Source organism: Paracoccaceae bacterium (genome assembly GCA_033344815.1).
Lineage (GTDB): Bacteria > Pseudomonadota > Alphaproteobacteria > Rhodobacterales > Rhodobacteraceae > Roseobacter.
Genome location: JAWPMR010000001.1, coordinates 4201097 through 4257599 on the forward strand (window position 1 = coordinate 4201097; position 56503 = coordinate 4257599).

The window sequence follows — 56503 nt, forward strand, 5'->3', positions numbered from 1 at the left end:
AAACGCGCAACCCTGTGATTTGCAGGGTTGCTTGCTGGGAACGGTACGCAATTAGCCGTATGAGGGGTCAGACCTTGAGGTTCGGAATGATCTGTTTCTTGCGGCTCATGATGCCCGGCAAGACCACGGTGTCGCCCTCAACAGATGCGTCAAAACTCTTTTCAGCAACTGATTTCACGAAATCATTTGGCACCAGAAGCGTGGCTTCTTCGCTCAGGATATCGACGACAAAAAGCAACACCTGATCGGCACCGTCCTCGGTGGCGACGCCCGGCATCGCAGCCATCAATGCGTCTTTGCGGTCAAGCACTTGCGCGGGTGACGTTGTTTCCAGCACGGACACGCGGAACTGTTTGCCATCAACCGCGTATTCCTTGCTGTCCATGCGCAGCAATTCAGCCTCAGAGAACGCCGAAACGTCTGATTTGGCGGCAAACATCTCAGCCGCATATTCGGAGATGTTGATGTCCAGCGCTTGTGCCAGATCCCATGCGATGGCCTTGTCTTCATTCGTCGTGGTCGGGCTGCGGAATTCCAGCGTGTCGCTGAGGATACAGGACAGCATCGCGCCCTGAATATTTTCCGGCATTTGCGCGATGTCCTTGCCGATCATCTTCCACATGATGGTCGCGGTGCAGGCGAGGGGTTCAATGCGGATGTCGATGGGACCTTTGGTTTCCAGACCACCGACCAGTTTGTGATGATCAATGATCCCCTGGATGTCAGCATCGTTGATATGGTCGGGCAATTCGGCAGGGTTGTTGGTATCCACGATCACAACGGGTGTGTCTGCTGCCACATCCGAGATGATCTCGGGCTTGTCCAGCGACCAGCGCTCCAGAACGAACAGGGCTTCTGTATTGGGTTCACCCAAAAGCACGGGTTTGGCGTCGACGCCTTTGATCTGGTTGAGGTACCATGACCAGATGATGGGCGAACCGGTGCTGTCGGTGTCGGGAGATTTGTGGCCAAAAACGAGCGTGGTCATACTGGGGAATCCTACAGATTGAATGTCAATTTTCGCGCCTTATAGCATGGTCGTTGATCTTGTCACCCCGCATATGCTGCATTGCAGCATTAGAGGTTAATTTCTGCGCGCTTCTTTTTGGTCAACCCGTTCAGAACCATGTCGTAGGATGCCTGGATGTGATTGCGCAGTTCTTCATCAGAAAGACCGGGGTCCTCAAAGTGCTGCAGCCATTTCAATCCGCGCGATGCGAGATAGGGCGCAGGCCTGATCCCCGGCACATCCTGCAGCACTTCAAACGCCAGTTCCGAGGCTTTGAACGTGAATGCATCCACGCCCTTGTTCCAGCCGCATAAGGCAAAGACTTTGCCGCCGATTTTCCAGACATCCGAGTTGCCCCATTGCACAACATGGGTCGTGGCAGGCAGGTTGGCGCAAAACGTATTGAAATCCTCGCGGGTCATTCAGTGATGCTAAGGCGTTGTGATTGTGATGTCATCCCGAACGATTGACTGGCATCGTTACAATCCCTGCTATAAAGAAAACCAACCTGATTTGAGTTTGTCCAATGCGCCACGCTGTGATGATGTAGGACGCATAGACCTGTGCACGGTGGACATTCGTAGAGCAATCAAAAGGGCGGTAAAATTCCAAAAGCCACCAAAACAACACTGCCACAGCCAAGAGAGATGGACCTCTATCCACCAGTCAAAAAGCTGTTGGAGGGTCAGGGCTACGAGGTCAAAGCGGAGGTTGGTGCCGCGGATGTTGTTGCCATCCGAGGTTCTGAAGACCCGGTTGTTATTGAGTTGAAGCTGTCCCCCTCGCTTGCAGTATTTCATCAATGTGTTGAGCGATTGGCCGTTACAGATGCTGTTTACATGGCGTTTGTTCATCAACCCGGCAAACGGGCGCAGAAATCGCGCAAGCAGGCGATTGCCATGGCGCGCAGGTTGGGGATCGGGGTCATGACCGTCCGCCTGAAGGATGGGCATGTTGAGGTGCATTGCGATCCGGGTCCTTACGCGCCGCGTAAATCGAACAGGCGCAAGGCAGCGATGATCCGCGAATTTGCACGGCGCACGGGAGATCCGAATGCCGGAGGGCAGACGCGTTTGGGTCTGGTGACCTCTTATCGGCAGGATGCGCTGAGATGCGCAGCACATCTGGCAGAACATGGTGCGAGTAAAGGAGCGACCGTCGCAAAAGCAGCGGGCGTTCCGACAGCGACGCGGCTGATGGCCGACAATCATTATGGCTGGTTCGTGCGGGCGTCCAAAGGTGTTTACACCCTGACTGATGCGGGGCGCGAGGGTCTGGTGCATTGGGCTTACAGTTGGGAAGAAGACCCCCTTTGATCGCACGGTCAGGGAGACTCAAAACTCTTGAAATTTTCGCAAATGGGGCTGTTGACACGGTCGCGGGTGATGCCTAATTAAACCTCGTTAGCACTCAGGTAGAGCGAGTGATAACGGTCCCGACGCGTAATTCTGCGTTTTGGATCAATTGGGAGAAACTTTGAGCCTTAAGGAGCTGCAAAGATGGCATTGAAACCGCTTCATGACCGCGTGCTGGTACGCCGCACGGAAAGCGAAGAAAAAACAGCTGGTGGATTGATCATCCCCGATAGCGCAAAAGAGAAACCTTCCGAAGGTGAAGTTGTTTCCTGTGGCGAAGGCGCACGCAAGGACAGCGGTGAGCTGATCGAAATGGCTGTAAAAGCCGGTGACAAGATCCTGTTCGGCAAATGGTCCGGTACAGAAGTTACGCTCGATGGCGAAGAACTGCTGATGATGAAGGAAAGCGACATCATGGGGATCATCGAGTAAGCCATCCGGCCGACTTGATGGTGGCCTGAAAGCCCACCCTACGACATATCGCTGAACTTAACTGATTATTCTCAAGAGGAGAAAACAACATGGCTGCTAAGGACGTCAAATTCGACACCGATGCCCGCAACCGTATGCTCAAGGGTGTAAACATCCTTGCCGACGCGGTTAAAGTCACACTAGGCCCAAAGGGTCGTAACGTGGTTCTGGACAAATCTTTCGGCGCACCGCGCATCACCAAGGATGGTGTATCTGTAGCGAAAGAGATCGAACTGGAAGACAAGTTCGAAAATATGGGCGCGCAGATGGTGAAGGAAGTTGCTTCCCGCACCAATGACGAAGCAGGCGACGGTACAACAACGGCGACTGTTCTGGCTCAGGCCATCGTCAAAGAAGGCATGAAATCGGTGGCCGCTGGCATGAACCCGATGGACCTGAAGCGCGGTATCGATCTGGCGACGACAAAAGTCGTTGAAGCGATCAAAGCAGCAGCACGTCCTGTTTCTGACAGCGATGAAGTTGCCCAGGTTGGCACGATTTCTGCAAACGGCGAATCCGAGATCGGTCAGCAAATCGCAGACGCGATGCAGAAAGTTGGCAACGAGGGTGTGATCACCGTCGAAGAAAACAAAGGTCTGGAAACAGAGACAGACGTTGTTGAAGGCATGCAGTTCGACCGCGGCTACCTGTCGCCATATTTTGTCACCAACGCTGACAAAATGACAACTGAACTGGAAGACTGCATCGTGCTGTTGCACGAGAAGAAATTGTCCTCCTTGCAGCCAATGGTTCCGCTGCTGGAGCAGGTCATCCAGTCGCAAAAGCCGCTTCTGATCGTTGCAGAAGATGTTGAAGGCGAAGCGCTGGCAACTCTGGTTGTGAACAAACTGCGCGGCGGTCTGAAAATCGCAGCGGTCAAAGCACCTGGTTTCGGCGATCGTCGTAAAGCGATGCTGCAAGACCTTGCGATCCTCACAGGCGGTCAGGTGATCTCCGAAGATCTGGGCATGAAGCTTGAGTCCGTGACAATGGACATGCTGGGCTCTGCCAAGAAAGTTCAGATCACCAAAGACGAAACAACTATCGTTGACGGTGCGGGCGAGAAAGCCGAGATCGAAGCACGTGTTGCTCAGATCCGCACGCAGATCGAAGAAACCACGTCTGACTATGACCGTGAAAAGCTGCAAGAGCGTGTTGCCAAACTGGCAGGCGGTGTTGCTGTGATCCGTGTCGGTGGCATGACCGAAGTCGAAGTGAAAGAGCGCAAGGATCGTGTAGACGATGCTCTGAACGCGACACGTGCTGCTGTTCAAGAAGGTATCGTAGTTGGTGGTGGCGTCGCTCTGGTCCAGGCCGGCAAGTCGTTGAACGACCTCAAAGGCGCAAACTCCGATCAGGACATCGGTATCACCATCGTGCGCAAAGCTCTGGAATCACCGCTGCGTCAGATCGCTGAGAACTCCGGCGTTGACGGGTCCGTGGTTGCCGGCAAGATCCGCGAAAGCGACGATGCCAAGTTTGGCTTCAATGCTCAGACCGAAGAATATGGTGACATGTTCGCATTTGGTGTGATTGATCCGGCCAAAGTTGTGCGTCACGCTCTGCAAGACGCGGCCTCCATTGCTGGTCTGTTGATCACGACAGAAGCAATGGTTGCGGACAAACCTTCCAAAGAGGGCGCGCCTGCAGGTGGCGGCATGCCCGACATGGGCGGCATGGGCGGCATGATGTAAATCACCACCATTGTTATGGATTGGGCTCGCCAAATGGCGGGCCCTTTTTCGTTAAAAGAGACGGTTTTGACAAAGCCGGGTCCCAGCGGTTTCTGAACGCCGGGGGGTGCGCCCGACTCCATCTCAGAATGCAGCGCATTAACTGTGTATTCAGTAGGCGGTGTTAGCGTGCTTTTATCGCTCATACCAAGGACTGCACGCCCATGAATCGCCCTGTTTCAATGCATGAAGCCGAAACACCTTTCTCCGCCAGTGACGTTTCCGCTGAATCTAATGAAATTGAGGATTTCATCTACTTGATCAGTCATGACGTACGAAATTCGGTGCGGGCCCTCATCGAATTGCCGCAATGGATTGCGGAAGATCTTGCTGAAGCTGGTGTGAAAGTCGAAGGCCGTGTCGCCGAAAACATAGCATTAATGAACAGACATACGGGGCGACTGGATCGTATGTTGGTGGATCTTCTGACCTTTTCGCGGGTCGGGCGCATGCAACCCGTCGAGCAAGTCGACCTGAACGCGGCGTTGGACGAAGTTCTGGAGGAGATGAGAATTCCAACGGGTTTCAAGATCCAGCGCGAATTTGATTGCGATGATGTCATCATGGGCGAACGAGATGTCCTCACTCTCTTCACAGCGTTGATTTCGAACTCGATCAAACATCATGACCGATCTGACGGTGAGATCAGTATATCCTGTAACCGCGATGGCAAATATCTCGTTGTTTCGGTGCGCGATAACGGACCGGGTATTGCTGCGGGATACCACAACCGAGTCTTCGGAGTCATGACAACGTTGAAACCTCGCGATGAAGTGGAGGGCAGCGGCATGGGCCTTGCGATCGCAAGAAAGATTGCAGAAACGTACAATGGCGACGCGAAAGTCATCGAGAATGAGGACGGTCGTGGCGTGACGCTGCAGGTGCGGTTGATCGCCTGACACGGGCGTATTTATTGGCGAGTTCTCGAACAGGTGACAAGTTAGCGCCAAAAAAGCTTTGAAAGGCTGAAACACTGGCTTGGCGCGTGTGGAAAGAACCGTTAAGGCCACCAAGTGCGCCTTTTTGTCTTGATATGTTTTACGATGACCGCTTTTGCTGCGAATTCTCTGCTGACCCGTTTCGCAGTTGAAAATGAATTTATTGACCCATCCAGTTTTGCATTGATACGGGTTCTATCAGGTGCGATCGTGCTGGGCGCAATTCTGACTGTCCGCGGTGGGCAATTGAAACTGCTTGATCGCGCTCGCGTTCTGGGCGCGTCCAGTCTGACCGCCTATATGGTGGGGTTTTCGCTGGCTTATGTGACTTTAGATGCCGGGCTTGGTGCTCTGATCCTGTTTGGTGTTGTGCAAATCTCTATGTTTGCACATGGGTCTTTGACGGGCGCGCGCCCTACGCCCCGCCAACTTATCGGCGCGACACTCGCTTTTACCGGGTTGATGTTCGCCCTTTGGCCCGGTGCTGGCGGAAGTTCTGACCCGATCGGAGCAAGCTTCATGGTCTTGGCGGGTCTTGGATGGGCGGCCTACACGATCTCCGGACGCGGGACGGGCGATCCTTTGGCGGCGACGACGGCGAACTTCATCCTGTGCATGCCGATCTTGACAGTCATTCTGGCCGGTTTTGCAACACATGCGTCCTTCTCTGGATGGGTTCTTGCAAGTGTTTGCGGTGGCATCACATCGGGGTTGGGGTATGCGCTGTGGTATCGTGTCCTGCCGCAGTTACAGGGCAATATTGCTGCAATTGTTCAACTGTGCGTCCCCATCATCGCCTTGCTCGGTGGCGCTGTTCTGCTTGGTGAAGCGCTCTCCCGAACGATCATATTTGCGACAGTTCTGGTCATCTCTGGTATCGCGATCGCAGTTACATCACAATCGTCTCAAGCAGATCGTAAGTAATCCCGCCACTGTCTGAAAAAGCAACCTTTGCCAAACTGCTGGGTTTGAAATTCAGTTTGGCTACTTCTTCTTCACTCGCCCAGATATGGCGGTTTACGATTTGTTCGGGATCTTGCCAATCATTTGGAATCCTGTGATCGCCAAGAATGTCACACCGAAAAAAGACCTCAACCTGATGAAACCCGGTGCGCGGATCGTGAAACTCATTTACCAGGCATGGTTGTCGCGCCTTCACGTGCAAACCGGTTTCTTCTTTTACTTCTCGTGCGAGGTTGTCGGGAAGCGATGCTCCGGGTTCAACGCCGCCTCCCGGAGCACACAAAAGAGTGCTGCGCGCTTTTGGCCAGGCATTGACAAGAAGCAGTTTCGACTCGTGTATGATCACCGCGCGAGCGGCCAGTCGGACGGGTTTTGGGCTCATAAAGACAGTTTCCGGTCAATGCACGTGACGTTGCACTTTCGCAATCAGTATAATGACACTATCTGATTTGGTATGACCAGCACTATGAGAACCCTTTTTGCAGCTTGTGCAATCGCTTTATGTGCGGCCTCGGCCCATGCGCGGTGCGTGGTATTGTTGCACGGACTGGCCCGGACGGAGTTTTCATTTGCTTTGATGGAGACCGCTCTTATTTCTGAGGGGTATGCTGTTGTACGCCCTGGATACCCGTCAACAACCGCGCCTGTAGCTGATTTGGTTGCACGTACACTGCCTGACGCCATGGCCAAATGCGGACCGCGCGGGCAAATCGACTTTGTGACCCATTCCATGGGAGGTATATTGTTGCGCCAATGGGTCGCAGACACAGATCCTGACAGATTGGGGCGCGTCGTGATGCTGGCCCCTCCCAACCAAGGCAGCGAAGTCGTTGATGCTTTCTCCGACATAGACGCGTTTGACTGGATCAATGGACCTGCTGGCGCGCAGCTGGGCACAAAACCCAGCGATCTGCCGCGCAGGTTGCCGCCAGCCACCTTTGATCTTGGTGTGATTGCTGGCGATCAGTCTCTAAATCCTTACTTTTCATCATTGCTCCCGGGGCAGGATGACGGCAAAGTTTCGGTCGCGTCGACCCGCGTTGCAGGAATGAATGACCATATAGTGCTGCCGGTCACCCATACCTTCATGATGAACAACCCGCGGGTCATTGCTCAAACCATCTCCTTCTTGAACACGGGTAAATTTGATCGGACCCTGACTTGGTTTGACGCAGTTCTTTCGCAACTTGGTTGCTCAAACGGAAATTGCGTGCCCAGCGTTGGAGACATGATTGGCCGACCTTAAGCTTCAGGGCGCGTGCGTTCTCGGCCGTGATGGGCTGGAAGGTGCGGACCTGTGCATATCCGGTAGATCCATTGTCAAAGACTGCGATGCCCGGCCTACCGACCTTTCCGGATTTTGGCTGCTTCCCGGCATTGTGGACCTGCATGGCGATGGGTTTGAACGGCATCTGGCGCCCAGGCGCGGTGCGATGAAGCAGTTGGGCGAAGGTCTTGTCGCCACCGAAGCCGAGTTGGCGGCAAACGGCATAACGACGGCAGTATTGGCGCAATTTGTGAGTTGGGAAGGCGGCTTGCGCGGGCTGGAATTTGCCGATCAGGTTTTTGCTGCCATTCGGGACACGGCACCTGAATTGGTGACCGATCTGTATGCTCAACTGCGGCTTGAAATTCATCTCATGGATTTATTCGAAATCCTGCCGGATCGTATGATTCAATGGGGCGTTGATTACGTCGTGTTCAATGATCATCTGCCCCATGAACGTCTGGCGCAGCGACGCAAGCCACCCAGAATGGTGGGACAGGCATTGAAGGCCGGGCGAAATCCGGATGCGCATTTCGAATTGATGCTGGCATTGCAGGCTCAGGCTGGCGAAGTCCCCGCAGCGTTGGACCGGCTTTGCGCGGCTTTGCAGGAGCGCGCAATACGTATGGGGAGCCACGATGACGCATCCAAGATAGGGCGTGACATCTGGCATCAGCGCGGCGCGTGTATTGCGGAATTTCCTGAAACGCTGGAGGCCGCCGAAGCTGCGCAGGATGCGGGCGATGCCGTCATTCTGGGCGCGCCGAATGTTGTGCGCGGGGGGTCGCACAAAGGCAATGTTTCGGCCGTTGAATTGATTTCAATGGGCCTGTGTAACGCCATCGCTTCAGATTACCACTATCCCAGCCCTCGGCGCGCGGCACTGATGTTGGCCAAAAGCGGCGTTATCGATCTGGCCGCGTCGTGGCGTCTGATTTCAGAGGGCCCGGCAAAAATACTCGGTTTTGAAGACCGTGGCACGCTTGGGGCAGGCAAACGGGCTGATATCGTCATACTTGACGCTGAAACTCAACGCGTTGCTGCGACACTGGTTGCAGGGCGGTTCAGCTACATGAGTGGAGAAATCGCAGAACGGTTTTTTAATCTACCGTAACTAGAATTATTCAATAATTCTATTGACATGGCCCATTTTGCGACCCGGTTTCGTATCGGATTTCCCATATAGATGCACGGCGCAATTGGCCTCTTGGACCAGCTTCGGAATCTTGTCGACGTCCTCACCAATCAGGTTTTCCATCGTGACATCGGCATATCGCGATCCGTTGCCCAACGACCATCCCGCAATAGCCCTGATGTGCTGTTCAAATTGATCCACTGCACAACCATTCTGGGTCCAGTGACCAGAGTTGTGCACGCGCGGCGCGATTTCATTCACGATCAAGCCATCGCGCGTGACAAACAATTCAACGCCAAGTACACCAACATAATCGAGCGCGTTCAATATGTTCGCGGCTATCAAAACAGCATCCGTGCGCATGGACGCATTCAGACGTGCGGGTACGGTCGTGGTGTGGAGGATGCCGTTGCGGTGAACATTTTCGCCCGGGTCATAACACGCGACATCGCCTTGCGCGCTGCGGGCTGCAATGACCGAAACCTCATGGGTGAACTCTACGAACCCTTCCAAGACCGCAGGTTGATCGGCGATGACGGCCCACGCCGAGGGTGTATCCGCTGAGGTTTTCAAGCGTGCTTGCCCTTTGCCGTCATACCCAAAGCGGCGGGTTTTCAGGATGGCAGGTGTGCCCACGATCTGAACCGCTTTTTCAAGCCCGTCGCGGTCCGTCACGTCAGCGAAGGGAGCGACTTTCAAGCCCAGATCCTGCAAGAATGTCTTTTCCGTCAAACGATCCTGACTGACCCGAAGTGCCTCTCGACCGGGGCGGATTGTGGCCGTTTTTTCTATGATATCCAATGCGGATGTAGGAATGTTCTCAAACTCATAAGTCACAAGGTCCACGTTTTGCGCGAATTCGGTAAGCGCTGCGGCGTCCTCATATGAGGCTGTTGTTGTGCGATCTGCCACCTGACCTGCAGGCGGTTCAGCCCCGGGCTCAAAAATATGTGTTTTAAAGCCAAGCCTTGACGCTGCAACTGACAACATACGCCCTAGTTGGCCGCCGCCCAGAATACCGATCGTTGCGCCGGGGAGTAGCGGTTCATTCATCGCGTGGTGCCTCGGGAATAGAGGCGGATAAATCCGCGCGCCAGGTATCCAGGCGGATCGCCAAAGCTTTATCCTTCAAAGCCAGAATACCAGCCGCCATAAGCCCGGCATTTACCGCCCCAGCCGCGCCAATGGCCATGGTAGCGACGGGATATCCACGCGGCATTTGCACAATGGAATAAAGCGAATCCACGCCTGAGAGTGCCTTGGTTTGCACAGGAACGCCCACGACTGGGATCCGCGTTTTGGAAGCCATCATGCCCGGCAGATGCGCGGCCCCCCCTGCGCCTGCTATGATGACCTGTAAGCCGCGGTCGGCCGCTTTTGAGCCATAGTCCCAAAGGCGATCTGGCGTGCGATGTGCGGACACAATCCGCGTTTCGTAGGAAACTTCTAAATCATCCAGCACACCTGCGGCTTCGCGCATCGTGGGCCAATCCGACTGGCTGCCCATGATTATTCCGACAACGGGTTCGGTCATGTCAAAGGCTCCCCTGGCCCACTTCTTCGAAGCGGCACTATAGCCAAACACGGAGCGTAGGCAATGTGCAGAAAAACACGAATGGAAAAGGGTTTAGGCTATGATGTCGGGTGTGAGGCGGTCTTCGATTTGGGCGATGACGTCCTTCAGGCGCAATTTGCGTTTTTTGAGGCGTTGCAAGGTCAGCTGGTCGCCCATGCCTTTTTCGCTCAAGGCTTGAATGGCTTCGTCCAGATCGCGGTGCTCTCGTCGAAACACGGCAAGCTCAACCCGCAGGACTTCCTCCGTTTTCATTGACAGATCGGTTGGGGCGTTCATGCAAGGTGATTCCGTTTGTACGTTCAACAACATCATAGGCATTCACCATCTCTGCGCATAGCCCTTGCGTCTGGCCTCAATGCTACCCATATTTACTTTAAGGATTGCCACAACGGGATCTGCAACTGACTGTCGCTTGACGAATAAGGACGTGTCGCATGACGAAAATGACCCTCGCCTCTTATCCTCATATGCTGGGGTTTGAGCAACTTGAACGCTTACTGGAACGTACCGCAAAATCCGGTAACGAAGGGTACCCTCCCTTCAATATCGAGCAGACATCGGATTTTTCATACCGGATTACGCTGGCTGTGGCCGGTTTCGGTGAAAATGACCTTTCGATCACTGTGGAAGACCGCCAGTTGGTGATCCGAGGGCGCCAAAACGATGATGACGAGGGGCGCGTGTATTTGCATCGCGGTATCGCCTCACGACAGTTTCAGCGCAGTTTTGTTTTAGCGGACGGCGTCGAAGTTGGTGAAGCGATTATCGAAAATGGCCTGCTTCATGTAGACCTCAGCCGCGCGAAACCACAGACCGTTGTTAAGACCATCAACATCAAGAAAGGGTAACAACATGCAAGAACCATATGAAACAGCGCCGACGGAAAACCGCATCGTCTATGTCAAAGCAGTTGATGTGACCGAGTTGCCCAGCGAAGTGCGTGATCAAGCCGGCGATCTGGACCATCTCTATGCAGTGCATGACAGCGACGGACAGCAATTGGCTCTTGTGGCAGACCGTAGCCTGGCATTTCGGTTGGCGCGGCAAAATGACTATGCGCCCGTTGCGGTGCACTAGCGATCAGTTGTCCGAAGGAAAATGATGTCAAGGCCGCAGACCGCTGCGGCCTTTTGTTGTTTAAGGAGATTTCATGAAATTTGATTTCGATTGGGTTGATGCATTTTCAGACGTGCCGTTTGGCGGCAACGGATGTTCTGTCGTCCATGGCGGCGCGGTTTTGCCCGACGAAACCTGCATGGCTTACGTGAAAGAAACCTCGCTGGTGGAATGCACATTCACGGGTCCATCCAAAGTTGCCGATGTAAGCGTGAGGTATTTTCTGGCAAGCCGGGAGATCCCTTTCGCAGGGCATCCGACTGTGGCGACGGTGATGGCTCTGCGCGCCCGGGGCTTGGTGGGCGATGGCGTTTTAACACTTGAAACACAGGCGGGTATCATCCCGGTCGAAGTCCATGGCAATCACGTCAAGATGACCCAGATCGCACCGGTATTTGGCACGACAGTTCCCGCCGACGTAGTGGCTGCTGTTGGTGGGTTGGAACCGGGTGATATCATCGGTGAGCCTCAAGTCGTGTCCACTGGGCTGCCGTTTTGCGTGACGGTCGTGAAAGACCGCACGGCGCTGGAGCGTCTTGTCCTGAACGTTGAAGCGTTGGCGGCTCTTGGTCGATACCTTAAGCAACCTGAAATCGACATGATGGAGCCTTTCTGGGTGACGCTGTCAGGCGCTACTCTTCAGGGGAACACGTTTAGCCGTTTGCTTCTTGCGCCTCCGAGTCCACCAGAGGATCCGTTCACGGGATCTGCGACAGGAGCCATGGCCGCGTATCTTTGGAAAAACGATATGATCACGAAACGGGATTTTGTTGCCGAGCAGGGGCATGGCATGGGGCGACCCGGGCAAGCAAATGTCTGCGTTTTGGGGGATCGGGACGCTATTTCCGGAGTAGAGGTTGCAGGGCAGGGGACGATTGTCATGTCAGGCACAGCTTTTTTACCGTCCTAGGAAAAACAGGAAAACCACTTATGAGATGGCTTTTGCGTGCTGTCGTTGACTAGTTGCGCGCTCCAGATGAGGTAAGTGCGAAAATAAGACTTGCTGTTGAAGTGGCTTTGGAAAGCCGCAACCCCGCACTAGAATAGCTGTTCAAAACGAGCGAAGCGTTTTCCTGACTTTTGACATTGCCGCACTGGTTCTCGAATATCAGGCATCGAGTGGTCTTCACGCCGCCTGCAGTGCTCCTACGCTCTGGTCAATATGACAGGTAGCCCGCCTTTTGGTTTCGGAATCGGCATGCGGTGCCAATCTGGAGGCGGACCCGCCAATTTGACGCGTCGTTCGCGCAAAAGTGTTCCCACAAAAAGTTTGATCTGCATGGTTGAGAAATGCATGCCAAGGCACTTGTGCGCACCGCCGCCAAACGGAGACCAGGCAAAACGGTGGCTCAGGTCCTCTGCGCGCTCTTTGGAAAATCGCTCGGGATCAAACTGGGTAGGATTGCTAAAATATTCTGGCGACAGCATCGTCACCCCCGGATTGAGCGACACGGATGTGCCCGCAGGAATAGTGAAGCCGTTCCATTCAAAGTCTTTGATGGCCCGCCGAGGGATAAAAGGTACCGGTGGGACCAAACGCAGTGCTTCTCGAAAAACCAGATTGGTCTGTTCCATCTTGCCCAAGGCCTCTTCGTCAAGCGGGCCATCGCCAAGCTCTGAAACCTCTTGGACCAGACGATCCTGCCAGTCAGTGTGTTCACTCAAAGCGGCAATCATAACGGACAGCGCGGTGGCTGTGGTGTCATGTGCCGCCATGATCAACAGGTTGAATTGCTCGAGGATTTGATCTTCGTTCCAACCTTGGCCGTTCTCATCCTTGGCAACACACATTTGGGAAAAGAAGTCATCACCTCCCTGCGCGCGGCGCTCCGGAATCAAGGTGCGAAACGTTTCGATCAAAAATCTGCGACCCCTGACGCCACGCCACATCGGCGTGAATGGGATAGGGCTGCGCACAGCCGTGACAGAGGCTTTGATTTCGTCTTCAATGGCGCGGTTTACCTTTTTGGCCAAGGTGCCGTCCAGCGGCAGTCCCATGAAAACAGCGCCGCCCAACTTGAGCGTCAAGGCTTTGACAGCCTTGTAAAAACAGAACGCTTCGCCGTCAGGCCATGCATCCAACAAAACCTTCATCGCATCTGCCATGCGCAAGCGGTAATCGCGGATCGCGGAGGCACGGAATGCGGCCTGCATGATCCTCCGATTGGCGCGGTGGTGGTCAAAATCCTGCAACAACAGACCCCCGGGATAGATGCGCTGCAGGGCGTCCCAGCCGCCTTGGGAGGAGAAATTGCGCTCCTTGTCCAAGAGCACCATTTGCATGGCATCAGCCCCGCACAGATTTACCCGCCAGACGCCCAGCATGTTGACTTTGTAGACTGAACCGAACTTTTTGATGTACTCCTGCTGCGTCCCATAAGCGTCGCGCACAATTTCAAGCGTGTGACCAATAAGGGGAGTTGCCGGAGGGCCGGGGATGTGCGCCAGAGCGGTTTTGGTGGGCATGAAGAGGACCTCGCCGAAAGGAGTATTCAGAACGCGCCACGGACGGCACGGTCTGGTTTATCCGATCAGGAAGTGTGAAGCGTGTTAACGGAGCGTACGCACGCAACACCGACAGCGCCCAAGATTACCAAAATCAAAAATATGGCGCGGCGTCGGACATCCTCGCAAGCGCGCGAGATTCTGATCAATCGGCAACGGCTATTCGGCCGCGCTTGTTGCAACTTGCACCACGGGTTCATGGGCAGACGACACCGCGCCGTCCTCGTTTTCGGCCAGAAAGCGCTCGGCTTCCAAAGCTGCCATGCATCCCATACCGGCAGAGGTGACAGCCTGCCGGTACTTGTGGTCTGTCAGGTCACCGGCCGCGAACACGCCGGGGATAGAAGTTTCGGTGCTATCTGGTTTCGTGACAACATAGCCGCCCATGTGGGTTTCCAGCACGTCCTTGACCAATTCATTTGAAGGGGCATGCCCGATGGCGACAAAGACCCCCTTGGCCGGGATTTCCGTGAGCGCGCCGGTTTGGGTGTGTTTGACGCGGATTGATTCGACGCCAAGGGGCGCATCCGTGCCGAGCACTTCGTCGAGTTCATGAAACCACAAGGGTTCGATTTTTGGATTTTTCATCAAACGGTCGATGAGGATTTTCTCGGCGCGCAGTTCGTCTCTACGGTGGACCAAGGTGACTTTTGAGGCGAAATTCGTCAAGAACAGGGCTTCTTCGACCGCAGTGTTACCACCCCCGATCACGACAATTTCCTGCCCTCTATAGAAAAATCCATCGCAGGTGGCACAGGCTGAAACTCCAAAGCCTTTGAATTTTTCCTCTGAGGGCAGGCCCAGCCATTTCGCACGGGCTCCTGTCGCCAGAATGACAGCATCCGCGATATATGTTGTGCCGCTGTCGCCTTTTGCCACAAACGGGCGCTGTTGAAGATTCAGATCGGTTATGATGTCGCCGATGATTTCAGTGCCCATGGCTTTGGCATGTTCCTGCATGCGTATCATCAGATCGGGACCCTGTACTTCGCTGTCGCCCGGCCAGTTTTCAACCTCGGTGGTGGTCGTCAACTGTCCACCTGGTTCGATCCCCTGAACGAGAATTGGGTTCAACATGGCACGGCTCGCATAGACGCCCGCCGTGTAGCCAGCCGGCCCTGATCCGATGATGAGGACGCGTGTTTGTCTAGTTTCGGCCATAGGGACCCCCAATAAAATGCACCGCAGCAGCGTTTGATATATAGCGGGGATGGGCAAGCTTAAACCCCCCTAGTATCGCCGAAGAACATCGGGTCATGCCACAAAACTGAACACTTGTGGAAAGAATCTTGCGCGAATGCGAAATATTATTGCGCGCGCTGTGGTCGCTGTTATAACAACCGAAAATCTTGGGGGCGAAATGGCTGGAACTCGACTGGACTCCATCGATCGAAAAATCCTTGCGGAACTTCAAGCCGACGGCCGCATGACCAATGTGGAATTGGCGAACCGTGTTGGCATATCTGCCCCGCCGTGTCTGCGCCGAGTGCGTTCATTGGAAGAAGCGGGATTTATCAAAGGCTACCACGCGGATGTTGATGCGCGCGAGCTTGGCTTTGAGGTGCAGGTTTTTGCGATGGTTGGTCTCGCCAGCCAGGCCGAATCGGATCTGACAGCATTTGAGGACCGGTGCAGAGCCTGGCCTTTGGTGCGCGAGTGTCACATGCTCAACGGCGAAGTGGATTTTGTTCTGAAATGCGCCGCGCCCGATTTGTCGACGTTTCAGAGATTTCTTACAAGTGATTTGCTGACAACGCCCAATGTGGAAAGCGTTAAGACTTCCCTTGTTATTCGGGGCGCCAAGGATGAACCCGGTGTGCCTTTCGAAATACTGGAAGAGCGGCTCAAAAACTCCGCCTGAAAAGGACCGAAGAACCTCATCGCACGTATTGGGAAAGATCAAGTAGCGCACAGTTGCTTTTCGAAATGACCATCCTTTGAACACGCTTCAGCGACCCGCTTTTTGAATTCCGTTCGAGATGAAAAGCGCCACTCGTTTTTTTGTTACGAGGTTCAAGGGAAAGGTGGAACCGCGAACGTCAAAGCCGCCTACAATTCCGCTTACTCTAACCGAAGTGAGCAATACCGAACTTCATTTTCTTAGATTGGCTAGGTTTTATGTTTCTGAAAGACGGTCTCTTGCGGCCTTAAAAACACATTAATCTTAGTGCAGGACATTCTGGCAGCTAACATATGGTTGCTGCCTTGTACGGGGACCGAATTGCCGCGATGTGCGCCTCCCTAAAGAGTGATGGCGGCAATCAACCGACCATAATCGGCTTCTTGCTCGTGGGTTGTGCGGCGATAAGAATAAAACCGCTCCGCATCTGCATAGGTACAATGACGTGTCCATTCTGCCGACCCAATTCCTGCCTCGCGCAGGCGGTGTAACCCGAAGCCGGGGAGATCAAAATGCAGACGATCTCCTTCACCATTTGCAAAGAAACGGGCGTAACCATCGTTTTCGGCAATAAAAATCTCAAAAAACTCAGGTCCTACTTCGTAAGCGCGTTGCGAGATGGTGGGGCCAATCACGGCCACGATCTTTTGGCGCGTCGCTCCTAAACCACACATCGCGTCAATCGTGGCTTCGAGGATACCTTCAAGTGCGCCACGCCAACCGGCATGCGCTGCGCCGATGACTTGATTTTCAACGTCTGCAAACAAAACGGGTTGGCAATCTGCCGTCAGAACAGACAACGCGAGGCCAGGCGTATCTGTTACCATTGCATCGGCTTTAGGCTTTTTGTCTGAGGCTCCGGCCACTGTGATCGCTTTGTTGGAGTGAACCTGATGAACACCCAGCAGCATGTGGGTCGGGACGTCCATTGCGTTGGCAACCCGCGCGCGATTGATTGCGACGATTTCGGATTGATCCGAACTCCCGAGGCCGCAGTTCAGACCTGCAAATACACCCGAAGATGCTCCGCCGCGACGCGTGAAGAAGCCGTGTTTCAAGGGTAAAAGATCTTCAGATGTCAGTATTTCTAATGTCATATTTCCAAACCCGGTGGTGGCGGACTGCCCTCGGGAAACAGACCCATCACTTTGAACAGATTTCCCATTTCATCTGGATGCGTCAAGCGTCGATGCGCTTTAATATGGCTGTCAAGCGCTGGTCCCTGCAGGTTTGCTGCCAAATTCTGTGCGCGTTGTGAAATGCCAATCCGTTCCAGAAAGACACCCTGAGGTGTCATGCGCGTGTGAGCACAGAGCGCTGCTTGTGCCAGAGCCTCGAAGTCAACGTGTGCAGTCAGATCGGCGCAGCCCGGATCGCTTAAAGGAGGCACGACTTGATGGTTTTGCACGGCTTGAAACGTATCTCCAAGGCTGCGCCAATCGCCGTAATCCAGGATTAATGCCGCGCCGCCATGATCGGCAATCGTTTGGCCTACGGATGCCATGATTGGTGCTGCGCCTGGTGAATACTCAATCACGTGCCCGGGTTTCGTTTCTGACAGCCTATCCGCCAGCGTCGGTTGCGGGAGTTCCGGACTCAACCCGAGTGCCAAGGCGCCGTCCTGCAAACCAATCTGCGTTTCGCGCCAATGAACTGACCCACGGGTGAATTGTCGAATGGGCAGCGCGTCAAAGAACTCGTTGGCGATCAGAAACAGCGGCGCTACCGGCAAGGCGTCGACGCGGGATAGATGTGTCACGGAAAACCCTGACAGAACATCGCGTTGCATGGCCGCTAATCTGGGTGATGCTTCGACTAAAACGATTTCGGCGGACGCGTGAAAACCGGGGATATTTCGCGTGGCACGCAGCGCATCGTTCATCAAAGTGCCGCGACCAGGACCCAGTTCCGCAAACACGAAATGTTCTGGGCGTCCTTGGTCGATCCACGTTTGAGCAAGCGTGAGGCCGACAAGTTCACCAAACATCTGACTGATTTCCGGTGCAGTGGTAAAATCGCCTGCGGCACCGATAGGTAACCGCGTCGTGTAGTACCCAAATTCCGGGTGCAGAAGGCACTCCACCATATAGTCAGCGAGAGAGATGGGACCGTTTTGGGCAATCCTGGCGCAAATGAGATCGTGCAGTTTCATGGTCTTCGACGCGCGCGGGTAACGAGCCATACACCTAGCAAGATCATCGGAATGGACAGGATTTGCCCCATTGTAAGCCCCCAGCCAGCGACGTGCCATGCAAGACCCAAGGGGTTCCTGTCTGAAATGAACTGCGCGTCGGGTTGCCTGACAAATTCGACGGTGAAACGTGCCAGACCGTATCCAGCAAAAAAGACGCCAGCGACCAAACCGGGTTTCTTCAATGCGCCTGATCGCCAGACAAGCCAGATCAGGACTGCCCCTACCAGGAGGCCCTCAAGAGCGGCTTCATAGAGTTGCGAGGGATGGCGCGCGCAGATCCCCGCAACATCGGGGCAAAACTGCGCGGCCTCTGTAGGAAACGCGACACCCCAAGGCAATGTGGTAGGCCGTCCCCAGAGTTCTGCGTTGATGAAATTCGCCAGTCGTCCGAGCAACAATCCGGGCGGCACTCCCAGCGCCATGATATCCGCCGCGCTGAGGCGGGGAATGTTATGACGCCACGTGTATATCCACCCAGCCAGAATCACGCCCAAAAGCCCTCCGTGAAAGGCCATGCCGCCTTGCCAGACGGCAAGGATTTCTCCCGGGTGGTTCAGAAAGTACTCTGGTTGATAAAAAGTGACGTAACCGATCCGCCCCCCAAGAATCACACCGATAATGACCCATGTCAGCAAATCCTCGATTTGAGGCGCACTCATCACTGGCGCATCGTTGCGCCACAGTTTTGGCGTTTTGACGGCGCGCACCACCAATTGCCAACCCAGGAGGATCCCAACGATGTAAGCCAAAGCATACCAGCGCAGCGCCAGTTCAAAACCAAAGATGGAAATCGAAAAGATTTCCGGCGAAATTTCGGGAAAGGGCAGAGTCGCACGCATGGCGCATCCTTTCCTTTTGTCTGGATCGCTTGTCAACCTTGCAGCGGGCGTGGTTTGGTCCCATATAACAATTGTGAACAGCCGGAGTGGATCAATGCAAACGCGCAACAAAATCTTTGACGACATATCGCAGTTGATGACCAATGCGATGGGCGTGGCCCAGGGCGCGCGCGACGAAGCAGAAACGGCCATGAAAAGCATGATGGACCGATGGCTCGCGGATCGCGACTTTGTTACGCGGGAAGAGTTCGACGCGGTACGTGCCATGGCACAAAAAGCGCGCGAAGAGAATGACGCTCTCAAAGCGCGCCTCGACGCCTTTGAAGCCAAGAGCTAAACCGACTCTGGCGCTCCGCCCGAACAGGTTCTGGCGCGCGGAACGCCAACTTTGCAGTTAATAAATGGTTAAAGTGGGTCACCAATCGTTACGATTGGTTATATTTTGCGTGTTCACGCCTTTCATCCACAACTTATTGCGGTTTCCCACAAGAATAGGGGTTGCCACAGCATCGTTCACACCGCACCATATCTTGTATAGGCATGGGGGCTCGCCCCGGTCTGTAGAGCAGGCACCTAGCATTGGGGGCCGTCACCGGCCTGTGACGCTAGCGCGAAAAAAGAGGTGGCACAATGGCCCTGTCAGAGCATTATCTGGAAGATGATATTCACCCCATCGATATCGTTGAGCATCTAGCGGCGCACCACGATTGGGATTTCGACCGTATCTCGGATGAGCAGATCGCAATGGCCGTAGAAGGCCAGTGGCGCACCTATTCCCTCACACTGGCCTGGTCGGCCTATGACGAAACGTTAAGGATGATCTGCACCTTTGATATGGAGCCACCGGACGAAAAGCGATCTGAACTTTATGAGCTACTGAACCATATCAACGATCAATGCTGGGCCGGCGCGTTCACGTATTGGGACGAGCAAAAGCTCATGGTTTATCGCTATGGTCTGGTCATGGCGGGCGGTCATGTTGCAAGCGCGGATCAGATCGACACCATGATCGGCGCTGCGGTGATGAGCGCGGAACGGTATTATCCCGCCATGCAATTGCTTGTTTGGGGCAATCAAACTCCGACGCAGGCTCTGCAGGTCGCCATTGCAGAGGCTTACGGTCGCGCGTAACAATCCCCCGACACGTTTTGCGGGGGGCATAAAAACATGAACGACAGTCGTATCGCGCGCCAGGGGCTCGTTCTGCTGGGATGCGGCAAGATGGGATCGGCGATGTTGGCTGGGTGGCTCGCACAGGGTTTACCATCGTCCTCTGTCTCGGTTGTTGATCCCAACCCCTCAGAGTGGCTTTTGTCTACGGGCGTATTGGTGAATGCCAGTTTGCCCGCCAAACCTGCGCTCGTGCTTGTCGCGGTAAAACCACAGATGATGGCGGAGGCTTTGCCAACGTTGCAGGCAATGGGAAATGGGGAAACCGTTTTTGTCAGCGTGGCCGCGGGCATAACAATTGCTTCCTTTGAGCACATTCTTGGCCCAGAAACGCCGATTGTACGCGCGATGCCCAATACGCCAGCGGCAATTTCGCGTGGAATTACAGCAATCATTGGCAATGCTGCCGTAGAATCTTCCGCCCTCGAAGAGGCCGAAATGCTGTTGAGCGCGGTTGGCGAAGTTGTCAGGTTGCAAAATGAGTCGCAAATTGACGCTGTGACGGGAGTGAGTGGTTCTGGCCCCGCTTATGTATTTCACATGATAGAAACCATGGCGGCGGCTGGCATGGCCCAAGGCTTGCCTGCCGACCTTTCAATGCAATTGGCGAAGGCAACGGTTGCGGGCGCGGGTGCCTTGGCACAATCATCTGAAGAAGATCCCGCACAACTACGGGTCAACGTCACCTCGCCGAACGGCACGACGCAGGCCGCTCTTGACGTATTGATGGATCCAGTAAAAGGATTTCCCGCGCTGTTGAACCGCGCAGTCAAGGCGGCTGCAGACAGATCTCGGGAACTTGCAAATGGATAACATTAGCTTTGACGACTTTCTCAAAGTCGACGTGCGGTGCGGTGTGGTACTGCGTGCCGAAACCTTTCCAGAGGCACGCAAACCCGCGATCAAGATGTGGATTGATTTTGGGGGTGATATCGGCGAGCGGAAATCATCCGCACAAGTCACGGCCCACTATGATCCTGAAACGCTGATTGGCAAACAAGTTTTGGCTGTGGTGAATTTTCCACCACGCCAGATCGGGCCGTTTTTATCTGAGGTGCTGGTGCTGGGCTTGCCGGATGAAACGGGTGAAATCGTACTGATCACACCCGACGCCAAAGTGCCCAACGGAGGACGATTGCATTGACCAAAGTTTTTATGACCCGGCCGTTGCCACAAACGGTGCAAGACGCAGCCGCGCAGCTCTTTGACCTGACGGTACGCGCGATGACCTCCCCCCTCAGCGTTGAGGAAATGCGCAGTGCGCTCAGCGACTATGACGGCGTAGTACCAACATTGGGCGATATGTTCTCGGCGGAAATTTTTGCCGCGCAACCATCCTGGCGTTGCAGGATTTTGGCGAACTTTGGTGTTGGGTATAACCACATCGACGTGGATGCAGCTGTTGCCTCGGGCATAACAGTCAGCAACACGCCGGGGGCAGTGACGGATGCAACGGCAGACACCGCGATGACCCTGATGCTGATGAGTGCGCGCCGTGCTGGCGAGGGCGAACGATTGCTACGCGCGGGGCAGTGGGACGGCTGGCATCCAACGCAACTTCTGGGTATGCACCTGGGCGGAAAAACGGTCGGTATCGTCGGCATGGGACGGATTGGGCAGGCGATTGCGCGACGCTGTCATTTTGGGTTTGGCATGAACGTTGCCTATCATAGTCGCTCCGCCAAGACGCTTGATTTCCCGGCAGAGCGCAGAGAGAGCCTGCTGGATTTGGCTACAGCAGTTGATGTCCTTGTGATTGCGGTGCCTGGAGGGGATTCGACGCACCATCTGATAAATGCCGAGGTGCTGAGGGCAATGAAAAGTCACGCGCATCTGATCAACATCGCGCGCGGTAACGTGGTGGAGGAAGCGGCGCTGATTGATGCGCTTTTGCAAGGTCAGATTGGTGGCGCAGGCTTGGATGTCTATGAGTTTGAACCCGCCGTGCCGCAGGCGTTGAAGGCTATGGAAAACGTAGTTTTGCTGCCCCATATCGGGACGGCTGCCTTGGAAGTGCGCGAAGACATGGGCATGATGACTGTTACTAACCTTGAGGCATTCTTTGCCGGTCAAACGCCGCCAAACAAGGTTTAAGGTTTCAGGTGTCGCCGACCGCGGCGCGCCAATGGCGACGGCACAGCGAGACGTAGGTTTCATTGCCTCCAATCTGTACCTGCGCGCCGTCGCGCATCGCGTTCCCATCCGCATCCATCCTGATCACCATTGTCGCCTTCTTCCCGCAATGGCAAATGGTGCGGATTTCGCGCAATTCATCCGCCAGAGCCAAGAGCGTTGCAGATCCAGGGAACAATTGACCACGGAAATCAACGCGCAATCCGAAGCACATGACGGGGACAGCCAGATCATCGACAGCGCGCGCCAGTTGCCAGACCTGTTGTTCTGTCAGGAATTGGGCTTCATCAATGAAAACACATGCAATCGGCTGCTTTTTCTGATGGTTGGCAATACGCTCAAACAGATCATCAGTTGGACAAAAGGTGTCCGCTTGCTCGCCGATCCCGATGCGTGAGGCAATCCGTCCGTCACCTGCGCGGTTGTCAAATTGAGCGGTCAGAAGATAAGGGGTCATCCCACGTTCACGATAGTTGTGCGCAGCTTGCAAAAGCACGGTTGATTTGCCCGCGTTCATCGTCGAATAATGGAAATAGAGCTTGGCCATACATGCTTGATAAGATGCGCTCAATGGTGCTGCAAGCATCCAAAGCCACTAAACAAGAGCTAGTGCGCGGCTGTCGGCAATTTTGCCAACCCACCGTTCCCAAGTCGGCAGAGCGCAACATAGCTCAAACCCGAATACCGGTGCAGGGAACACCAGCTACTTATTAAATCCCGAACATTGGGAGCACTTTTATAAATGACATTTCCCTGACATCCGATTAATGGAAAAGTCTCAACGGTTTTCCCCCTTGTGAAGAATGGTTAAAATTTGAGTTGGATGAGGACGATATGACAGCGATTGGCAGATATCTGAAAAAACATACTGAGTCGCTGGTAAAGGATGTCGGCATAGAACAGGCCTGTGAAATCACAGGAAAATCCAAGGCTACTTTGGGCCGATACTACTCTGATCATGATGAGCATTCTGATCGCTATATGCCGATCGAAACGGTTGCTCTGCTCGAGCAGGCTGCAAAATACCCGCATGTCACCGGTGCACTGGCCGAACTTTCCGGGTCTTCGTTGCAATATGATGAGCGGCGGCCCAATGATGAACGTCCTGGCGGAGTGAACGCGGATGTCATTGCCCTCAGCCAGCGTTTCGCAATGCTCATGGGAGAGTATCAGCAATCAATGGAGGACGGCAAAATCACCGTCAATGAAGCCAAGCGCTTGCTGCGCGAAACCGGGCTTTTGCAACAGGTTCTGATAGATATGAAGCTTCACCTGGAAAACGACCACGGCAAGGCTTGAAGCGGTTTACTTGCGCCTGCTTTACGCGTGCCACTCAACCAGAACAGACCCCACAGAGTAACCCGCGCCAAAAGAGCAGATCAGCCCTTTGTCCTTATTTGCGAGGCCACCGGAGTGTTTGGCAAATGCGATGATGGACCCTGCCGATGATGTATTGGCATAATCCTGTAAGATATTTGGCTGCTCGTCTGGCGTAGGTGTGCGCCCCAATACCTTGCGCCCGATGAAGTCATTCATGGTCTTGTTTGCCTGATGCAACCAAAGACGTTTTAGGTCGTCGGCATTCAGGCCCGCATCCTTCATGTGTGAGGCAATGTGTTCAGAAACCATTGGCAACACTTCTTTGAAAACCTTGCGCCCGTTTTGCATAAACTGCATGTCGCGCCTGTCTGCCATCCCGGCGGGGCGGGAGCGGCGCAAGTATCCGTTATTGTTGCGTATATTGTTGGAAAACTGGGTCGCACATCGGGTAGACTTGATCTCAAAATAAGCGTTTTCAGCGTCTTCGCTGCGTTCGATCAGGGTTGCAGTTGCCACATCGCCAAAAATAAAGTGGCAATCCCTGTCGCGCCATTCCAGATGAGCAGAGCAGATTTCCGGGTTGATCACCAGAGCGTTTTTGACGCTGCCTGATCGCACCATATCTGCCGCGGCCTGAATGCCGAACGTCGCAGACGAGCAGGCGACATTCATGTCGAATGCAAATCCTCCGGCCCCGAGCAATTGTTGAATTTCTATGGCGACCGCCGGATAGGCGCGTTCCATATTGGAGGCTGCACAGATGACCAGCCCGACGTCCTGCGCGGACGTGCCCGCCATATCGAGTGCTTTTTGGGCTGCATCCAATCCCATCTCCGCCATGAGGGATGGCTCGTCATCGCGGCGTTGCCGCAAAAGAGGGTGCATAACGGTCGGATCCAGAATGCCGGATTTATCCATGACGTATCGCTGGTTGATGCCAGAAGCTTTAAAGATGAAATCCTCGGAAGAATACTCCTTGGCCGTCACCGCACCCGTTGTGATTTCATCCGCGTTTTGTGCGTTGAATAAGTCGACATACGCATTGAAAGCCATCACAAGCTCAGCGTTACTGATTACATTTTGCGGTGTGAAAACCCCGGTTCCGGTTATGGCGGGTGTATACATCTGGAAGCCTCCCTGAGAGGGGACAGTTTTGGACGCAAAGTGACCATGCGGTCAAGCCGGACCGAATGGTGTAACGCATGGCCGGGACGGTTTTCACCAAAGGAGCGTTGATGCGCCGACCCTTAACGCCTCGGTACGGAGAACAGAATGTAGCCTTCGCGGCGCGCAAGCTCGGTCGCATTGGCATCCTTTGCAAAAATGTCTGTGCTTTCGGTGCCGCCGGGGCAGGCGACCAGATCGGACGCGTCATCAAGGAATTGATTGGTATAGGCGTCCTCGCCCAACCGTCGGCAGACATCGCCATCAAAACGGTAACCGGTGCCGAAAAACGGGAGCGTAGTTTCTGTGCTTTCTGGCATTGGCGCGCAGGCGATCAAGAACGCGCATATCGGCAGTGACATGAACATAGGGTTGTATGACTTTGGGGTCTTGAACAGATTACCCGATTTCGTCGTATTTGTGGCATCCATTGTTCAATGCAATCGGGCGCGTACAAGATAGGCCATGACTTCTGTCTCACCCAGGGCGCGGAGCGCTTCAAACCGGTGTAAACCTTCGACAAGTATGAACCCTTTGCCATCTGTTCGCACCTGAATTGGCGTGGTTTGTCCGTTCTCGATGATGTCTTCGGCAAGGGTTTGTACCTTGGCAGGATCCAAGGTGCGCGCCCGTTTGGCGGGAACCCTGATATCGCATATTAAAACGGATTGTTTGTCCAGCATCCCGGGACTGTGCAGGGTTTGCAGAAGTATGGCTAGAGAAAATTTGCAACCACCGATCCCGATTTTGCAATTGAAAACCTGTTTTGTCATTTTTGATCGTTACTGGTGCTTTGCTTTGACAAATTCCCACCGTGACACGCTTTGCTGAATGCTCCGGCTTGAAAGCTCCAGTTCAAAAATGATGACAGAGCTTATTCGGCTTATTTTCAGAACATCGTGCCCGTCTTTTGCATGCCCGACGAACCATACATTTGTTCGGATGCGGCGGTGTATGTCCGCTATTCTAACAATAGAAACAGCACAGATGATCCCGAAAATACAATCAGATGTGGCGCAGAAGGTATCGACCAGCAGGCCAGTGATACGGTTACCGCACCAGTCTGAACGCAGTTCCATTTTTGCGCCTGCTGGCTTTCGAGGTGCATAAGCGACCAACAGCAGCGGAGTACTTTGCTGCAAGAATACCCTCGCGTAATGCGAGACCCATCGCTGGCTAATCCAGCAGCTGCCTCCCGTAGATTTCTTTACTCGGCTTGAAATTTCTAAAACTGATATTGGGGACGCGTTTGAAGAAAATCACAATAGGAATCACATCGCGGATCTGGTTGAAAAACCTCCTGAGTACTTTCTGCTCATGCAGGGTACCAGCAACCCGCTCTGATCGATGTATTTAAATGATCCGGGTGTTTTGGTTGTGCAGGATTTGATATGCGAAAAGCGTTGATTTGCCAAAAAGAATGAAGCCGCCGTCATGGAAAGCCCATCACAGTTCTTCGAAATTACCAAGATTTCCAAGAACACTTATTAAGATTGACGCAATCCACAAGATTTCCTCATCAGTGACACCCGGCTCTAAAGATCCGTTTCCAAGTCGGTGACGCTGCGAACATTCAGCATTGGACAACTTGTTTCTTCAAGTCTTTGGCGAAACCGACAGGATGCCTTACCCCTGCAAGGCCTTCACACCAACATCCCCATCCGCTTGCGCCCGGATCGCAAGAGCAGCCGCATAACTACCAGCGGCAGTCGTGAAGTAGGGTATTTTGTCATATAGTGCGATAGAGCGGATGGACTTGCTGTCCTCAACCGCCTGTGCGCCTTCAGTGGTGTTCATGACCAGATGAACCGCTTCGTCCTTCATCATGTCGGTCACGTCGGGTCGCCCTTCATAGACCTTGTTGACCACACCGCAGTCAAGACCATGCTGGACAAGCCAGGACGCCGTGCCGCGGGTCGCTACCAGCGTGAAACCCTGATCCAGCAATATCCGCGCGGCCGACAATAGGTCGTCGGTTTTATCGGCATCCTTGATCGACAAGAACGCGCAGCCCTCGGAGGGAAGTATCGTCCCAGCGCCCATTTGCGCCTTCAGAAAGGCGCGTGGGAAGTCGCGATCCCATCCCATTACCTCTCCCGTGGAGCGCATTTCAGGCCCCAGAAGTGTGTCCACACCGGGGAACCGCGCAAAGGGCAGCACCGCCTCTTTGACAGAGAACCATGGCATGTTGGGGTCGGCAAGCGTCATTGGGTCGCCTAAAGGCAGGACATCTGCATAGGCCGCATTGGAATCGTAGGGCGCACGTTTCGGGAAGTTGCTGAGAGGTTCGCCCGCCATGATCCGGGCCGCAATAGATGCAATGGCTGAATCCGTGGCCTTGGCCACAAAGGGAACGGTGCGCGAGGCGCGCGGATTGACCTCGATAAGATAGATATCGCCATCCTTGATCGCGAACTGGATGTTCATCAAACCGACCACATTCAGGGCCAGAGCCAAGGCGCGCGTTTGTGTCTCAACCGCATCGATAATGTCACGGGTCAGCGAGTAGGGGGGCAGGGAACAAGCGCTGTCGCCAGAATGCACACCAGCCTCTTCAATGTGCTGCATGATGCCTGCAACATGCACATCCTTGCCGTCGCACAATGCATCCACATCCAGTTCCACAGCCCCGGAAAGGTAGCTGTCCAGCAATACCGGGCTGTCTCCTGAAACCACAACGGCGGTGGTGATGTAGCGCTCCAATGAGGCTTGATCGCGTACGATCTCCATCGCGCGCCCGCCCAGAACATATGAGGGGCGAATGACCAGTGGAAATCCGATGTCTTTCGCAATTTCAAGGGCTTCGACGTCGGAATGGGCAATGCCGTTGTGCGGTTGTTTCAGGCCAAGGGATTGCACCAGTTGCTGAAACCGTTCGCGATCTTCGGCAAGGTCAATTGCGTCGGGGGTGGTGCCCAGGATCGGCACACCTTCCGCGTGCAGGGCGGCGGCGATTTTGAGCGGGGTCTGACCCCCGAACTGAACAATCACGCCATGCAACGTGCCATTTTCCTGCTCGATACGCAGGATTTCCATCACGTGTTCGAAGGTCAGCGGTTCGAAGTACAAGCGGTCCGAGGTGTCGTAATCTGTCGACACGGTTTCCGGATTGCAATTGACCATGATGGTTTCATAGCCCGCGTCCGTCAGCGCATAGCAGGCGTGACAGCAGCAATAATCGAATTCGATCCCTTGCCCAATTCTGTTTGGTCCCCCGCCCAGAATGACGACTTTTTTGCGATCAGAAGGACGCGCTTCACATTCCACTTCGCCAAAAACCGGGGTTTCATAGGTGGAATACATATAAGGTGTTTGTGCTTCGAATTCGGCGGCACAGGTATCGATGCGTTTGAAAACGGCGGTGACGCCAAGGTTTCGGCGTGCTTTACGCACATCATTCTCATCCCGTCCTGTCAAAACGCCCAAACGGGCGTCGGTAAAGCCCATCATTTTGAGATGGCGGATCGCCTGTTCCGTTTCTGGCAAACCCTCGGACCGCAACGCGCGTTCCGCTTCAATGATTTCGCGGATGCGGGCAAGGAACCATGGATCAAACAGCGTAACGCCGTGGATTTCGTCATCGCTCATCCCGTGGCGCATCGCCTGAGCAATGGTGCGCATGCGGTCAGGCGTTTGCTGGCTGATCGCTTTGATGATGGCGGCGCGGTCTGCGCCTTCTGTTCCCCAGTGGGGCACGCCAACGCCGGGGATGTCGAGCTCATCAAATCCGGTCAGGCCGGATTCCATGGAGGCCAAAGCTTTTTGGAGGCTTTCATGGATGGTACGCCCGATGGCCATCGCTTCGCCCACCGACTTCATTGCCGTCGTCAGGTTTGGTTCAGAACCCGGGAATTTTTCAAATGCGAATTTGGGGATTTTCGTGACCACATAATCAATTGTCGGCTCGAAAGATGCGGGCGTCACCTTCGTGATGTCATTGTCCAACTCATCCAATGTAAAGCCGACGGCCAATTTGGCGGCAATCTTTGCGATCGGGAAACCTGTCGCCTTGGAGGCCAATGCAGAGGAACGGGATACCCGCGGGTTCATCTCAATCACGACCATGCGACCATCAATCGGGTTGATCGCCCATTGTACGTTTGACCCGCCCGTTTCCACACCAATTTCGCGCAGTACGGCGATGGAATGGTTGCGCATGATCTGATATTCTTTGTCGGTCAGCGTCAGGGCAGGGGCCACTGTGATTGAATCCCCGGTATGCACGCCCATCGGATCCACATTCTCAATGGAACAGACGATAATGGCGTTGTCGGCGGTATCGCGCACGACCTCCATTTCGAACTCTTTCCACCCCAGCAGGCTTTCATCCACCAGGATTTGCCCGACCGGCGACGCATCCATGCCCGACCGGCAGATTGCCTCATAATCATCACGGTTGTAAGCGACGCCGCCACCCGTGCCACCCATGGTAAAAGCGGGACGGATGATTGCCGGCAGGCCAACCTCCTCAAGTGCTTCCAGAGCGATGGCGACCCCGGCAGCGAGGTCTTTCTTACCGTTCACTCTTGGCGCTGTAACAATCGTTGCTTTGGGATTTTCAATTCCCAAGCGATCCATCGCTTCGCGGAAAAGTTTACGATCTTCGGCCATTTCAATGGCCTCACGTTTTGCACCGATCATTTCGACGTTGAATTTGTCGAGAACGCCCATCTCTTCGAGGGCCAGCGACGTGTTCAGCCCGGTTTGACCACCCATAGTGGGCAACAACGCATCCGGACGTTCTTTTTCGATGATCTTGGCGACCATGTCTGGCGTGATGGGTTCGATGTAAGTTGCATCGGCGAGCCCGGGATCCGTCATGATCGTGGCTGGGTTGGAGTTTACCAGAATGACCCGGTACCCTTCTTCCTTGAGGGCTTTGCAGGCCTGTGCGCCGGAATAGTCAAATTCGCAGGCTTGGCCGATGACAATAGGACCCGCACCAATGATCATAATCGATTTGATATCGGTTCTTTTTGGCATGGTCCGGCCCCTTGTTTTCCAGACACCCTCGTGTGTCCAAATTGTCCTGCGTTATAGGCAAGCGCGGGCCGCGTGCAAGGGGCGATTGGTTGTTGCGCGATGATATCCGTCGAGAAGGCTCGCGCGCGTGAAAAGGTGGCCCGTCAAAGCCACCGGCTACAAGGGCATACGATCATCGATTTCTAGTGCTTTCTGCGGCGATGTATGACGCCGAAGCCAGCAAGGGCGGTGCCGAACAAGAGCAACGACGTGGGAACCGGAACTGCGGCAACGCCAATAGTTCCCAAACCGGGCGACGCATCCGGACTGCCAGCCTGATTTCCATCATCCGCGAAAAATATACTTTGCAGCGGTGCGGCTTCGCGCATGCCTGTCTGACCACTTCCCGAACCACCCGAACCATTAGACGGTGTTGAGGACACGAGCCTTAATGGGCCCGGCGCAGTCGGATCATTTACGTTTGACTGCAAAAACGTGGTCGCACCGTAAAAGTTGAACACATCCCGCAGTATGTCCTCACCTTTGGGTGTGTTGATCAATGCCAGACCTTCGTCAATCAATTCATCTTGGCTCGGTGCTGCGGGGGGCATATCTGGTATGCTTTCCAGCATATCTGCTATGGCCGGAGGCTCCGCCGGATCCGAGTTTGGTGCAATCTCTGGAGCCGCGTCAAAAGAAGACGCCTCAAGCGAGACTTCTGGTGCATCAATCTGAACGTCAATTCTGCCCGCATTTGCCATGCGATCCGAGACAGTGATGTCGCTGAATCCAAGCGATGACGCTGCCACCGCAACGGTCAGACCCAAAGCAGTAGATAGCACCCAAATGAACAATGCACGCATAACAAACACCACTCTCTTTGATTGGGAAACTCGTAACTCACACCGTACACATCGGGATAATGCGCTGAAAAAGCAAGAAATCACACAAGTCTTGGTAAATTCTACCGGCTGGTGTCGGCTTGAAGAAACAAAGCCCTACAACTCCGGTATCTGTAACGATTTTGGAAACAATGGGGCAAGTGTTATGCCAGTTTCAAATAGGTTCTCACTGCAGCTTCGAATTCCCTTGGCTTTTCAGCATGCAGCCAATGCCCCGCATTTGGCAGCTTTGCAAAATGCGCTTGCGGAAACAGCGATTTGATCACCGGTCGATGATCTGAAGTGACATAGTCGGAGTTGGCACCCGACAGGAACAGGGCCGGTCTGTCAAAGGTGCCCGACAGTTTGGGGAACGACAGAATGCTCTCCATCTCAGAGGCAAGGACATCCAGATTAAGGCGCCAACGTTTACCGGGCACATCCAGGGATTGCGTGAAAAAGCTCTGCAACGCAGGCTCGACACCCATTTCGCCAAGCTGTGCCTCGGCCTCCGACCTGCGTGACAGCTTTGTCAAATCCACGGCGCGCATGGCGGAGATAAATTGCATCTGGCTATGGGTATAAGCCACGGGCGCAATGTCGCCCACAACGAGGCGCTGCACCAAATCGGGGTTCTGCACTGCCAAAACCATAGCGGCCTTGCCCCCCATCGAGTGGCCCACCACATGGGCCGGGCCGCCCAGATGTGAGATCAACTGCGCGAGATCTTCTGCCATGTCCGCGTAGGTATGGGTCTTCGTCCACGCGCTTTGACCATGGTTGCGTTGATCTACGGTAATCACCCGCGCTCTATCAGAGAGCCGTTTTGCAATCACACCCCAATTGCGTCCGGAACCAAAGAGGCCGTGCACGATCAGGACGAGGGGCGCATCGGGCGCGCCGAATTCGGAATAACTGAGCATGGGCAGGAGCTAGCGGATTTGTATGATCCGCACCAGCGCTATTGCATGTGATGCGCATGGATGATTAGGATTTTGCGATGCAGGACCCGCTTGATATCGAAACCAAGGCACTCAGCCTCCAGTCCGCTTTGGAAAAACACCTTGGGGTGAAAGGACGTACGTTGCAGCAAAGTCTGCGTCGTGCAGGGCGTCGTTTGCCCAAGCGGTTACGTGGCCAAGCGGCCTTGGTTGCGCAGGCGCAGGATTTGCAGGGCAACATTAAGCTCACTCGGCAATTTGATGTATCGGCAATCGAACATGCGTATACCGAAGTGTCAGAATATCTGGCAAAAATAGATCGCTCCGATGCGAGACGGGCGCGAGTGATCTCGGTTCTGGCCGTGCTGGCGTTTAATTTTATACTGATGTTTGCCGCAATCGTGATATATCTGCGCATGCGCGGTACGATCTGAATCTGCTTGTTGACGGACTGACCCGCGCACTATTGCCCGGCGCTTCCGGATAAAGTGACGGACCCGCAGCAATGCCATACCAGTTTTGCTTACGCCTTCTTGGTCTTGTTCTCGGTGTCAGACCTTTTCGACGCGGCGCAATTTTTTGAATGGCGTGCGTCATCCCTACTTTTCTTAGTTCGTAACCGTAGTGTCCTCAATGAATAAGCTATTGCGGTCTTTTGGCTGTATCTGCAGTTAAGGCACTTGGATCCTTGGCGCGATTTGACCGAGGGGCGTTTTGTCGTGAATGATCTTCACTTGCCCCTGTTAACAGCGGGCGTTTGACGACCATTTTGCACCAACACACCTCATGCGCCTGCCAAAACCGGCAACTTCGATTTATCGAGTGCGGCAAAGTGAATGCGTGGAGGTTGCCCAAAGCAGATGCACGCGGAGTCTTTGGGCCATGATGCTAACGTTGCGCTATGCTCGATCCTTTTTGTGCCGAAGCGAATGATACGCCAGATCGTGGTCCAGCTAGCCCGAAATCAAGCAGCAGAGTGGATACTGGGACGCTGGCAGGCCCGATCATCGCGAAGGCTTTATCTGCCCAGAGGCCAGATTGTCGCGCGCGCACAACTGAATAGTTAAACGACACACTTTCGTTAAGTCCCAAGATGGCTCTTCTTGCATGGAAACTATTCGACCTATGACAAATCATCGGGGAAATAGGCGTCATCGTCGGAATCCCCAGCGGCGAAGATCTCCAAACACTGATGATAAATTGCGAGATTTCAAAGGCTAAGTGGCTTCCCAATGTACAATGCGTTTGCTCGCAAAGACAAAAAATGCATCAAGTGCGGCGCCTAAAAGGCCAAGTTGGATCAACCCTACAAACATGCGATCCACTTGAAAATACTGGCGTGCCTCTTCCAAACGATAACCGATCCCAGCGGATGAACCGGTAAGTTCAGCCGCGACCAAACTTAGAAACGCCAGCGCTGCCCCGAAACGAAGACCCGCGAAAATATGCGGCGCCGCCGCCGGTACGACGACCTCAAAAAACTCACGCCACCAAGGGGCGCCCAGTGATCGAGAGGCGCGAATGTAGGTCTCGGGCACGTGTTCCATCCCATGATGGGTGGCCAGCCAGACCGCAAGAAACACCGTGTAGGCAATCACGAAATACTTGGATTCCTCACCAATGCCGAACCAAACAATCGCGATTGGTACCAACGCGATGGCCGGAATAGGTCGCAAAATGTTGAAAAAAGGATAAACCGCCAAGCGCACGGGAGTAACACGGGCCGTGAGAATACCAGCCAATATACCCAAAGACGCGCCCATTGAAAATCCGACGGCCGCGCGCGAAACGGAAGTTTTCAGGTCCTTGATCATCACGCCGTCGTTAAACAGTTTGACGGCCGCTTTTGCGACGTCCCAAGGTCCGGGAAACAGGTTGCGATTGGTGAAGCCGAGGCTATGCGCAAGTTGCCAAACCATGATCACAAAAAGAATCGACAGCAGCGGTTTGAAATAATCGAGTATTTTTTCCGGCATTTTTGGCTCCTATGTCTAATTGTTTAGCGTAACCAAATTTGAGTCGAGATATTCTTTGTCTGTCAACAAAGCGCCGTTTGTCGAAAAATAGTGTGTTTCTGCCTCATTATTATGCGTTCTACCCTCTCAAGATACGGCCTTTGAGTGCAGGCTTTGCAATGCCGGGCGCAGATTTTTTCCGATGCATTTTTTGCAGCGATCCGCATCAAAAATAGCATGCAGGTGCATAGCATGTGTCGGTCTAGGCTCAGTGCGGACCGGCGAAAGTAAGTTGCCCCATGGCATCTATTGTACCAAAAAAAGACCACGACAACCTTCCCACAGATGTGGGCGCAAAAGGTGTCGTCAGAATAGCCGGACTTTCAGTAATCTTTGGCCAAGGGGCATCGATAACCACCGCCCTGTCGCCGACGGATCTGGATCTCGAAGCTGGAACATTCACCGCTTTGATCGGGCCGTCGGGCTGTGGGAAATCGACGCTGTTGAATGTGGTGGCGGGATTCATCAACCCCACCGAAGGTGCTGTACATGTAGATGGGCGGCGTGTCTTGGGACCGCATCCCAGTGTTGGCGTCATTTTTCAGAACTTCGCGCTTTTTCCCTGGTTCTCGGCGCTTGGGAATGTCGAATTTGCATTGAAACGTTTTGATCTCACAAAGGCTGATCGCAAAGATCGTGCGCTGGCCGCGCTGAGCGAAGTTGGCCTGTCCGAACACGCTGCCAAATTCCCCGGACAGCTATCAGGGGGCATGAAGCAACGGGTTGCTATTGCGCGCACGCTGGCGGCAGACCCTGATGTCTTGCTGATGGATGAACCTTTTGGCGCACTTGATGCCCAGACCAGGCTGCGTATGCACGAACTGCTCACGGGAATTTGGATGCGCCGCCGCAAGACCGTGTTGTTCGTCACGCATGACGTTGATGAAGCGTTGCGTTTGGCGGATGTCATCCAGGTCATGGCAAACGACCCAGGTCGGATAATCAAAACAGTCCCTGTTGCTCTTGAGCGTCCACGTCCAGTTGATCGCATGAGCGAGGGGTTCTTGAAACAGCGTAGCGAACTTTTGGGTTTGTTACGCCACGAAGATTAAACCAAACAGGAGAGAAAACATGTTCATCAAGACCATCTTTGGCGCGGCTTCGGCATTTCTCGCGGTAGCGAGCACAAGCTTTGCTGGTGACATCACCATCGGCACAGCGCCCAATTTGCAGACCCTGCCTATCGTCGTTGCACAGTCCGAGGGGTATTTCACAGAGGAAGGTATCAACCTTGAGACGGTCAAATTCACCTCTGGTCGCAGGGCTTTGGAAGCCCTGATTGGTGGGCAACTGGATGTGGCCTTTATGGCGGAATATCCGGTCTCCATTGCCGCCTTGCGTGACCAGCCCTTTGGCACGTTCACGACGCTGTCGCGGTATACGGCGAACCGTATGATTTCGAAAGGATCCATCGGGTTCGAAGATCCCTCCAGCCTCATGGGCAAAAAGATCGGAACAACCAAAGGATCCAACACCGAGTTCTTCACCGAGGCGTTGCTGGAGAAGTTCGGCGTGGACGCTGAAGTGATTAACGTCTCGCCCCCCGATATTGTCCCGGCTTTGGCCCGCGGTGACATCGATGCAGGCATCATGTTTCCGGATTTCTATCCAGCTGCAGAAAAGGCCCTGGGTGATGATTACCGAGAATTCCGGAGTGACGCCTATGTCGCCTGGTTCGTATTATCTGCCACGCCGGAAATGTTGAACGACCGTCCTGAGGAGCTGGCCGGTTTTGTGCGCGCATTGATCAAGGCGGAAGACTTCATCAAGGCAAACCCGGACGGGGCCATGGCAGCGCTTGAGACGGCCTCGGAAGGGTTGCTGTCGATGGGGACGATCAAAACAAAATTCGCGGAAGCCGAATATGAGATTGGTTTGGCCAATGGCCTTTTGGATATTCTTGAGGTGCAGGCCAACTGGGTGGTCGAAAAAGGTATGGTTGAAGCCGAACCGACCAGAGAGTCGATCAAGGAATATCTTGCCACAGGTCCGCTTGAGATGGTCGACGCTTCGCGAATTTCGCTGGATTAACGATAGGAGGCGGGCGGCTTAATTCAGTGCCGCCCGACGTCGATATGGAATTTGAAAAACTGCTTGCCAATAAGGCGACTTTTGCCCCGGAAGTGTTGCTGACGCCGGGAGGCGTCAGGCATGACTGGGCGATCAGATTTGAAGGTGGTCGGATTACGGGCGTGGGTCCGGCATCTGATTTTCAAGATGCAGTGGCACTTCCGGGTCGCGCCATCATTCCAGGCATGGTTGATGCGCATACCCATGTGGGTCAGATATTCGGCAAAGCCTTAATCGGAGGAGAACCTGCACAAATCTGGCGGCGAATCTGGCACCCGATGGAACGCGACATGGACGAAGAGCAGTCTTATCTTTCTGCCAAATGGGCGTTTTGGGAAGCGATGCGGGGCGGATTCACCAAGGTTGTGAACTATGGTCTAAATGGGTTGGACAAGAACGCCGGCGTCCACCGCGCTGCGCAGGAAACAGGCGTTCGACTGGTGTCGGCCTGCGGGCTTGACGAGTTTTCAGGAGACATTGGTACAGGTCACGGCAACAACAGTTGGGCCGAAATTGAAGATGTCATTCTCTCCCATATCGAGGACTGCGCCCGTTTTGCGATGATTGAACCTTCTGTGTGTTGCAGCTCGTTCATGGGTAATACGCCTGAGACACTGACACAGCTATCAGAGCTATGCGCGTCACAGGGCATACTATTGCAGATCCATTCCAATGAACATTTTCCTGAAGTGCATGAATGCATCTTGCGCCACAAGCAGCGCCCCACTGAACTATTGCACAAGCATCAGGTCCTGGGGCCGCATGTGATTTTGCATCATACGACCTTGGTTTCGGAACCGGAAATCGAACTGATTGTCGAAACTGACACTGCGACTAGCTACAACCCGCTTGCCAGCGTTTGGAAGGGCAACGCCGTCGCACCCGCCTTGCGGTTTGCCCAAAGAGGCATCCGGTTCGGCATCGGCTCGGATACGACCTCCGCGGATGGGTTCAAGAACCTGATGGCCGCCGAGGCTTGTCAGCGAATTGCTACTGGGCTGCCTGTGGCCGACTTTTCTTGTGGCGCCGCGTGGACGTGGGTCGATGCGGCAACAACTCAAGGAGCGCGCGCGACAGGAGGCACGGGCGACCACGGGCCGCTGGCGGAGGGTATGGCCGCTGATTTTCTTGTTCTCGACATGATGCATCCTGAATGCTTGCCCAGCCACGACTTCGAGTGGGAACTCGTACGCTATTACAATCGCGATCAGGTTGATGCTGTTGTGGTGGGCGGACGACTCTGCATGGCCCATGGGAAACCTGTAGGCTGGGATGTCGAAGAGCTGCGCCAAGCTGGTCTTGCCGCAGCTCAAACAATCACCTCGGTGCCCGATATCCAAAGGTGCCACGGCCCCTCGACCCTTTACAGACCAAAGGACTGACCCATGCCACGCGCGCGCATCCACGTCATACCAACCAGAGGACCGGACGATGTGTCCGGTCTTCAGGCTCTTATCGCTGACGGGGAGTTACAACCCGACAAACTGATTGCGATCCTCGGCAAGACCGAAGGCAATGGTTGCGTCAACGACTTCACCCGTGCCTTTGCGGTTTCGGCTTTCAAGCGTACACTTGGGGAGGCGGCAGAAGGTGTGAGCATGGTGATGTCGGGTGGCACCGAAGGCGCATTGTCGCCCCATATCGTCACGTTTGAAGTATTGGAAGTGACAACGACAGATCACGCAATGGCCATCGGAGCGAAGATATCGCCAGATATCGCACCACATCAGATTGGGACGTTTGCGCAAATTGAATGCGTGGCGGCCGCCGTCAGGGAGGCGATCGAGGCGGCCGATATCAGCACGCCTGAGGATGTGCATTTTGTCCAGGTCAAATGTCCCCTTTTGACGGCTGATCGTGTCGCAAGATCCGCTGAGCCGGTGGTCACTGCTGATACATTGAAATCGATGGGTCAGTCGCGCGGGGCCTCGGCGCTTGGAGTGGCTCTTGCTTTGGGTGAGATCGACGAGAAGACCGCACAAACAACACGGATCGGCCACGATACGACGGTCTGGTCCGGACGCGCCAGCACCTCTGCTGGTGTGGAATTAATGGGGCATGAAATCCTGGTTCTCGGTATGAGCAATAAGTGGTCTGGCCCGCTTGTTGTAGATCATGCGATCATGAACGACGCGATTGACAGCCTGTCGGTCTCAGAGGCGCTGGCGCGACTTGGTGTTGGCGTGGATGCGAGGCTTCGGGCAGTGTTTGCCAAAGCTGAAGCCTCCACATCAGGGCGCGTGCGCGGTCACCGCCACACCATGTTGGATGACAGTGACATCTCCTCCACGCGTCACGCGCGTGCTTTTGTAGGCGGCGTTTTGGCCGGGTTGACGGGGCGCACCGACCTGTTCATTTCGGGCGGAGCTGAACACCAGGGACCGGATGGGGGTGGCCCAGTCGCGGTGATTGCGGAGCGATTTTAGCTGCACACCCAAAGCAACCAAGGAGCCAAAAAAATGCAGTTATGTATTGAACTAGTTTGTTGCACCTTGCGCGAATGTCACTTTTCTCATCCACATGAGGTATCTGCTGTCCCGGGTTGATCAACAGGTTCAATTCGTTGATTTTCATTTGATCCGTGACTTAGGGCGATGGTCAGCATGACATGGAAATGCGCGCCCGGATATCGTTTACGCAAGGGGGTTCGACAAGAAGTTGGAGGATACTGTTCTTTAAAGAGATGCCTGTCATCATCAGACCACCTCTGGTGGTGCATACAACGTGTTGCTGGGCAGGATGAAAGCGAGAGCCGCGCCATTACCTCCAACAGATTTAATGACAGGGTTTTAGTCTTGTTTTTGATCTGAAGATACGTCTGAGGGTGCCATCGCATTACTCGCCTGCAACGACTTCATGATACTCTTCCCAAAGAGACGGAAAGCTGACGCCTTCCTTTCAAGGTCTTTCGCAGAGGCAACCGGGCGCGTCGCTGTCCGAACCTTGCATCATGCCGCTCTGATGCCAGATCGCATGATGCGCAATAGCCTGTGGCACATGTGCTGACACAGATAAAGACGCAAACGGTCCAGGTTGGAGTATGCCCAATAGTAGTGACATCCCCGCCAGCATGGTGTCCCAAGGCGACGCGAATTTTTGGATAGGAGTTAGATAGAAGGCCTGTGCCGTCAAATCAGATCGGGTTGGCTCGAGGGTGTCCGGTCTGTTCACACGGCAGCAAACAACCGCGGTTTTCGACACTGGGCTAAAGCCATTGCCCGCTGCATACTGTTTTTTGCAATCCCACACGGGCGGCAGACAAACGCGAGACTTTCCCTTAAGACGCGTCGCTCGGCGGCAGACCTGACCTCAACCACATGCCAGACCATCTGTATCAAATGCGTGCAGGTGATCTTTTGCAAATGACAGGCTTACAGCATCGCCGGGTTTGTGGGAGGTCGATCCGTTGACGCGCACTGTGACTTGTCCGGCCGCGCCACAGGACACAATAACAAATGTGTCTGCGCCCAAGTATTCCAGCACGTCCACAACCCCGTCAATCTGGCCCGTTGAAAGCGCACCAAGAGTGATGTGTTCGGGGCGAATGCCAAGCGAGACGGCCCCGCGCGGTACCTCGATGTCCTTGACCGCATCTGCAGAAAACACGTTCATCCGCGGAGAACCGATAAACTGTGCGACAAACAGGTTCGCCGGGTTTTCGTACAACTCGCGCGGGGTGCCAACCTGTGCAATCTTGCCAAACTCCAGCACGACGATGCGGTCGGCCAAAGTCATCGCTTCGACCTGATCATGGGTGACATAGATCATCGTCGCCTGCAGCGTTTGGTGCAGTTTCGCGATTTCATAACGCATCTCGACGCGCAGGGCCGCATCTAGATTTGAAAGAGGCTCGTCAAAGAGAAACGCCGTCGGATCACGCACAATCGACCGACCGATGGCGACGCGTTGGCGCTGGCCACCTGAAAGATCCTTGGGCCGGCGATCCATGTAATCTTCCAGTTTGAGAGCTTTCGCCGCTTCGTTTACCTTTGTGTCGATTTTCGATTTGGGCAGGCCCGCAGATTTCAGCGGAAAGCCCACATTGTCGCGCACCGACATATGTGGATAAAGCGCGTAGGATTGAAAGACCATCGCCAGTCCGCGCTTGCTGGGAGGCTCCGCTGTGGCATCCCGTTCACCAATTATAATTTGCCCGCGTGACGTTTCTTCAAGGCCTGCAATCATGCGTAACAAAGTGGATTTACCACATCCTGAGGGACCCACGAAAATCACGAATTCGCCCTCACTTATGTCGAGGTCCACGCCCTTGATAACTTGGATGTCGCCGAACCACTTTTCGACAGCTTTCAGAGAAATTGATGACATCAGGCAGCCCCTCGAACTTGTTCCGCATCGCGCCCGGCCCAGGTCAGCCAGATAGCAGCAGTCCAGGTGAAATCGGCGCCCCCGCAAGCCGTCGCATCATGCGGGTCAAAGTATTCTGCAAACCCGTTTTTCGCGATGGCATCGGCGGTTTCCCGTCGCAGTCTTTCATCAAGGTCTGGACGACCCATTTCACGAAACCCGATTGCAATTAACGCATTCAGGAACGGCCATGATGGCCCGCGCCAGTAGCGCCGTGCGTCAAAAGCGGGGTTGTGGGGATCGGCGGAAGGGATGCCATAAGTCACGGCGTCCCACACCCGCATCAACTGCGTATCCAATGTGGGGTTGCCCGCGCCTGCAACATAGGCCAGCAATGCCCCTGACCCCAAGATCCCTGCAAACTGCTGAGTGCGCAGGTTCTTTGCGTCATACGCGCCAAGGTCGGGGTTCCAGATTTGGGGCAGGGCAGCGCGCAGGCTGTCGGCCCATCGCGAGATCTCTTGCGTGTCTTCTCCCAAGATCTCACCTAGTGCAATCAGATCTTCATGCGCGCGCATCAGGATAAAGGTGATTCCAGGGTCCGCCATGAGAAACGGGCCTTCTGCGACGATCTTTTCTTGATCCCAACGAACGCTGCCACCGAACTGTACCATCGCGATATATCGGTCGTATTGTTCTTTTTGCGGTCTCATCGAGGGGTCTACATGCCCAGTGTCTCGCCGTGTGTAAGATCCCACATTCGACCCGTCGACACCTGCCATGCCAATGTCCCAGTCCGGGCAGTTGTCGCGCCCGCTTTCCCACGGATGGATGATCGCGGCAGGGCCATGAACGCAGCGCACTTCGTGCCACCAACGATGCCACGCAACCAGTTTTGGATAAATTGCTGCCAGCCTTTCAAGGCCAGCCTTTTTGTCCATTTCCAGGACGAGCCTTACCATTGTCGCGGCAACAGGCGGTTGCGAGATACCTGAAGTTGCAGGGCTTTGCCCGGTGCACCAGACGTCGGGGCCAGGGAAATAACTGGGGTCGGGTTCATGAAAAATGATGTGTGGAACCATTCCGCATGCCCATTGGCTTGCAAACAACGTATCAAATTCATCCCACGCGCGCGGGACGTCAAAGGTCGCAAATCCCCAGGCCGCAAAGGCGCTGTCCCAATTCCATTGATAGGGATAGAGACCGTGAGTTGGCAGCGTATAACCGCCCTTGTCGTTCTGGCGCAAAATCTGGCGCGCCTTTTCATCGAGATCCATGATTATCCTTTTACTGACCCGGCGGTCAGGCCTTTTGTCATGAAACGTTCCAATCCCAAGAAAAGCGCCATGATTGGAACGGTCGCAATGACGGAGCCCGCCATCAGGTGTTGTCGTGGAATTTCCGAAGAATTGAGAGATGCGATGCCGCGGGTCAGCGTGAATTTCGCGGGGTCGTCAAGGAGCATGAAAGCAAGGAGGAACTCATTCCAGGCGATCATGAAGACGTAGAGCGAGACTGAGGCCAAAGCAGGCAGAGAGAGGGGCAGAGTGATTTTCCAGATGACCGCCAGCCGTGACAACCCGTCCATCAAACCTGCTTCTTCAACTTCAGCGGGCAAGCCGCGAAAATATCCTTGCAGCATGTAGAGCGCCACAGGGATCGTCGTGACAGGATAGATCATCACTATGCCCCAGAACGAATTGCGCAAACCTGTCATTGAAAATGCAATATAGATCGGCAGTGCGAGCACAATCATAGGCACCATATATATCAGCAGAATTGAGCGTGAGAATGCAGCACGTCCCTGGAACCGCAGCCGTGCCACGGCATAGGCGCCGGGTATCGCAAAGGCCAGCGTGATGAAAACCGTCAGCACTGAGATGAAGAATGAATTGAAAAGATAGGTGCCGAAATTGAACTGGGTAAACAGTTCATTATAAGATCGGAACAGCTCAGTTCCCTTTTCCAGATCAATCGAGAAATCGAGCGGATTCTGCATGAGCTCCGATTGATTTTTGAAGCTCGTCATGACCATTACATAGAAGGGAATCAGAACAATCGCGGAAAAGAAGATGTAGCCAAACCCCGTCAGAAAACGGATCACGGCGCCCTCGAATTCATGTCGTGTCAGAGCGCCCGGAACCACTTCGTCCAAAATGGGAGCTAACGAAAGCGCAAAAGCGAGGCCAAGCGTTGCCGCGCCAAGAACACGCGAGACAAGACTCGCGTCGCTTCCGGTGAGCATCGGCCCGACGCCGGCAAGAACCAGGACGCCGACGGCTGTTGCAACAGCAAGCTGAAGGCTGCGAATTTTTCCGGCGAAAACAAATACAACACCCGCTACAGCCCCCCAGAGCATAGACAATAACAGGTTCGGGCGAAAAGGGTCACCGGTCGCAAAGGACATGCCAACTGCAACTGTCACGGAGAGGACAACCATCCACAAGGCACCCAGAACAGGTCCGGTTATATACCCCTGTCGGATCACAGCCCTTCCTCCTGACTGATGTACTTCAGAAAGAAGATGGAAAAGGTCAGCAGACACCCGAAAATGACAACTGCCACCGCGGCCCCCGCACCGATATTGGAAATTGCAAACGCCTGCTCATAGACATTCACGGTCAATGTGCGCGTGCCTGCATTCCCGCCGGTGAGCAGGAAGATGTCGTCGAATTTATTGAATGTCCAAATAAAACGGAGCAAAAACAAGACGCTGAGGATGCCGAGCAATTGGGGTACGCTGAGGTACCAGAATTGCTGAAAAGGCGACGCGCCATCCATGTCCGCTGCTTCATACATGTCCGTGTCGATGCTCTGCATGCGCGCGAGGATAAAGAGGAAGGATAGGGGGAAATAGCGCCAGATCTCGAAGATCGTGACCATGATCAGAGCCAGCGGCCGTTCCCCAAAAAAGTTGATGGCTTGAGACGTCACCCCCATTTGCAACAAAAGAGCATTGGCAGACCCCGAAAACGGGTCGAACAGAATAAGCCATGCAAAGGCGACCGCGATCACCGGTGCGACATATGGGAACAGATAGAGCCCTCGCAGAACGCCCTGTCCCTTGAAAGATTTGTTGAGCAGAAGGGCCGCAAAAAGCCCCACGAGCAAGGCACCGATTGTGCCAAAAACCGTATAGAACAGTGTGACCCAGAGAACTTCGAAAAACTCGTCGCCATTGAAAATTCTTGAGAAGTTTTCCAGCGTGAACGTGTTGTTTGTCAGCACACTGGAAGATACGCCGGTTGTTATGGCCGCGCTGTCTTGAGGGCGCAATGCGTTATCAAGATAGGTTTGTTCGACCTTGACCGGAATGGTCAATGTGTCTCTGGTGCCGGGGTCCCAGTCGCCAAGATCACAGGCCAACGCCCGGCCCGACAGGTCGCAGCGCGCATCGAGGTCCTGAACAATCAGGCCGTCGGGGATGATGTCAGAGAACGTAACGCCAGTGATCGGTTGCTCTTGCGAAGAATTGCGCAAACGGTAACGGATCGTCGGCATGTCTCCCACGGCATCGGCGTCCCCGCGTATGTCCTCGCGCAAAACGACTTCTGGCGCGCGCAGGTCGCCAAGCTCCACCGGCTTGAACGAGATCCAGAAGATTGCAAGCAATGGCAGGATAACGACCAATGCAACGGCGGCGATGGTTGGAAACAGGAGCCCCCACGCCAGGCGCGCTTCGCGTTTGGCTAAAGGTCCGGTTCCGACGGGGGGTCGTAGCTCTGCCATCTGAGCTTCTCCTGTAGTGCCGATGGTTTTTAGACCTGTTGAAAAAGGGGCGCCACCGGCTGGCACCCCTGAGTTTTCTGGTTCACTGCACCGCCGCGATTGCGCTGTTCAATTCGGCAACTGTTGCCGCCGCATCGCGCTCACCGTCAATGAATTCCCTTACCAGACGGTTGATCACCTGACTGTTGATGATTGCGGAGGCCTCGGCCAATTTGCCGTCAGCAACGCCCCAGCGCTGTGCCACGTCCAATCCGCCAACGATCTCCTCGATCATCGCGGCTTCATAAAGATCCCCCAGCGGAGCTTTGCGATCAACACCAACATCAAGCGTCGCCCATAGATCCGCAAATTCAGTGGGGCTATCAGCCGTGCCGCGCCGGACCGGGAATTTGCCTTCCGGTGCGATGGCCAACGTTGACCCGTAGCCTTCGTTCATCGAGTACTGGACGAATTCCATCGCAGCATCCGTGGACGCGTCAGAGGTGATGCCGAAGTAACGCACGTCACCCCATGCCGCACCGTCCGGATTTGAGGGGCCGGCGAAGTTCGTCACGATACCGGTGGCTGCCGCCAGATCGCCTGAGGTCGGATCATCGTTGATTGTGGGCGGCGCGCTGTCCCGCAGACCAGCCAACTCGTCGAGGATAAAAGGCGACCAGATGATCATCGCGGCATTGCCGCTGAAATAGAGCGTGCGTGACTGATCCCAATAGAGGTCGCCTGGGGGGGAGGCTTCGGCGATGGCCTTGTAAAACTCCAGCACTTCGATCGTGGCAGCTTCGTCAAGTGACTGAACGCCATCGGGTCCGACCGGTGACACGCCATTTGCGAGGAAAACATGTTCCAGAACCTGGCTCATGAAGTTCTCATCGATCTTGGTGGCGGCGACAAAACCATACATTTCCGGCGGGTTGTGTAGCGCCTCAACAGCGGCCAGAACGTTGGCATAGGAATTGGGCGGCTCAAGGCCTTTCTCTGAAAAGAGATCCGCGCGATAGACCAGCATCTGCGTCCACCCGTCTACGGGTACCGAAGCGTATCCATCCGGCGTAGCAGCCATTTTTAGTGCACCAGGGGCAAAGGTATCAGCCCCAAGTGCCTCGATCACATCCGTTGCCGCGTCGATATCCAGAATTCCCGCGTCGGCCCAAGGCGCTGCATACTGCAACGTATGATAGATGACATCAGGCAAGTCGCCTGCCGCAAACGCCGCAGTTGCGCGCGTTCCGAGGTCGTTTTCGGACACCGGGATGACATCTACTGTATGGCCGGACGCGGCCGCGAATTCAGCCGCCATCGCTTCCTGGCGCGCAAGGCGCTCAGGCTGCTCTTCCGTCGTCCAAAACCGTAATTCTTCTGCGGACAAAGCTGAAGCGGATACCGCCAGTGCCACCAGAGCACTTGTCTGCATCGCTGCTTTTAGGTTTAGTTTCATCGTCTTTCTCCCATTTTGACTTCAATCGAATTCTGAACCTTGGTGTTGATACGGCCGGTAGAGCCACGCTGCAAAAAAGTCGCTGCAACAGTTTCCCGCAGCGCTTCTGGCGGCTCTCCTCCTATGCGTCGGATTAAAAGGCCCGCGAGCCTGGCACCTGCATCGCGACTGCTGACAGAAAAGGTTGTCAGCGGTGGCCGCGCATGTGCGCCCTCCTGGATACCATCATAAGCGATGACCGAAATATCCGTGCCGATCCGCAAATGACGGGCGGATGCGGCACTGTAAACGCCCAAGGCGACGCGGTCCACGGCGCAGACAATAGCGGTCGGTGGATTAGCAAGATCCAACAGCTTGGCGCCGGCGCGGGTACCCTCCTCAAGCGTGACAGCGTTCTCCAGGAGCAATGCCGGATCAATCTCAAGCTTTGCGGCAGCCATCCCGGTTACAAAACCTGCCCGGCGCAGTTTCGCGTAATTATAGATCGCGCCACCATTGATAAAGCCGATCCGGCGATGCCCGAGCTCAGCCAAATGCAGAACTGCGTCATGCATGGCATCCTCACCTCGTACGTCAAACCACGCGCATCCGGTTGCGTCATCTTGGCGTCCATAAAGCACAAAAGGAACATCCGCTTTGCGAAACATCTCTACGCGCGCGTCGCACACCCTCGCTCTGGGAAGGATAAAGCCATCTGCTTTTCTGTCACGCAGCAAATTGCGAAAGGTTTCAATCAAGTGCGAGTCGTTATCTGCAGATGCAACAGTCAAGGTGTAACCCTCGACACTCGCCCCCGCAGAGACACCGGCAAGAAATTCGGCCAGAAAAGGTCTTTGTGCGTCGTGATCAGATAATTGCAACACAAGCCCGAGTGATCGTGTTCGGCCGGTTTTGATCGCCTGCGCGTGACTGAGGGGCTGGTAGCCTAGTTTTTCGGCCATTCGCTCGACGCGCAATCGGGTTGCTTCAGAGATATCGGGATAGGCGTTCATTGCTCGCGACACCGTAGACTTTGTCAAGCCGAGCGCTTCAGCCATGTCACTGATGGTGACTCGCATGGCCGCGCGATCACTCGAAATAGATGCGGTGTTTGCAGCCAAATTTCTTCTCCCGTGCTTCACGTTGATCTACGAAACCGGTTTCGGCAAGGGCTTATTTCCGTCAAAGCGAAAGGGGTTCTGGTCAAATTTGTGAGAAAGGCGCTGATTTCTTTCTTTCAAACGGGGCAGGCTTGATTTGGGGCGGCGACATCCAATTTGGGCGCTTTGAACTCAATCATTCATGACTATGGGACCAAGACAAAGCGCATTAGACGGACGCGGTCGCGAAAGCCGCTTTCAAAAGACCAGTTTTCCGCGCGCCGCTAGGACATCTGTCGCCTCGACCGGATTGTTGCAGAGACTGAACAAATCTTGAACTAATCGCTGTCACGACCATCGCGCGAAGTACTGCATGAGGCGCCAGTGCAGTTTTTTGTCGCCTAGCATTTTTTGCCGCGGCCAGCGGACATAGGCGAAGGATATTGCAAGTGTTTGCTGCCGTTTTAATGGAAAGAGATGCGCTTGAATGATCAACACGCGCAATATCGAAGGCGGCCGCTTTGTCGGTACGGATCACTCATGTCTTATTCGAGGAAAGAAGACGCAGCATCCGCCCTGCCTTGTGACCAGATTTAAAATCTGAAACCTTAATTTACTTCCGTCGCAAAACGACAGAATTTCTCAACATCCGGCGTCGCAAGAATGTGGTCTGGTTGTATGCAGCAAAGGCATCGCTTGTTTTTTTGAGAACGCCGAGAGCAGAGGTCCATACTGCAAAACGCCATATCGATTAAAGCGCGGTAACTATCGTGACCATGCTCCCACTCTGGGCGAAACGCTGGTGTCCATAGGAGTCAACGCGGGGTTCAATTTGAGACAATTTTTTTGGCGTCTGGCAAAGATGACGACATTGCGCCCTCGGCAACTGATGGTATTGCGGTCAGCTCTATGTGAGACCTGATCAGATCCAGATTGGCGGCGCAGATCTACTGTTTCTATCGTATTGCGGGCCATTGCGAACACAAGAAAACGAGCAACACTTTGAATGATCTTTTGAAGCATCTGGTCATCTGATGCACATGTGGTGATCGATGACGCCCTTCATCTAAGAAAGCCCATTCATTGTGGCAACTGGGTGACGCCTATCAACTAACCGAATTACCCATACTTAGATGTACGCTTTAGGCTTTGAGCCTTTCAGAAAGGAAGAGGTTTCAGCGCAAGTGCTGTGAAGAAAATGTGCCAAATGCTGTATTCGGTCACTGGCGATTCAATCCAAAGAAAAAGGTCCCGACCTTCAGGCCGGGACCTTTATAATATGACTTTATGCGGAACGGCGGCCATACCGTTTCATGCCGAACAGGCCACCAAGACCGGCCAGCAACATCCACGCCGCTGCAGGCAATGGTACAGGGCTCGTGTTGTTTGTGCCTGTGCTCGAAGTCATCAGGAAATCATTCGTGCCGCTGGTTGAGCCATCGGACAAGCAGGTCGTGGAAGCGCCGGCCGAAGCGGAAAGGAATGGTCCACACGCCCCCGCGTCCATGATCCAATTGCGGAAAACAGGACTGGAGTTGTCACCTGACAGGCGATGCCCATCGAATTTGAAAAGTGCAGCATAGCCGCTGTTGTTTTGCTTCCCGGAAAAATCGTATTGGAACGTACCTGCGGTATCCCACAAGGCGCCCGTGCCGCCTGTTGCGGTAAAGCCGCCATCGCTGTCAAACACAATACCCGTCATCGTGTATACCACGTTGACAAGGCTGCCCAGCAAGTTCAGGCCGCCACCAGTTGCAGAGCCGTTGATGTTGAGAGCCATCGTACCTGACAAGGAGGCTGTGTTTGCAACGTCGTCAGTGGTCAGTGTCAGCGCACCACCGGTTGCGGAGTAGTGCTGGTTGAGATCATCAACCCGCAGACCGTACTGTTGGGGCGGTGTATTTGCCCCGTCTGCATGATCAAACATGTCGTAGTCCAAAACTGCAGCATGTGCGCCTCCAGTGGCGGTCATCATGGTAACAGCGGCCATGGCTAAAAAGCGTTTCATTTTATCTTGTCCTTTTAATAGAAGTTGTCCGTGTTCAAACGGATCGGCGTTGACGCGTAAAACTGCGCGAAAGTTTGGAATGGCACCCGTCCAACGACACCTCTTTGCCTGCAAAGCTTTTCATGCGCCTCTGAGAATGTCAGGGGTCACTAGCCAAGCGGCTATCGGATTGAAAGGCACAAGTGTCGCCGAATTTATTTGCGGCATCTTTGTCGTGACATTCATTTCCGGTAATGAGGCTAAAGTAATGACGTTTTCGGTTTTCATAGATGTTTAACAAATTGTTGACGTGGGCTCAGAAAACCCCAAGCGGACAGGCTTGGTCAACTTTAACGTCGAAAATTAGCCGCAAGTTAGGATACTTTCAACTTCGGGTTTTAGTTGTTCAACTCCAGATTAAAAAACGTGTCTATCACTCAACCCAAAAATCACCTGGTAAACACGCTTATGGCATCACTGAATATCGTTGAAATGCTGATTCGATGACCTGAGTTGCAATTCTCGTGATTCGACGCAGACTTCTATACGCGAAGCCGATCCAAATAATCGTCACGACGCCCCATTCACTTCGAGTACGCGCACGCCACAAATTAACAATTATGTGCTAGGCGTATGCTGGTTGGAATTTGTCTGAGCTTGGGCGCTATCGCCTATTCACACAGCCGCAAAAATCATGTTGTAGAGACCAACGGCACCGCAGTTTGGAGGCGCAAGAAGAGCTTCGTCACAATTTCTTTTAATACGCTTAAGCGTCATAACATTTGCCAAAATGGCCGGCAAAAAAAAGCAGATTTACGTGGGATATTAATAGTAATCCGTAGTTCGCAATCATGACTTTTTGCCCCAGCAGCGAACAGAAGGATGAGTTGTTTCACAACGGGCAATTGATGAATTTTGGCAATTTCACAGAAGGTGTGCAGTTTGTTCCAAACCGGCGACGTTAACGTCGAACTCAAGAGGTAGCAGGTCAACTGATGTTACGAATGTATCTGGACTGGCTTTATTCTTTCCTGAAGTTTGTCTGTGCAACGCGTTTCCAGTTTGCTGCGACAGCTTTCAGAAAAAAATTATGTCAAGAGTTTGATCATCGTCATGGAATTACCGGTGGATTTTTCAATTCCTTCACCACCCTTTTAAAGTGTGCATAAAACGAGGGGCATCTATCAGCCTGCCCCGCAAAAAAGGGGCGCATTCTACCTATTACAGAAAATGACCTAATAGCGATCAACGTGATGGGTGCGATCCCCGTTAAGCCTGTTGAAATGGGCGCATTCGATTGCTGCTTGGTTGATGTATGCGAAACGCGATGTGCGGTCTGTCCGGGCGAACTTCCATCAAAAACGTGCCAAACGCGCCGCGGAAAACCTGTTGATCCGTAGACGCGCATTTTAGACTGCGGTTTGGCGTCCATCACGCCATTGCTCTAGCCAAGCCTGAGGATACTAAACGGTTATCGCTTGCTGAAACGGTCGGGCAGTATCATCGCCTTCGGCACGGTTTTTCAAGCTACGCAGTGCCCAACGTTGATTTGCGTTACTCCAAGCTTTTCAGGAATGGAGCTTCGTCAGACCTGTCCGACGTTGATTCCATTTTCGAAAACTTATGCGGCCGCCATCGGGGGGAGGCCGTCAACGATTACGATCTGTGCGGTGCATGCGCCTGATCTGTGTTTGCGCGCAGCCTGATACTCCGGTGAATTGTAGCAGGCCAGCGCCTGAGCCTTGCTTTCAAACGAGATGATCACATGACGTTGCCAGGGATCGCCTTCCAGCGTATCTGCAGTCCCGCCCCGAACCAGAAACTCTGCGCCGAACTTTGAGAAGGCGGCGGGTGCGTGCTGTTGATATCCGGCGTAGGCTATGGGATCCGTCACCGTAACGAAAGCAATCCAATAGGCTTTAGACATCTAAATCCTGTCCTTTAGTTACGGCGTTCAGGAACCTCTGCGCCGTGGCGGACGCGTCATCAATATGTGCGTCAACCGCGCGGCGAGCGGCTTTCGGGCCCTGATTGAGTGTGGCATCATGGATCGCCGTCATATGGGCGAAACCAGGGCGTTGGCGTTCTTTGGCCGCGAGCGTGAGGGCACGAAGCCTGCTGATGCGCCCGTTCAGTCGTTGCACGATTTCCCAAGCAACATCATGCCCCGCCTGATCGAATATCACCTCATAGAAATGCGTTGTCGCTTGCAGCAAATCGCGCCACGTTACGTCATCCAATGTAGTTTCGATGCCGTGAAGAGCCGACGTAAGTCGGTCTGCAAAAACCTCGTCATGGTTTTGTGCGCATGCCGCGACTGCGGAGCCCTCCAGTTGACGCCGTATGTCATAGATTTGTCTGGCCTGTTGCCAATCCAGCTTTGCGACGATCGGTCCGCGATTGGGGATGATCTCGACAAGACCTTCAGCTTCCAGAAACCGTATTGTCTCACGGATCACGGTACGGCTGACGCCAAGCTGTTCACACAAGGGCCGTTCTACAAGCCTTTCGCCAGGTGCAAAGTGACCCTCAATGATCGCAGTCCTCATGCGGTCTTGGACGATATCTCGCAAAGTCTGCGGAGCAGTGTCGATTTTGAGCAAGGTATTTTTCTCAGGAGTCATGCGGCGTCCCTAACATCCGGAAGGCTGGGCAACAAGAATGTTGACATATCGTATGATGGTATACCATAATATCATCTAAAAGACCATCAAAGGATTTCCCATGCCAGCCATGATCAGAAAAAAGCTTTTGCACGTTGAGACCACGCTTATTGAAGGTGGCAAGCCCGCGCAGATTCCCTTGACGCTGATCGCTGCGATTGCGGTGATCCGGAACCCTTGGGCCGGTCTGGGTTTTGTCGATGATCTGGCTCCTGCGATCCGGGATTGTGCACCGGGGCTTGGTGAATTGCTCACTGGGATGGTTCTGGACGCCTCCGGGGGAGGTGACAAAGTCGAGGGGTATGGCAAATCCGCGATTGTGGGATTGAACGGCGAAGTCGAGCACGCATCGGCGTTGATCCACACGCTGCATTTTGGCAACCACTATCGAAACGCGGTCGGTGCAAAATCCTATCTTTCATTCTGCAATACACGCGGGCCGGCCAACGCACCGCTGATGATCCCCCTGATGGATAAACACGATGGTGGCAAGCGGTCCCATTACCTGACGATCCAGACATCCGTTGGGGACGCGCCGGCAGCAGATGAAATCCTGATAGCACTGGGCGCGTCCATCGGGGGTCGTCCGCACCATCGTATTGGAGATCGCTATCAAGACCTCAGGGAGTTGGGCCATGACGCTGACAACCCTGCTGCTGTCTGAAACCAATCGAAAAGTGACCTTCCGCAGGCGCGGGAAAGGTGAACCCTTGGTGCTTATTCACGGGGTAGGAATGCAATCTGCCGCTTGGGCGCCCCAAATTGCCGAATTTGCGAAACACTACTGTGTCATCGCGCTGGACATGCCCGGCCATGGGGGAAGCGACCCGTTGCCGACAGAAAGCCAACTGACGGATTACGTGGCATGGTGCCGTGCTACCCTTGAAGACTTGAACATCGCTCCCGTCAACTTGGTGGGGCATTCGATGGGCGCTTTGATCGCTGGGGGCGTTGCGGTGTCTTATCCGCATCTTGTCCGACGTATCGCCCTGTTGAACGCGGTGTTCCGGCGCGATGAAGCGGCCAAAGCGGCCGTTAAAGCGCGGGCGGCTGAGATCAGGAACGGCAAAGTCGATCTTGAAACGCCGTTGGCGCGCTGGTTCGGGGATGAGGACGCAAAGGCGCGCGCGCAGGTGGCCATGTGGCTGAGCGCAATAGATGTTGACGGTTATGCGACAGCCTACGGTGCTTTCGCGCAGGGTGATGCAATCTATGCACGGCGGTTTGCGGAAATCGCATGCCCGTGTTTGGCCCTGACCGGGGAGGGTGACCCAAATTCCACACCTGCGATGGCCCAAGCTATGGCGGACACTGTGCAAGACGGGGTTGCAATCACACTCCCGGGTCATCGGCACATGGTGAACTTGACGGCTGTTGCGGACGTGAATGCCCAGCTTCGGACATGGTTGAAACGCCCGATTCACCAAAAGGAAATGCAATGAAGCCGCTTGATCGACGGACCCTGCGCAATGCGTTTGGGACATTCATGACCGGTGTGACAGTCGTGACGACCTGCGATCATCAGGGCAATCCACTGGGATTTACGGCCAATTCGTTCACATCCGTTTCTTTGGACCCGCCGTTGGTCCTGGTTTGCCTTGCGAACTCATCGCAGAACTACGAGGCAATTAGGAGTACGAAAGGTTTTGCGGTGAATGTCCTTTCCGAACTGCAGATTGAGGTTTCCAATACCTTTGCGCGTCCGGTTGAAAATCGCTTTGCTAGTGTAGGCTGGCGCATGGGCCCCAAAGGATCACCGATTTTGGAGGGCGTTTCAGCATGGTTTGATTGCAGCATGCACAAAATTGTCGAAGCGGGCGATCACGTCATTCTGATGGGTGAGGTAGAAGGTTTTGAGTATACGTCGACGCCCGGCCTTGGGTATGTGCGCGGGGCCTATGTCACGCCGACCGCAACGGCCAATGCGCTTGGCGCATCAACCCGTTTGGTCATATCAACCCTGATCGAGCGGGATGGTGAAATTCTTTTGGTTGATGACGGACATGGCGGTCTGGCGCTCCCTGAAATGCTGGTCGATGGTGAGGGCGCTTCGGCGGCTGCCTGTAAACTCATTGCTGCTACCGGTCTGCAGGCCGCGCCGGGGTTTGTCTACTCGGTCTTTGAGGATGTGCGCTATAAGCGTCAGCATATCTCGTTCCTGTGTCAATCGGTCCAAGGGACGCCGCAGAGGGGTGCGTTCGTGCCGCTGTCAACTGCGGCGCTGGATGATGTTTCCAATCCTGCAACGCTTACAATGCTGGAGCGGTTCGCCGAAGAAACGAAACTGGGAAATTATGGCATTTATTATGGCGACCACGCCGCGGGTGAAGTCCGCCCAATAGTGCAGGGGAGGTAACACATGCGTTTTTCGCTTTTCGTTCATATGGAGCGCATTTCACCCGATCAGGATCAAAAACAGTTATATGACGATTTCATTGCCCTGTCGAAAATAGCCGATGAAGGTGGCATGCATGCGGTCTGGACAGGCGAGCATCACGGAATGGACTTTACCATCGCGCCAAATCCGTTTTTGAACCTGATCGATCTGGCGCGTCAAACCAAGAAGGTGCGTCTGGGAACCGGTACGATCATTGCCCCTTTCTGGCACCCAATCCGTTTGGCTGGTGAGGCGGCGATGACGGATATGATCGTTGAGGGCCGGCTCGAATTGGGCGTCGCGCGCGGGGCGTATAATTTCGAATACGAGCGTATGGTACCGGGGATGGACGCCTGGGATGCAGGCCAACGCATGCGCGAATTGATCCCTGCCGTTCAGGGGTTGTGGAAGGGCGATTATGCCCAAGAAGGCACCTATCATTCCTTTCCAAAATCATCGTCATCCCCGAAGCCGGTGCAGCAAGGCGGCCCTCCCATCTGGGTTGCGGCTCGCGATCCGAACAGCCATGAATTTGCCATTGCCAACTGCTGCCACGTTCAGGTTACCCCGCTTTGGCAGGGGGACGACGAGATCACCAAGTTGATGGACACATTCAAGGCCGCTTGCGCCAAGCTTTCCGATGTACCTCGACCTGAAATAATGCTGTTGAACCACACCTATATCGCCTCGGACGCCGATGATGCGCGACAGGCAGCCGAAGAGATCAATCGTTTTTATTGCTATTTCGGCGCATGGTTCAAGAACGAGCGTCCTGTATCACAAGGGCTGATCGACCCTCTGACCGAAGAAGAAATTGCCAATCACCCGTTCTATTCCGCGGAGGCGATGTTGCGTGACAACGTCATTGCGACGGCGCAGGATGCGGTTGCTCGGATCAAGGGCTACGAAACCCTCGGATATGATGAATACGCGTTTTGGATCGATAGTGGTATGAGTTTCGAGCGCAAGAAAGCGTCGCTGGAGCGGTTCATCAAGGACGTCATGCCCGCTTTTGATTAGGGGATAGCTTATGCAGCATTTTCAGCACTACATCGACGGCGCATTTCTGAATGGTTCGGCTCAATTTGAAAGCCGGGATCCTGCAACGGGTCAGGTTTGGGCGATGATGCCAGAAGCCCGGGCTGAAGATGTGAATGCGGCCGTGGACGCCGCTGCTGCAGCATTTATCTCTCCCGAATGGGCCGGAACAACCGCTTCGACCCGCGGGAAACTATTGCTGCGTTTGGCGGATCTTATTGCTGAGAACGCGCAGGTTTTGGCAACATTGGAAACCCGCGATACTGGCAAGATCATTCGCGAAACATCCGCCCAGATTGCCTATGTTGCGGAGTATTACCGCTACTACGCGGGCCTCGCAGACAAGATCGAAGGGGCGCATCTGCCCATCGACAAACCCGACATGGAAGTATGGCTGCGCCGCGAACCGATTGGTGTCGTTGCGGCGATCGTGCCATGGAATTCGCAGTTGTTTTTATCGGCCGTGAAAATCGGTCCCGCGCTGGCCGCAGGGTGTACCGTCGTCCTTAAGGCCTCGGAGGAGGGACCGGCGCCGATGCTGGAGTTCGCGCGGATCTTTGATCAGGCAGGCTTTCCAAAGGGCGTCTTGAACGTGATCACCGGATTTGGGGCCGAATGTGGGGCGGTTTTGACCCGCCACCCAAAAGTCGATCACATTGCGTTCACGGGTGGACCGGAAACCGCGCGCCACATCGTAAAGAACTCAGCGGCAAACCTTGCCTCGACATCGCTGGAACTGGGCGGCAAATCGCCGTTTATCGTGTTTGAAGATGCTGATATCGAAAGCGCGGTGAATGCTCAGGTTTCGGGTATTTTTGCCGCTACCGGGCAAAGCTGTGTGGCGGGATCCCGGTTGATTGTCTCCAACAAGATCAAAGATGTTTTCCTTGCCCGCCTCAAAGAAAAGGCAGAAGCCGTTGTCATTGGCCCCCCCGATGACATGGCCACTGAAATCGGACCGCTATGCACCAAGGGCCAGTTGCAAAGAGCCATTGATTTGATTGCGGTATCTGAAAAAGTGGGGGCGCGGATTATTACCGGTGGCAAGGCGCTGGACCGCGCAGGACTCTATTTCGAACCGACAATCGTCGATTGCTCTGACGCGCCCGATGCTGCCTGCCTGACAAACGAGTTCTTTGGCCCTGTCCTTTGCGTTCAGAGCTTTGACACAGAGGGGCAGGCGCTGGAGATCGCAAATGACACGGCATTCGGACTTGCGTCTGGCGTTTTCACAAAGGATCTGACCCGCGCCCATCGTATGATCCGTGGCATCCGGGCAGGCATCGTGTGGGTAAACACCTACCGCGCAGTGAGCCCTATCGTGCCCTTTGGAGGTTCCGGTCTCAGCGGTCATGGCCGTGAGGGAGGCCTGCAAGCGGCTCTCGACTACACCACCACGAAAGCCGTTTGGTTGCGCACCAGCGACGATCCGATCCCTGACCCCTTTGTAATGCGTTGATCTCGTGACGCCTCAGAAATCATTTCCCGTTGAGACCGCATATCGCCGGGCGCAAAAGACCATCATCAGATCTTGCACGAATGCATTTGCGAATACTGGTCTGTGGGCGATGTGTTTTTTGAGCAAAAGTAGGGCCATTACGAAAGCGCGCACTTCGCGCGCTGGCAAACAACACGGTTGATCGTGCGAGGATCACCCGGTAGCGGCTGTGCCACCAGAGTGTGCTTGCTGCGCGTCGTTCTTGCTGCAATCGGGATACGCATGCATGTCAGATCTTTCCTCAGAAAGCTGGTCTGGGTCAAAGGCCTCGAAATTTCAGTTCCGAGGTTACTTTGGGGCAGCGCATTTACGCCTCGCGGGCATCCCCGGAACTGAATTCGGTATGTTTGAACTCCGCTTTCGGCGCTTCCGGTACATGCGCGTCAGCCATAAGAATTATGGCGTGCCGGGTCCTGCGCGCCGCGCCCATGGCGATTTTCTCAGCAACCGGGACGCATAAGCCAATGCCGTTCCTTATACTTTCTCGGCAGGTCGCTATTCAGTGATAGCAGCCTTTATGATAGCCTTGGCGCTGTCACTTGCCCAATCCGCATCTCCGCGTAATCTTGCCACTTCGCGCCCCTGGGGATCGATCAGGACTGTAATTGGCAAGCCGAAGATCCCCATCTGACTTGCGAGGGCCTGTTTTGGATCCTGATGGCGCGGCAGATTGTCAACGCCGATTTCGGTAAAGAATTTTTGGATGCCGGCAGGCGAATTCCGTCCGGTCGCAAT

Annotated in this window: 58 protein-coding genes (1 of these 58 only partly in view); 28 read left to right on the forward strand and 30 right to left on the reverse strand. The window is 54.3% G+C overall.

Features of this window, described 5'->3' with window-relative positions:
* Window positions 1-67: 67 nt before the first annotated feature.
* The gene (locus R8G34_19455; GenBank protein MDW3225031.1) at window positions 68-988 is read right to left on the reverse strand and encodes a manganese-dependent inorganic pyrophosphatase; all 921 of its coding nucleotides are present in this window, start codon (window positions 986-988) and stop codon (window positions 68-70) included.
* A gap of 89 nt (window positions 989-1077) precedes the next feature.
* Complete coding sequence (locus R8G34_19460) at window positions 1078-1431, reverse strand: MmcQ/YjbR family DNA-binding protein (protein MDW3225032.1); 354 nt, start codon at window positions 1429-1431, stop codon at window positions 1078-1080.
* A gap of 225 nt (window positions 1432-1656) precedes the next feature.
* Here R8G34_19460 and R8G34_19465 point away from each other — a divergent pair, with 225 nt between their 5' ends.
* The 5 genes from R8G34_19465 to R8G34_19485 all read left to right on the forward strand — a co-directional run bounded on the left by R8G34_19465 (window position 1657) and on the right by R8G34_19485 (window position 6430).
* Window positions 1657-2325, forward strand: coding sequence for a DUF2161 domain-containing phosphodiesterase (locus tag R8G34_19465; GenBank protein ID MDW3225033.1), 669 nt, complete (start codon window positions 1657-1659; stop codon window positions 2323-2325).
* Window positions 2326-2508: 183 nt separating this feature from the next.
* A complete protein-coding gene (locus R8G34_19470) occupies window positions 2509-2796 on the forward strand; it encodes a co-chaperone GroES (GenBank protein ID MDW3225034.1) in 288 nt (95 codons plus the stop codon).
* Window positions 2797-2885: 89 nt separating this feature from the next.
* On the forward strand, window positions 2886-4529 hold the full coding sequence (gene groL, locus R8G34_19475; protein ID MDW3225035.1) for a chaperonin GroEL: 1644 nt from the start codon (window positions 2886-2888) through the stop codon (window positions 4527-4529).
* A gap of 203 nt (window positions 4530-4732) precedes the next feature.
* Window positions 4733-5467: an ATP-binding protein gene (locus R8G34_19480; protein ID MDW3225036.1), complete on the forward strand. Its 735-nt coding sequence runs from the start codon at window positions 4733-4735 to the stop codon at window positions 5465-5467.
* Window positions 5468-5611: 144 nt separating this feature from the next.
* Complete coding sequence (locus tag R8G34_19485) at window positions 5612-6430, forward strand: DMT family transporter (GenBank protein ID MDW3225037.1); 819 nt, start codon at window positions 5612-5614, stop codon at window positions 6428-6430.
* Here R8G34_19485 and R8G34_19490 read toward each other — a convergent pair.
* Window positions 6396-6851 carry an NUDIX domain-containing protein gene (locus tag R8G34_19490; GenBank protein ID MDW3225038.1) on the reverse strand — a complete coding sequence of 152 codons (456 nt, stop codon included), beginning with the start codon at window positions 6849-6851 and terminating at the stop codon, window positions 6396-6398. The two genes, R8G34_19485 and R8G34_19490, sit on opposite strands and share 35 nt — an antisense overlap.
* Before the next feature lie 84 nt (window positions 6852-6935).
* Between R8G34_19490 and R8G34_19495 the strand changes: the two genes are divergently transcribed.
* Window positions 6936-7715 carry an alpha/beta fold hydrolase gene (locus tag R8G34_19495; GenBank protein MDW3225039.1) on the forward strand — a complete coding sequence of 260 codons (780 nt, stop codon included), beginning with the start codon at window positions 6936-6938 and terminating at the stop codon, window positions 7713-7715.
* A complete protein-coding gene (locus R8G34_19500) occupies window positions 7702-8850 on the forward strand; it encodes an alpha-D-ribose 1-methylphosphonate 5-triphosphate diphosphatase (GenBank protein ID MDW3225040.1) in 1149 nt (382 codons plus the stop codon). The genes R8G34_19495 and R8G34_19500 overlap by 14 nt, the downstream gene beginning before the upstream one ends.
* Window positions 8851-8856: 6 nt before the next feature.
* Here R8G34_19500 and R8G34_19505 read toward each other — a convergent pair whose 3' ends face one another.
* From R8G34_19505 to R8G34_19515, 3 genes are all read right to left on the reverse strand, one after another.
* The gene (locus tag R8G34_19505) at window positions 8857-9924 is read right to left on the reverse strand and encodes a 5-(carboxyamino)imidazole ribonucleotide synthase (protein MDW3225041.1); all 1068 of its coding nucleotides are present in this window, start codon (window positions 9922-9924) and stop codon (window positions 8857-8859) included.
* Complete coding sequence (gene purE, locus R8G34_19510) at window positions 9917-10405, reverse strand: 5-(carboxyamino)imidazole ribonucleotide mutase (GenBank protein MDW3225042.1); 489 nt, start codon at window positions 10403-10405, stop codon at window positions 9917-9919. The genes R8G34_19505 and purE overlap by 8 nt, the downstream gene beginning before the upstream one ends.
* 93 nt (window positions 10406-10498) lie before the next feature.
* Complete coding sequence (locus tag R8G34_19515) at window positions 10499-10723, reverse strand: DUF465 domain-containing protein (protein ID MDW3225043.1); 225 nt, start codon at window positions 10721-10723, stop codon at window positions 10499-10501.
* Window positions 10724-10881: 158 nt separating this feature from the next.
* Between R8G34_19515 and R8G34_19520 the strand changes: the two genes are divergently transcribed.
* From R8G34_19520 to R8G34_19530, 3 genes are all read left to right on the forward strand, one after another.
* Complete coding sequence (locus tag R8G34_19520) at window positions 10882-11295, forward strand: Hsp20 family protein (GenBank protein ID MDW3225044.1); 414 nt, start codon at window positions 10882-10884, stop codon at window positions 11293-11295.
* 4 nt (window positions 11296-11299) lie between these two features.
* Window positions 11300-11524 (forward strand): DUF1150 family protein, encoded by a 225-nt coding sequence (locus R8G34_19525; GenBank protein MDW3225045.1) that lies wholly within the window; start codon window positions 11300-11302, stop codon window positions 11522-11524.
* Window positions 11525-11597: 73 nt separating this feature from the next.
* On the forward strand, window positions 11598-12473 hold the full coding sequence (locus R8G34_19530) for a PhzF family phenazine biosynthesis protein (protein ID MDW3225046.1): 876 nt from the start codon (window positions 11598-11600) through the stop codon (window positions 12471-12473).
* A 236-nt stretch (window positions 12474-12709) separates the two neighbouring features.
* Here the strand turns inward: R8G34_19530 and R8G34_19535 are convergent, their stop codons facing one another.
* The gene (locus tag R8G34_19535; GenBank protein ID MDW3225047.1) at window positions 12710-14029 is read right to left on the reverse strand and encodes a cytochrome P450; all 1320 of its coding nucleotides are present in this window, start codon (window positions 14027-14029) and stop codon (window positions 12710-12712) included.
* 198 nt (window positions 14030-14227) lie between these two features.
* The gene (trxB, locus tag R8G34_19540) at window positions 14228-15229 is read right to left on the reverse strand and encodes a thioredoxin-disulfide reductase (GenBank protein MDW3225048.1); all 1002 of its coding nucleotides are present in this window, start codon (window positions 15227-15229) and stop codon (window positions 14228-14230) included.
* A gap of 199 nt (window positions 15230-15428) precedes the next feature.
* Between trxB and R8G34_19545 the strand changes: the two genes are divergently transcribed.
* A complete protein-coding gene (locus R8G34_19545; GenBank protein ID MDW3225049.1) occupies window positions 15429-15929 on the forward strand; it encodes an Lrp/AsnC family transcriptional regulator in 501 nt (166 codons plus the stop codon).
* 380 nt (window positions 15930-16309) lie between these two features.
* On the opposite strand, the gene pgeF is transcribed toward R8G34_19545, so the two are convergent.
* Genes pgeF through lgt form a run of 3 tightly spaced genes read right to left on the reverse strand, consistent with a single transcriptional unit; the run spans window position 16310 to window position 19001 of the window.
* A complete protein-coding gene (gene pgeF / locus R8G34_19550; GenBank protein ID MDW3225050.1) occupies window positions 16310-17065 on the reverse strand; it encodes a peptidoglycan editing factor PgeF in 756 nt (251 codons plus the stop codon).
* The gene (locus tag R8G34_19555) at window positions 17062-18120 is read right to left on the reverse strand and encodes an SAM-dependent methyltransferase (GenBank protein MDW3225051.1); all 1059 of its coding nucleotides are present in this window, start codon (window positions 18118-18120) and stop codon (window positions 17062-17064) included. The genes pgeF and R8G34_19555 overlap by 4 nt, the downstream gene beginning before the upstream one ends.
* The gene (gene lgt / locus R8G34_19560; protein ID MDW3225052.1) at window positions 18117-19001 is read right to left on the reverse strand and encodes a prolipoprotein diacylglyceryl transferase; all 885 of its coding nucleotides are present in this window, start codon (window positions 18999-19001) and stop codon (window positions 18117-18119) included. The genes R8G34_19555 and lgt overlap by 4 nt, the downstream gene beginning before the upstream one ends.
* A 94-nt stretch (window positions 19002-19095) precedes the next feature.
* On the opposite strand from lgt, the gene R8G34_19565 reads away from it, so the two are divergent.
* The 5 genes from R8G34_19565 (at window position 19096) to R8G34_19585 (ending at window position 22265) form a co-directional block, all read left to right on the forward strand.
* Complete coding sequence (locus R8G34_19565) at window positions 19096-19338, forward strand: accessory factor UbiK family protein (protein MDW3225053.1); 243 nt, start codon at window positions 19096-19098, stop codon at window positions 19336-19338.
* 293 nt (window positions 19339-19631) lie between these two features.
* Window positions 19632-20132: a YbjN domain-containing protein gene (locus R8G34_19570; GenBank protein ID MDW3225054.1), complete on the forward strand. Its 501-nt coding sequence runs from the start codon at window positions 19632-19634 to the stop codon at window positions 20130-20132.
* 36 nt (window positions 20133-20168) lie between these two features.
* Window positions 20169-20984 carry a pyrroline-5-carboxylate reductase gene (proC, locus tag R8G34_19575; GenBank protein MDW3225055.1) on the forward strand — a complete coding sequence of 272 codons (816 nt, stop codon included), beginning with the start codon at window positions 20169-20171 and terminating at the stop codon, window positions 20982-20984.
* A complete protein-coding gene (locus R8G34_19580) occupies window positions 20977-21315 on the forward strand; it encodes a tRNA-binding protein (GenBank protein MDW3225056.1) in 339 nt (112 codons plus the stop codon). The genes proC and R8G34_19580 overlap by 8 nt, the downstream gene beginning before the upstream one ends.
* Before the next feature lie 11 nt (window positions 21316-21326).
* On the forward strand, window positions 21327-22265 hold the full coding sequence (locus R8G34_19585) for a D-glycerate dehydrogenase (GenBank protein ID MDW3225057.1): 939 nt from the start codon (window positions 21327-21329) through the stop codon (window positions 22263-22265).
* 4 nt (window positions 22266-22269) lie between these two features.
* Here the strand turns inward: R8G34_19585 and R8G34_19590 are convergent, their stop codons facing one another.
* Window positions 22270-22851, reverse strand: a complete 582-nt coding sequence (locus tag R8G34_19590) for a thymidine kinase (GenBank protein MDW3225058.1) — start codon at window positions 22849-22851, stop codon at window positions 22270-22272.
* 287 nt (window positions 22852-23138) lie between these two features.
* Between R8G34_19590 and R8G34_19595 the strand changes: the two genes are divergently transcribed.
* Window positions 23139-23603: a hypothetical protein gene (locus R8G34_19595; GenBank protein ID MDW3225059.1), complete on the forward strand. Its 465-nt coding sequence runs from the start codon at window positions 23139-23141 to the stop codon at window positions 23601-23603.
* 21 nt (window positions 23604-23624) lie between these two features.
* Here the strand turns inward: R8G34_19595 and R8G34_19600 are convergent, their stop codons facing one another.
* From R8G34_19600 to R8G34_19630, 7 genes are all read right to left on the reverse strand, one after another.
* Window positions 23625-24749, reverse strand: a complete 1125-nt coding sequence (locus R8G34_19600) for a beta-ketoacyl-ACP synthase III (GenBank protein ID MDW3225060.1) — start codon at window positions 24747-24749, stop codon at window positions 23625-23627.
* 122 nt (window positions 24750-24871) lie between these two features.
* Window positions 24872-25108 carry a hypothetical protein gene (locus R8G34_19605; GenBank protein MDW3225061.1) on the reverse strand — a complete coding sequence of 79 codons (237 nt, stop codon included), beginning with the start codon at window positions 25106-25108 and terminating at the stop codon, window positions 24872-24874.
* 114 nt (window positions 25109-25222) lie between these two features.
* A complete protein-coding gene (locus R8G34_19610) occupies window positions 25223-25471 on the reverse strand; it encodes a ParB N-terminal domain-containing protein (protein MDW3225062.1) in 249 nt (82 codons plus the stop codon).
* Between the two features lie 99 nt (window positions 25472-25570).
* On the reverse strand, window positions 25571-25867 hold the full coding sequence (locus R8G34_19615; protein MDW3225063.1) for a hypothetical protein: 297 nt from the start codon (window positions 25865-25867) through the stop codon (window positions 25571-25573).
* 547 nt (window positions 25868-26414) lie between these two features.
* The gene (carB, locus tag R8G34_19620; protein ID MDW3225064.1) at window positions 26415-29771 is read right to left on the reverse strand and encodes a carbamoyl-phosphate synthase large subunit; all 3357 of its coding nucleotides are present in this window, start codon (window positions 29769-29771) and stop codon (window positions 26415-26417) included.
* Window positions 29772-29953: 182 nt separating this feature from the next.
* Window positions 29954-30613, reverse strand: coding sequence for a PEP-CTERM sorting domain-containing protein (locus R8G34_19625; protein ID MDW3225065.1), 660 nt, complete (start codon window positions 30611-30613; stop codon window positions 29954-29956).
* A gap of 182 nt (window positions 30614-30795) precedes the next feature.
* Entirely contained in the window at window positions 30796-31554 is a 759-nt protein-coding gene (locus R8G34_19630; protein ID MDW3225066.1) for an alpha/beta fold hydrolase, read from the reverse strand.
* 77 nt (window positions 31555-31631) lie between these two features.
* On the opposite strand from R8G34_19630, the gene R8G34_19635 reads away from it, so the two are divergent.
* Complete coding sequence (locus R8G34_19635) at window positions 31632-32006, forward strand: hypothetical protein (GenBank protein MDW3225067.1); 375 nt, start codon at window positions 31632-31634, stop codon at window positions 32004-32006.
* A gap of 783 nt (window positions 32007-32789) precedes the next feature.
* Here R8G34_19635 and R8G34_19640 read toward each other — a convergent pair.
* On the reverse strand, window positions 32790-33548 hold the full coding sequence (locus tag R8G34_19640) for an ABC transporter permease (GenBank protein MDW3225068.1): 759 nt from the start codon (window positions 33546-33548) through the stop codon (window positions 32790-32792).
* Window positions 33549-33826: 278 nt separating this feature from the next.
* Here R8G34_19640 and R8G34_19645 point away from each other — a divergent pair, with 278 nt between their 5' ends.
* The 4 genes from R8G34_19645 to R8G34_19660 are packed head-to-tail and all read left to right on the forward strand — an operon-like array spanning window position 33827 to window position 38083.
* Window positions 33827-34639, forward strand: coding sequence for an ABC transporter ATP-binding protein (locus tag R8G34_19645; GenBank protein ID MDW3225069.1), 813 nt, complete (start codon window positions 33827-33829; stop codon window positions 34637-34639).
* Between the two features lie 19 nt (window positions 34640-34658).
* Window positions 34659-35618, forward strand: coding sequence for an ABC transporter substrate-binding protein (locus R8G34_19650; GenBank protein MDW3225070.1), 960 nt, complete (start codon window positions 34659-34661; stop codon window positions 35616-35618).
* A gap of 26 nt (window positions 35619-35644) precedes the next feature.
* On the forward strand, window positions 35645-37039 hold the full coding sequence (locus R8G34_19655) for an amidohydrolase family protein (protein MDW3225071.1): 1395 nt from the start codon (window positions 35645-35647) through the stop codon (window positions 37037-37039).
* Window positions 37040-37042: 3 nt separating this feature from the next.
* Entirely contained in the window at window positions 37043-38083 is a 1041-nt protein-coding gene (locus R8G34_19660) for a ring-opening amidohydrolase (protein ID MDW3225072.1), read from the forward strand.
* 883 nt (window positions 38084-38966) lie between these two features.
* On the opposite strand, the gene R8G34_19665 is transcribed toward R8G34_19660, so the two are convergent.
* The 9 genes from R8G34_19665 to R8G34_19705 all read right to left on the reverse strand — a co-directional run bounded on the left by R8G34_19665 (window position 38967) and on the right by R8G34_19705 (window position 50816).
* Window positions 38967-39983 carry an ABC transporter ATP-binding protein gene (locus R8G34_19665; protein ID MDW3225073.1) on the reverse strand — a complete coding sequence of 339 codons (1017 nt, stop codon included), beginning with the start codon at window positions 39981-39983 and terminating at the stop codon, window positions 38967-38969.
* Complete coding sequence (locus R8G34_19670; protein ID MDW3225074.1) at window positions 39983-41239, reverse strand: hypothetical protein; 1257 nt, start codon at window positions 41237-41239, stop codon at window positions 39983-39985. The genes R8G34_19665 and R8G34_19670 overlap by 1 nt, the downstream gene beginning before the upstream one ends.
* Window positions 41240-41241: 2 nt before the next feature.
* Entirely contained in the window at window positions 41242-42402 is a 1161-nt protein-coding gene (locus tag R8G34_19675; GenBank protein ID MDW3225075.1) for a carbohydrate ABC transporter permease, read from the reverse strand.
* A 44-nt stretch (window positions 42403-42446) separates the two neighbouring features.
* Window positions 42447-43691 carry a sugar ABC transporter permease gene (locus R8G34_19680; protein MDW3225076.1) on the reverse strand — a complete coding sequence of 415 codons (1245 nt, stop codon included), beginning with the start codon at window positions 43689-43691 and terminating at the stop codon, window positions 42447-42449.
* An 82-nt stretch (window positions 43692-43773) separates the two neighbouring features.
* On the reverse strand, window positions 43774-45126 hold the full coding sequence (locus tag R8G34_19685) for an extracellular solute-binding protein (GenBank protein MDW3225077.1): 1353 nt from the start codon (window positions 45124-45126) through the stop codon (window positions 43774-43776).
* Window positions 45123-46226: a LacI family DNA-binding transcriptional regulator gene (locus R8G34_19690; GenBank protein MDW3225078.1), complete on the reverse strand. Its 1104-nt coding sequence runs from the start codon at window positions 46224-46226 to the stop codon at window positions 45123-45125. The genes R8G34_19685 and R8G34_19690 overlap by 4 nt, the downstream gene beginning before the upstream one ends.
* A gap of 1264 nt (window positions 46227-47490) precedes the next feature.
* Window positions 47491-48213 carry a VPLPA-CTERM sorting domain-containing protein gene (locus R8G34_19695; GenBank protein MDW3225079.1) on the reverse strand — a complete coding sequence of 241 codons (723 nt, stop codon included), beginning with the start codon at window positions 48211-48213 and terminating at the stop codon, window positions 47491-47493.
* A 1600-nt stretch (window positions 48214-49813) separates the two neighbouring features.
* Window positions 49814-50119 (reverse strand): DUF1330 domain-containing protein, encoded by a 306-nt coding sequence (locus R8G34_19700; protein ID MDW3225080.1) that lies wholly within the window; start codon window positions 50117-50119, stop codon window positions 49814-49816.
* Window positions 50112-50816, reverse strand: coding sequence for a GntR family transcriptional regulator (locus R8G34_19705; protein MDW3225081.1), 705 nt, complete (start codon window positions 50814-50816; stop codon window positions 50112-50114). The genes R8G34_19700 and R8G34_19705 overlap by 8 nt, the downstream gene beginning before the upstream one ends.
* Window positions 50817-50916: 100 nt before the next feature.
* Here R8G34_19705 and R8G34_19710 point away from each other — a divergent pair, with 100 nt between their 5' ends.
* The 6 genes from R8G34_19710 (at window position 50917) to R8G34_19735 (ending at window position 56228) form a co-directional block, all read left to right on the forward strand.
* Entirely contained in the window at window positions 50917-51519 is a 603-nt protein-coding gene (locus R8G34_19710; GenBank protein ID MDW3225082.1) for an amino acid synthesis family protein, read from the forward strand.
* On the forward strand, window positions 51491-52297 hold the full coding sequence (locus R8G34_19715; protein ID MDW3225083.1) for an alpha/beta fold hydrolase: 807 nt from the start codon (window positions 51491-51493) through the stop codon (window positions 52295-52297). Before R8G34_19710 ends, R8G34_19715 begins: the two co-directional genes overlap by 29 nt.
* Window positions 52294-53211, forward strand: a complete 918-nt coding sequence (locus R8G34_19720; GenBank protein ID MDW3225084.1) for a flavin reductase family protein — start codon at window positions 52294-52296, stop codon at window positions 53209-53211. The genes R8G34_19715 and R8G34_19720 overlap by 4 nt, the downstream gene beginning before the upstream one ends.
* A gap of 3 nt (window positions 53212-53214) precedes the next feature.
* Entirely contained in the window at window positions 53215-54252 is a 1038-nt protein-coding gene (locus tag R8G34_19725; GenBank protein MDW3225085.1) for an LLM class flavin-dependent oxidoreductase, read from the forward strand.
* A gap of 10 nt (window positions 54253-54262) precedes the next feature.
* Window positions 54263-55729, forward strand: coding sequence for an aldehyde dehydrogenase (locus tag R8G34_19730; GenBank protein ID MDW3225086.1), 1467 nt, complete (start codon window positions 54263-54265; stop codon window positions 55727-55729).
* A gap of 265 nt (window positions 55730-55994) precedes the next feature.
* Entirely contained in the window at window positions 55995-56228 is a 234-nt protein-coding gene (locus R8G34_19735) for a hypothetical protein (GenBank protein ID MDW3225087.1), read from the forward strand.
* Window positions 56229-56263: 35 nt separating this feature from the next.
* On the opposite strand, the gene R8G34_19740 is transcribed toward R8G34_19735, so the two are convergent.
* Window positions 56264-56503, reverse strand: the final stretch of a protein-coding gene (locus R8G34_19740; GenBank protein ID MDW3225088.1) for a TlpA disulfide reductase family protein. Its footprint extends 330 nt past the window's final position; the window shows 240 of its 570 coding nt (coding positions 331-570); its start codon lies beyond the right edge, outside the window — the gene reads right to left on this strand; its stop codon occupies window positions 56264-56266.

What these genes read in the sequence shown, in the direction of transcription:
- R8G34_19590 (MDW3225058.1), bottom strand. Translation starts at nt 22,851, where the DNA reads ATGGCCAAGCTCTATTTCCATTATTCGACGATGAACGCGGGCAAATCA.
- R8G34_19685 (MDW3225077.1), bottom strand. Translation starts at nt 45,126, where the DNA reads ATGAAACTAAACCTAAAAGCAGCGATGCAGACAAGTGCTCTGGTGGCA.
- R8G34_19650 (MDW3225070.1), top strand. Translation starts at nt 34,659, where the DNA reads ATGTTCATCAAGACCATCTTTGGCGCGGCTTCGGCATTTCTCGCGGTA.
- R8G34_19695 (MDW3225079.1), bottom strand. Translation starts at nt 48,213, where the DNA reads ATGAAACGCTTTTTAGCCATGGCCGCTGTTACCATGATGACCGCCACT.
- R8G34_19465 (MDW3225033.1), top strand. Translation starts at nt 1,657, where the DNA reads ATGGACCTCTATCCACCAGTCAAAAAGCTGTTGGAGGGTCAGGGCTAC.
- R8G34_19630 (MDW3225066.1), bottom strand. Translation starts at nt 31,554, where the DNA reads ATGCTCAGTTATTCCGAATTCGGCGCGCCCGATGCGCCCCTCGTCCTG.
- R8G34_19615 (MDW3225063.1), bottom strand. Translation starts at nt 25,867, where the DNA reads ATGGAACTGCGTTCAGACTGGTGCGGTAACCGTATCACTGGCCTGCTG.
- R8G34_19660 (MDW3225072.1), top strand. Translation starts at nt 37,043, where the DNA reads ATGCCACGCGCGCGCATCCACGTCATACCAACCAGAGGACCGGACGAT.
- purE (MDW3225042.1), bottom strand. Translation starts at nt 10,405, where the DNA reads ATGACCGAACCCGTTGTCGGAATAATCATGGGCAGCCAGTCGGATTGG.
- R8G34_19460 (MDW3225032.1), bottom strand. Translation starts at nt 1,431, where the DNA reads ATGACCCGCGAGGATTTCAATACGTTTTGCGCCAACCTGCCTGCCACG.
- R8G34_19545 (MDW3225049.1), top strand. Translation starts at nt 15,429, where the DNA reads ATGGCTGGAACTCGACTGGACTCCATCGATCGAAAAATCCTTGCGGAA.
- lgt (MDW3225052.1), bottom strand. Translation starts at nt 19,001, where the DNA reads ATGCGTGCGACTCTGCCCTTTCCCGAAATTTCGCCGGAAATCTTTTCG.
- proC (MDW3225055.1), top strand. Translation starts at nt 20,169, where the DNA reads ATGAACGACAGTCGTATCGCGCGCCAGGGGCTCGTTCTGCTGGGATGC.
- R8G34_19600 (MDW3225060.1), bottom strand. Translation starts at nt 24,749, where the DNA reads ATGTATACACCCGCCATAACCGGAACCGGGGTTTTCACACCGCAAAAT.
- R8G34_19705 (MDW3225081.1), bottom strand. Translation starts at nt 50,816, where the DNA reads ATGACTCCTGAGAAAAATACCTTGCTCAAAATCGACACTGCTCCGCAG.
- R8G34_19525 (MDW3225045.1), top strand. Translation starts at nt 11,300, where the DNA reads ATGCAAGAACCATATGAAACAGCGCCGACGGAAAACCGCATCGTCTAT.
- R8G34_19665 (MDW3225073.1), bottom strand. Translation starts at nt 39,983, where the DNA reads ATGTCATCAATTTCTCTGAAAGCTGTCGAAAAGTGGTTCGGCGACATC.
- R8G34_19565 (MDW3225053.1), top strand. Translation starts at nt 19,096, where the DNA reads ATGCAAACGCGCAACAAAATCTTTGACGACATATCGCAGTTGATGACC.
- R8G34_19520 (MDW3225044.1), top strand. Translation starts at nt 10,882, where the DNA reads ATGACGAAAATGACCCTCGCCTCTTATCCTCATATGCTGGGGTTTGAG.
- R8G34_19455 (MDW3225031.1), bottom strand. Translation starts at nt 988, where the DNA reads ATGACCACGCTCGTTTTTGGCCACAAATCTCCCGACACCGACAGCACC.
- R8G34_19570 (MDW3225054.1), top strand. Translation starts at nt 19,632, where the DNA reads ATGGCCCTGTCAGAGCATTATCTGGAAGATGATATTCACCCCATCGAT.
- R8G34_19710 (MDW3225082.1), top strand. Translation starts at nt 50,917, where the DNA reads ATGCCAGCCATGATCAGAAAAAAGCTTTTGCACGTTGAGACCACGCTT.
- R8G34_19635 (MDW3225067.1), top strand. Translation starts at nt 31,632, where the DNA reads ATGCAGGACCCGCTTGATATCGAAACCAAGGCACTCAGCCTCCAGTCC.
- R8G34_19470 (MDW3225034.1), top strand. Translation starts at nt 2,509, where the DNA reads ATGGCATTGAAACCGCTTCATGACCGCGTGCTGGTACGCCGCACGGAA.
- R8G34_19515 (MDW3225043.1), bottom strand. Translation starts at nt 10,723, where the DNA reads ATGAACGCCCCAACCGATCTGTCAATGAAAACGGAGGAAGTCCTGCGG.
- R8G34_19675 (MDW3225075.1), bottom strand. Translation starts at nt 42,402, where the DNA reads ATGGTTGTCCTCTCCGTGACAGTTGCAGTTGGCATGTCCTTTGCGACC.
- R8G34_19625 (MDW3225065.1), bottom strand. Translation starts at nt 30,613, where the DNA reads ATGCGTGCATTGTTCATTTGGGTGCTATCTACTGCTTTGGGTCTGACC.
- R8G34_19485 (MDW3225037.1), top strand. Translation starts at nt 5,612, where the DNA reads ATGACCGCTTTTGCTGCGAATTCTCTGCTGACCCGTTTCGCAGTTGAA.
- R8G34_19645 (MDW3225069.1), top strand. Translation starts at nt 33,827, where the DNA reads ATGGCATCTATTGTACCAAAAAAAGACCACGACAACCTTCCCACAGAT.
- R8G34_19700 (MDW3225080.1), bottom strand. Translation starts at nt 50,119, where the DNA reads ATGTCTAAAGCCTATTGGATTGCTTTCGTTACGGTGACGGATCCCATA.
- R8G34_19585 (MDW3225057.1), top strand. Translation starts at nt 21,327, where the DNA reads ATGACCCGGCCGTTGCCACAAACGGTGCAAGACGCAGCCGCGCAGCTC.
- R8G34_19490 (MDW3225038.1), bottom strand. Translation starts at nt 6,851, where the DNA reads ATGAGCCCAAAACCCGTCCGACTGGCCGCTCGCGCGGTGATCATACAC.
- R8G34_19680 (MDW3225076.1), bottom strand. Translation starts at nt 43,691, where the DNA reads ATGGCAGAGCTACGACCCCCCGTCGGAACCGGACCTTTAGCCAAACGC.
- R8G34_19555 (MDW3225051.1), bottom strand. Translation starts at nt 18,120, where the DNA reads ATGAAACTGCACGATCTCATTTGCGCCAGGATTGCCCAAAACGGTCCC.
- R8G34_19730 (MDW3225086.1), top strand. Translation starts at nt 54,263, where the DNA reads ATGCAGCATTTTCAGCACTACATCGACGGCGCATTTCTGAATGGTTCG.
- R8G34_19535 (MDW3225047.1), bottom strand. Translation starts at nt 14,029, where the DNA reads ATGCCCACCAAAACCGCTCTGGCGCACATCCCCGGCCCTCCGGCAACT.
- R8G34_19720 (MDW3225084.1), top strand. Translation starts at nt 52,294, where the DNA reads ATGAAGCCGCTTGATCGACGGACCCTGCGCAATGCGTTTGGGACATTC.
- carB (MDW3225064.1), bottom strand. Translation starts at nt 29,771, where the DNA reads ATGCCAAAAAGAACCGATATCAAATCGATTATGATCATTGGTGCGGGT.
- R8G34_19670 (MDW3225074.1), bottom strand. Translation starts at nt 41,239, where the DNA reads ATGGATCTCGATGAAAAGGCGCGCCAGATTTTGCGCCAGAACGACAAG.
- R8G34_19595 (MDW3225059.1), top strand. Translation starts at nt 23,139, where the DNA reads ATGACAGCGATTGGCAGATATCTGAAAAAACATACTGAGTCGCTGGTA.
- R8G34_19530 (MDW3225046.1), top strand. Translation starts at nt 11,598, where the DNA reads ATGAAATTTGATTTCGATTGGGTTGATGCATTTTCAGACGTGCCGTTT.
- R8G34_19610 (MDW3225062.1), bottom strand. Translation starts at nt 25,471, where the DNA reads ATGCTGGACAAACAATCCGTTTTAATATGCGATATCAGGGTTCCCGCC.
- R8G34_19505 (MDW3225041.1), bottom strand. Translation starts at nt 9,924, where the DNA reads ATGAATGAACCGCTACTCCCCGGCGCAACGATCGGTATTCTGGGCGGC.
- R8G34_19605 (MDW3225061.1), bottom strand. Translation starts at nt 25,108, where the DNA reads ATGCCAGAAAGCACAGAAACTACGCTCCCGTTTTTCGGCACCGGTTAC.
- trxB (MDW3225048.1), bottom strand. Translation starts at nt 15,229, where the DNA reads ATGGCCGAAACTAGACAAACACGCGTCCTCATCATCGGATCAGGGCCG.
- R8G34_19725 (MDW3225085.1), top strand. Translation starts at nt 53,215, where the DNA reads ATGCGTTTTTCGCTTTTCGTTCATATGGAGCGCATTTCACCCGATCAG.
- R8G34_19480 (MDW3225036.1), top strand. Translation starts at nt 4,733, where the DNA reads ATGAATCGCCCTGTTTCAATGCATGAAGCCGAAACACCTTTCTCCGCC.
- pgeF (MDW3225050.1), bottom strand. Translation starts at nt 17,065, where the DNA reads ATGACATTAGAAATACTGACATCTGAAGATCTTTTACCCTTGAAACAC.
- R8G34_19735 (MDW3225087.1), top strand. Translation starts at nt 55,995, where the DNA reads ATGTCAGATCTTTCCTCAGAAAGCTGGTCTGGGTCAAAGGCCTCGAAA.
- R8G34_19495 (MDW3225039.1), top strand. Translation starts at nt 6,936, where the DNA reads ATGAGAACCCTTTTTGCAGCTTGTGCAATCGCTTTATGTGCGGCCTCG.
- R8G34_19640 (MDW3225068.1), bottom strand. Translation starts at nt 33,548, where the DNA reads ATGCCGGAAAAAATACTCGATTATTTCAAACCGCTGCTGTCGATTCTT.
- R8G34_19580 (MDW3225056.1), top strand. Translation starts at nt 20,977, where the DNA reads ATGGATAACATTAGCTTTGACGACTTTCTCAAAGTCGACGTGCGGTGC.
- groL (MDW3225035.1), top strand. Translation starts at nt 2,886, where the DNA reads ATGGCTGCTAAGGACGTCAAATTCGACACCGATGCCCGCAACCGTATG.
- R8G34_19715 (MDW3225083.1), top strand. Translation starts at nt 51,491, where the DNA reads ATGACGCTGACAACCCTGCTGCTGTCTGAAACCAATCGAAAAGTGACC.